Raw genomic sequence first — 57671 nt, 5'->3', positions numbered from 1 at the left:
GCGGGAACCAGTTCATCTGCGGGTTGACGCCGGGCCCGCGCGGCCCCTCCAGCCAGCCGGGCCGGTCGTAGATCAGCCGGGGCGTCCACCACACGACCGGGTCGGAGGCGTTCTGCAGGTAGACGACCCGGGGCTCCTTCCACGGGCCGGGCGGCCGCTCCAGATCGCCGGGCCGCTGGGCGAACCGGACGGTGACGCCGTCCTGGTAGACGGGCCGCCACAGCGGGCTGCCCCGGTCGCGGCCGGCGGTGACCTCGTTCCAGATGGGGTTGGCGTTCGGCGGCCCGACGAACAGCGCGCCGTCGGTCCTGGCGGCCAGGTCGTCCACGTCGCGGAAGGCGTTCTCCAGCGCGAACGAGCCCAGGCTCTCGCCCGAGACCACCAGCTTGGGCCGGTCGCCGGCGGGCAGCTGCTCCCACCGGGAGCGCACCGCGTCGAACAGCGCCGCCCCGGCCTGCGCCGCCTTCTTCTGGTCGACCAGGAACGACACCCAGCTCGGCAGGTAGGAGTACTGCAGTGCGACCAGGGCCGAGTCGCCCCCGTACATGTACTCCAGCGGATCGGCCATGCCCTGGTCGACCCAGCCGGTGCCGGTGGTGCCCAGCACGGCCAGCACCGCGCGGTCGAACGCGCCCGTGCGCTCCAGCTCGCGCACCGCCAGCGCCGCCTGGTCACGCGGTGAGGCCGTCGTGTCGAGCCCCACGTACACGCGGATGGGCTGCCGGGCGGGCTGCCCGGTGAACTCCCGCAGCCGGGCCGGGGTGGTGGCCGTGCCGACGAACCTGCGCCCCTCCCGGCCCAGGGAGTCCCAGCTCACCAGCGACCCGGGGCCGCCGGACAGCGAGGCGGAGGCCGGCCGGTGGACGCCCGGGTGCGTGGTGGCGTTGGTCACGGACGAGATGTCGCTCATCGTCCGGACGAACCCGGAGAACAGCACGTCGTTGGCGAACACCGCCACCAGGAAGCCGACGACCAGGACGCCGAGCACGTGACCCACGTAGAACGGGACGAACCTGTCGAGCCAGGCGATCAGCTTGCGCCCGCCGAGCCGTACGAGCCTGGCCAGGCCCAGGAACAGCGCGAACAGCACCACGGCCAGCGCCAGGATGACCGGCGGGAACCAGGTGATCGCGGTGTCCATGCCCATGAGGGCCCGCAGGTCGCGCTGCCAGTCGTAGCTGTACCACAGCGCGGCGGCGGTCAGCAGCGCGCAGCCCGTCAGCATGATCCGCCAGGCCGGCCTGCGCCAGCGCTCCGGCGGGCGGCGGCGCACCAGCGCCCGCCACACCGCGCCCGCCGAGGCCCCGGCGGCGTAGCCGAGCACGGCCGTGACCGCGCCCATGACCCCCTGGTAGAGCCACGTCCGGGGCAGCAGCGACGGCGTCAGCGACGCGCAGAAGAACAGCGTGCCGAGCAGAGTCCCCCCGAACCCCAGCTTCCACAACTCAGCGTCCCCCCGAACCACTGACGAGCGTGCGACCACTCAGCGTAACCGGAGGAGTGCCACCCGGCTGGGCATAGGGTATGCGTGTGGAACAGGTATCACTCGAGCTGACAGTAGGTCCGGTCGCCCACGGCGGCTGGTGCGTGGCACGCCACGAGGGGCGCGTGGTGTTCGTCCGGCACGCGCTGCCGGGGGAGCGGGTCCGCGCCGAGGTCACCGAGGAGACCACCCGGTTCCTGCGCGCCGACGCCGTGGAGATCCTCCAGCCGTCGCCCGACCGCGTCGTCCCGCCGTGCCCCTATGCCGGGCCCGGGCTGTGCGGCGGCTGCGACTGGCAGCACGCCACGCTGGAGGCGCAGCGCGGGCTCAAGGCGGCCGTGGTCGCCGAGCAGCTCCACCGGCTGGCCGGCATCGAGCGTGACGTGGTCGTGGAGGAGGTGCCGGGCGCCAAGGACGGCCTCGGCTGGCGCACCCGCGTCCAGTTCGCCGCCCTGCCCGACGGCCGGCTCGGGCTGCGCAAGCACCGCTCGCACGACCTCCAGCTCATCGACGCCTGCCTGATCGCGCACCCGGAGGTGGAGGCCGTCGCCGCCGAGGACCACCAGTGGCCGGGCGCCGCGTCGGTCGAGGTGATCGCCTCCTCCGAGGGCGACCGGGCCGTCGTGGTCGCGCCGCGCCCGCGCCGCAAGGTGGCGGTGCCCGACCTCGACGCGCCCGCCTCGATCCTGCTCGACCAGGGCAAGGGCCGCACCGTGCCGCGCCACGGCTCCGGGCTGCTGCACGAGCGGGTGGGCGACCGAGAGTTCCGCGTCTCCGGGAGCGGCTTCTGGCAGGTGCATCCCGGCGCGGCCGAGACGCTGCTCGACGCCGTGCTCGCCTACGCGGCGCCGGAGCCGGGGGAGTGGGCGCTCGACCTCTACTGCGGCGTGGGCCTGTTCGCGGCGGGCCTGGCCGAGGCGGTCGGCCCCGAGGGGGCGGTGTTCGGGCTGGAGTCGGAGGCCGCCGCCGTGCGCGACGCCCGCGCCAACCTGCGCGACCTGCCTCAGGCGAGGGTCGAGCGCGGCCGGGTGGAGGAGGCGCTGGACCGCTTCCAGATCGAGCGGGCCGACCTCGTCGTGGTCGACCCGCCCCGCTCGGGGCTGGGCCTCGACGTGGTCGAGCGCGTCGTGTCGCTGGAGCCGCTGCGCGTGGTGTACGTGTCGTGCGACCCGGCGACGCTGGCCCGCGACCTGAAGTGGTTCGCCGAGCGCGGCTACGAGCTGGGTGACCTGCGCGCCTTCGACGCCTTCCCGATGACCCACCACGTGGAGTGCGTGGCGCTGCTCACCCGCCGGCCGAGCTGATCAGCGCGGCGACGCCGTCGAGGATGCGGGCGAGCCCGAACCGGTAGTCCAGCCGCCGCTCCCCGGCCGGGGTGCCCGCGGGATAGTCGTAGGCGCCGGCGTCGACGGCGGCCCGCAGCGCGGGGAAGCGGGCCCCGTCGACCAGCCTGCCGAGCAGGTCGCTGTAGGCGGCGATCGACTCGCCCGAGGCGGCGGGCCCGAGGTCGGCGCCGAGCCGCGCCACGGTGTGCAGGTGGCTGGCGACCAGCAGGGCGACGCCCGCCTTGTCGGCCTCGCTCAGCCCGGTGCCGCGCAGGGTGCGCAGGGCGCGGTCGGTCCAGGCGAGCTGGTTGGGCGTGATCGGCGGCCCGGTGATCGGCAGGTGCACGACCCAGGGGTGGGCGTGCAGCATCTCCCACTGCGCCCGGCACCAGCGCTCCAGGCCGTCGCGCCAGCCGTCGAAGGGCTCGTCCAGCTCGGGGGGCAGGGCCGCGACGCGGTCGAGCATCAGCAGCAGGAGCTCGTTCTTGCTCTTGACGTGCCGGTAGAGCGACATCGTGGTGTAGCCGAGCCGCTCGGCGACCCGGGCCATCGACACGGCGTCGAGCCCGTCGGCATCGGCCAGCTCGACGGCCGCGCCGGTGACGCGGGAGAGCGTCAGCCGGTTTCTCGGCGCGGGCTCGGGCGCGCCGAGCCGGGCCCACAGCTCGGCGAGGCCCGCGGGCAGCTCTTCCTTCATCGCTCCGCCTTCACTCGTTGACTCCTCCCGAAGTGTATGCCATATATTCGAGTGTATGACATACACATCGCTGATCGCGGGCGGCGGCATCGCCGGCACGCTGAGCGCGATCGCGCTGCACAAGGCGGGCATCGCCGCCGTCGTCCACGAGGCCTACGACCGCGACGCCGACAACGCCGGCGCCTTCCTGACCCTCTCGGTCAACGCGCTCCACGCCTTACGCACCCTCGGCGTCGACGCCGGGGAGATCGGCTTCGCGACGCCGAGGATGGCCCTGACCAGCGGCTCCGGCAGGAAACTCGGCGAGCTCCGCTACGGCGACCCGCTCCCCGACGGCACCGTCAGCCGGACCGTCAAGCGCGCCGACCTCTACCGGCTGCTCCGCCTGCACGCCGAACGGCTCGGCGTGCCGATCGAGTACGGTAAGCGGCTCGTCGAGGCCGAGAGCGACGGCCGCCGGGTGCTGGCCAGGTTCGCCGACGGCGGCACGGCCGAGGGCGACCTGCTCATCGGCGCCGACGGGCTGTGGTCACGCACCCGCGAGATCATCGACCCGCGCGCGCCCGGCGTCCGTTACTCGGGACTGCTCAACACCGGCGGCTACGCCCGCGGCGTGTCCACCGGCGCCGAACCGGGGCTGATGTGCGCGATCTTCGGGCGGCACGCCTTCTTCGCGCACCTCACCCACCCGGACGGCGAGGTCTGGTGGGCGGCCAACCTCACCAGGAAGGCCGAGCCCAGCCGCGCCGAACTGGCCGCGACCGGCCCGGAGGAGTGGCGGGCCCACCTGCTCGGCCTGTTCCGCGACGACGAGGGCCCCGCCGCCGACCTCGTCGCGGCCTCCGGCAAGATCTTCGACGCCTGGAAGACGTACGACGTCCCGGCCGTGCCCCGCTGGCACCGCGACCGGATGATCGTCATCGGCGACGCCGCCCACGCCACCGCCCCGTCGATCGGGCAGGGCGCCGCCATGGCCATCGAGGACACCGTCGTCCTGGCCAAGTGCCTGCGCGACAGCCCCGGCGTCACCGCCGCCTTCACCGCCTACGAGCGGCTGCGCCGCGCCCGCGTCGAGCGCGTCGTCGCCCAGGGCAACAGCACCGGCGGCTGGAAGGGGCTCGGGCCGATCGCCCGCATCCCGCGCGACCTCATCATGTCGGCCGCGCTGAAGCGGATGGCCCGCCGGGGCGAGGACCCGAGCCGGTGGATCTACGACTACCGCGTCGACTGGGAGGAACCGGTCCGCGCGGACGCCTGACCCGTCACAGCCAGCCCATGCGCTGGGCGGTGCGGATGGCCTCCAGCCGGTTCTGGGCGTTGAGCTTGGTCATGGCGCTCGACAGGTAGTTGCGCACGGTGCCCTCCGTCAGGTGCAGCTCCCCGGCGATCCGGGAGATGGCCATGCCGTCGGCCGCCAGGCGCAGCGCGTCACGCTCCCGGTCGGTCAGCGGGCTGTCGCCGGCCGCCATCGCCGCCGCCGCCAGCTCGGCGTCCAGGTAGCGCCCGCCCGCCTGCACCTTGCGGATCGCCATCGCCAGCTCCTCCGCCGAGGCGTCCTTGCCCAGGAACCCGCTCACCCCGGCGGCCATCGCGCGGCGCAGGTAACCGGGCCGGCCCAGGCTCGTCAGGATGACGATCTTGCAGTCGGCGCTGATCCGCTCGGCGGCGCTGAGCCCGTCCATGCCGGGCATCTCGATGTCGAGCACCGCCACGTCCGGCCGGTGCTCCGCCACGGCCGCCACGACCTCGTCGCCCCGGCCGACCTGGGCGACGACCTGGATGCCGTCCTCCAGGTCCAGCAGGGCGGCGATGGCGCCGCGGATCAGGTGCTCGTCGTCGGCCAGCAGCACGCGCGTGGTCATGCGGGCACCTCGACCCTGAGCAGGAAGGCGCCGTCGGGGGTGGGCGCGGCCGAGAGCGAGCCGCCGGCGGTCGCGACGCGCTTGGCGAGGCCGCCGAGACCGTTGGGGGCGTGCTCTCCCACGGCCCCGCTGACGCCGTCGTTGGACATCTCGAGGATTCCTTCCCTGATCGTGATCGTGCAGCGTTCGGCCCGGCTGTGCTTGAGGACGTTGGTGGCGCCCTCGCGGACCACGGTGGCCAGCAGCGTACGGGTCTCCGGCGCCAGGCCGGCGGTGTCGTCGGCCTCGACCGTGCAGCGCACGTCGGCGGCCTCCAGCACGGCGCGGACGCTGGCCAGCACCTCGTCGAAGTCGAGCGCCCGGTAGCTCTGCACGGTGGCGCGCACCTCACGCAGCGCCTGCCGGGCCGTGTCGCGCACCTCGAACATCTCGCGCGCCGCGTCCTCCGGGTCGGCGCGCAGCAGCTCCTGGGCGCCCGCCGCGCGGGCCGCGATGCCGGTCAGGCTCTGGCCGAGCAGGTCGTTCAGGTCGCGGGCGAACCGCAGCCGCTCCTCCGACACCGCCAGCAGCGCCTTGGCCTCCTGCCCCTCGTGCGCCTCCTTGGCGAGACGCCACAGCCACATGTTGGCCTGCATCCCGGCGCCGAGCGTCAAGCTGAGCGCGCCCTGCACGACCAGCGGCAGCGGCTGGAGGTCGCCGGCGATCAGGAGGTTGGCCGTGGTCAGCCCGAGCGTGGCCAGCGTCGCCGCGGCCAGGGTCCGGCGGCGCACGAACGGCGCGATCATGGCCAGCCACACGGGAGCGGCCCAGATGACCGGGATCACCAGCTGCAGCAGCGTGATCACCCCGCCGGCCACGAGCATGGCGGTCGGACGCCGCTCGCCGCGCACGGCGATCCGGACCGCGCGGCTCGCCATCACGATCAGGGCCAGCTGCAACGCCCCGGAGATCACGGCCACGGGCACCGGGAGGCCGTACTCGAGCACGAGGAGCGCCAGGTGCAGCAGCCCCACCAGGCCGATGAGGAAGCCGATGTCGCCGGAGTAGACGACGATCCAGCGGATCTTGTCCAGCTTGGTGGCCGCGCGCGTCCGGCCGGCGCGGAAGGGCCGGCTCATACGGGCACCTCCGCGCGCAGCAGGAACTCCCCGGCGGGCGTGGGCGAGGCGGAGAACGAGCCGCCCGCCGTCGCCATCCGCTCGGCCAGCCCGCGCAGCCCGCTCCCCGCGCCCGCGGGCGCGTCCGGCGGCACCCCGTCGTTGCGCATCTCCAGCACCCCGCGGGCGATGGTGATCTCGCAGCTTGTGGCCTTGCTGTGCTTGAGCACGTTGGTGGCCCCCTCGCGCACCGCCCAGGCGAGCAGCGTACGGGCCTCGGGCGACAGGTCGTCGGCCCGGACGTCGGTCACGCAGCGGGCCCCGGCCCCCTCCAGCGCGGCGCGCACGCCTCTCAGCTCCGCGTCCAGGTCCAGCATCCGGTAGCCGTCGACGGCCACCTGCACCTCGACCAGCGACTCACCGGCCAGGCGGCGCACCTCCGCCATCTCGCGCCCGGCCTTGGCTGCGTCCTTGGTGGCGAGCTTGGCGGCCAGCTCGCTCTTCAGCGTGATCACCGACAGGCTGTGGCCGAGCAGGTCGTGCAGGTCGCGGGCGAAGCGCAGCCGCTCCTCGGCCACGGCGAGGCGGGCCTTGGCGGCCTGGCTGTCGTGCGCGTCGCGGATCGTCCGCCACAGCCAGCACCAGATCCAGGTGGCGGCCGGGATGAAGACCGCGCTCAGCGCCTGGCTCATCAGCACCGCCTGCCAGGGCTGGTCCAGCGCGGCCGAGACGTACACGGTGATCGCGGTGACGAGCGTGGCGCCGGCGCAGACGGTCACCCACAGCGGCAGATACAGCGCGACGGAGGAGAGCCACACGTACGTCAGCGTCTCCCAGGTGCCGCTGGCGTCGGGCGGCAGGGGCAGGACCGGCAGCATCGCGGCGGCGGTGAGCAGCCCGCCGGCGACCAGCTTCGCCGTCGGCCGGGGGCGCTCGTCGTAGGCGTCGCGCATCACGAGGGAGTACAGGACCATCACGCCGGCCATGGACAGCAGGCCCACGGCGGTGGTGACGGGGGACTGCCGGCCCTCCGTCGTGGCGTTCACCATCACCGCGACGAGGAAGAAGCCCAGGAGGACGACCATGCCGTCCATCCAGTAGAGCAGGAGCTTCTTCGCGGTCTCCGGCCTGGTGGACACCCGCCCATCCCCCTATCGCCCAAAAGCACCCCGTATCGGGACAACCTTATAGTTTCAGCGGGGGTGCGCCGAGGTCACGCGGAGAAGCCGTGCAGGACGCGGGCCGCCTCCGGGGCGGGCTCGGCGCCCCGCGCGGACAGCCACGGCACGCCGTAGCGGGCGGCGAAGGCGGTGAGCTTGCGGGCGTCGCCCTCGCTCAGGTCGTCCGGGCCGGACAGCACGCAGGTCACCGCCATCCGCCGCCAGGCGTCGTCGGGCTCGGCCAGGCCGTACACCTCGGCGAGCTGGGTGCGGGCGGCGCGCAGCGCCTCGGCGAGCCGCTGCATCCGGCCCTCGGGCGCGCTCTGCGGCTCGATCTCGGCCAGCAGGTTGACGCCGGAGACGTCGGCGCCCGCCCGCCGGGTGAGCCGCAGCGTCTCGACGTCGCGCGCGGCCAGCCCGTACGGCTTGAGCGGCAGCGTGAAGCCGACCCGCAGCCGCCGCTCCTGCTGCAGCGCCCGGATCGCCCGCGCCCGCCGCAGCACCGTGGCCTCACCGGCGCCCGAGCGCGGGTCGAGGCCGGCGTCGGAGCGCAGGTCGAAGTCGATGTAGGCGGCGTCGAACGCGCCGACGGCCCGCCGGTAGGCGGCGGCGAGCGCGCCCGGCCTGGTGCAGGTGGCGGCGGCCTCCCGCCCGTCGGGGCCGCCGAAGACCAGCCCGGCGTCGCCGCCCCTGGCGCGCAGCCGCCCGATCTTGTTGGCGACCGGGTCGTGGCCGAAGTCGAGCCGCCCGGCCCAGCGCACGCCGCACCCGTCGGGCCCGGCGACCAGGTGGCCGAGCGCGTACCAGCGCACCCCGGTGCGGCGCGAGTCGGCCGGCAGGTCGAAGCCCGGGTCGGCGGCGGTGTCGACGAAGCCGACGTAGCCGCCGGGCACGGGCGGCGGCGTCGGCGAGGGGGACGGGGAGGGCCGCGCGGGCGGGGGCGGCGGGTCGGCCGGCTGGAGCGTGGCGCGGGCGGGCAGCAGCGAGACCGCCACCCCTGTCGCGCCGGTCAGGGCCAGGGCGAACAGGACCGCGAAGGGCCGCGGGAGCGTGCCGGTGGGTCTTCTGCGCCGCGAAGCCGACATGTCGACCACCCTCCGTGTTCGCAGAGCTACAGGGTGCGCTTGAGGGTGGACGTTAGCAAGCGTTCGCGGTGTCGCGGGGGCAATCTCCGGATGACGTCCGTTGTGTGGCGATAATGGCGACATGAAGTTGCGGATCTTCACCGAGCCCCAGCAGGGCGCCACCTACGACGATCTCCTCGCCGTCGCCCAGGCCACCGAGCGCCTCGGCTTCGACGCGTTCTTCCGGTCCGACCACTACCAGCGCATCGGCGCGGGCGACCCGGGCCCCGGCTCGACGGACGCGTGGATCACGCTGGCGGGGCTGGCGCGGGAGACGTCCGGGATCCGGCTGGGCACGCTGGTGACACCCGCGACGTTCCGGCTGCCCGGCCCGCTGGCGATCAGCGTCGCCCAGGTCGACGCCATGAGCGGCGGGCGCGTCGAGCTCGGGCTCGGCACCGGCTGGTTCGACGGCGAGCACGCCGCGTACGGGATCCCGTTCCCGCCGGTGGCGGAGCGGTTCGGCCGCTTCGAGGAGCAGCTGGAGATCGTCCGGGGGCTGTGGGCGGCCGGCAAGTCGTTCTCCTACGACGGCCGCTACTACCGGCTCGTCGACTCGCCCGCGCTGCCCAAGCCGGCGCAGCGGCCGGGCCCGCCGATCATCATCGGCGGCGTCGGCGCCAAGCGCACGCCCCGGCTGGCCGCCACGTTCGCCGACGAGTACAACGTGCCGTTCCACCGGCTCGGCGACACCGGCGCCGCCTTCGACCGAGTCCGGCAGGCGTGCGAGCGGACCGGACGCGAGGTCGTCCTGTCGGCGGCGCAGACCGTGTGCGTCGGGCGCGACCAGGCCGAGCTGGAGCGCCGGGCCGCCGCCATCGAGCAGCCGCTCGAAACGCTGCGCGAGGCCGGGCTCGCCGGGACGCCCGCCGAGGTGCTGGAGAAGATCGGCAAGCTCGGCGAGCTGGGGGCCGAGCGCGTCTACCTCCAGGTGATGGACCTGGCCGACCTGGACCACCTGGAGCTGATCGCGGCCGAGGTGTTGCCGCACGTCTGATCGGATATGCGGTGGCATGTCCGAGCCGGGCTGCGGCACACTTGGCGGGGTGTTGCTGACGATCTCCACCACCGTGTCGCCTGCCACCGACCTGGGCTTCCTGCTGCACAAGCATCCCGACCGGGTGCAACGGTTCGCCCAGTCGTTCGGCGAGGCGACGGTGTTCTACCCCGAGGCGGGCGCGGAACGCTGCACGGCGGCGCTCCTGCTCGACGTCGACCCGGTCAAGCTGGCCCGGTCACGGGGCAAGGGATCGCCCGACTTCAGCCTGTCGCAGTACGTCAACGACCGGCCCTACGCGGCCTCGTCGCTGCTGGCCGTGGCGCTGGCCGACGTGTTCCGCACCGCGCGGGCCGGACGCTGCAACGCCCGGCCGGAGCTGGCCGCCACGCCGCTGCCGCTGCGGATCCGGCTGCCCGCGCTGCCCTGCCGGGGCGGCCCCGAGCTGGCCGGGCGGCTGTTCACGCCGCTCGGCTGGCACGTCACCGCCGAGCCGGTGCCGCTCGACGCGGGCTTCCCCGAGTGGGGCGACTCGCGGTACGTGCGGCTCACGCTCGACGGCACCGTGCGGCTGGCCGACGCGCTCAACCACCTGTACGTGCTGCTGCCGGTGCTGGACGAGGCCAAGCACTACTGGATGGCGCCGGACGAGATCGACAAGCTCGTGCGCGCCGGGGAGGGCTGGCTGCGCGACCACCCGGAACGCGGGCTGATCGTCCGCCGCTACCTGGGGAGGCGCTGGAGCATGGCCCGCGTCGCCCTCGCCCGCCTGGCCGAGCTGGGCGACGACACCGAGGAGCAGCTGGAGCCCGCGGTCGCGGAGGACGCCCCGGCGGGGGAGACCGCGGCCGACGAGGCCGCCGAGGCGGAGGCGGCCGAGGCTGTCGAGGCGGAGGCGGACGGGCTCGGCGAGCGGCCCGTCAGGCGCACGCCGCTCAACACGCGGCGCCGCGAGGCCGTGCTGGAGACGCTGGAGGAGCTCGGCGCCGTCAGCGTGATCGACCTGGGCTGCGGCCAGGGCGAGCTGGTCGGGGCGCTGCTGTCCAGGCCGCGCTTCGCCAGGGTCGCCGGCATGGACGTCTCGCCGATGGCGCTGACCATCGCCGCCCGCAAGCTCAAGCTGGAGCGCATGCCCGACGCCAAGCGCGCCCGGCTCACGCTGTTCCAGGGCGCGCTCACCTACACCGACAAGCGCCTGGCCGGCTACGACGCCGCCGTGCTCATGGAGGTGATCGAGCACGTGGACCCGCCCCGGCTGGCCGCCCTCGAACACGTCGTGTTCGGTCACGCCAGGCCCGCGCACGTGCTCGTGACCACGCCCAACGTCGAGTACAACGTCCGTTACGAGTTCCTGACCGGCCTGCGCCACGCCGACCACCGCTTCGAGTGGACCAGGGCCGAGTTCGCCGCCTGGGCCCAGGACGTGGCGGCCCGGCACGGCTACCGGGTCGCGTTCCGGCCCGTGGGCGAGGAGGATCCGGAGGTCGGCCCGCCGACCCAGATGGGGGTGTTCACCCGTGATTAGCGTTCCCGAGCTGTCGCTCGTCGTGCTCGTCGGCGTCTCGGGCAGCGGCAAGTCGACCTTCGCCGCCCGCCACTTCAAGCCGTCGCAGGTCATCTCGTCCGACTTCTGCCGCGGCCTGGTCTCCGACGACGAGAACGACCAGAGCGCCACCCCCGCCGCGTTCGACCTGCTGCACCACATCGTCGGCGTGCGCCTGTCGCGCGGCCTGCTCACCGTGGTCGACGCCACCAACGTGCAGTACGCGGCCCGCAAGAGCCTCATCGACCTCGCCCGGCAGCACGACGTGATGGCCGACGCCATCGTGCTCGACGTGCCGGAGGAGGTCGCCGTCGAGCGCAACGCCGGCCGCCCCGACCGCGACTTCGGCGCCCGCGTGGTGATCCGCCAGCGCAAGGACCTGCGCCGCTCGCTCGGCAAGATCTCCCGCGACGGCTTCCGCAAGGTCCACGTGCTGCGCGGCGTCGAGGAGATCGAGCGGGCGGAGATCACGTACGAGAAGGCGTGGTCCGACCGGCGCGAGCTGACCGGCCCGTTCGACATCATCGGCGACGTCCACGGCTGCCGGGCGGAGCTGGAGGCGCTGCTGGCCGAGCTCGGCTGGCAGGGGCTCACGCACCCCGAGGGCCGCACCGCCGTGTTCGTCGGCGACCTCGTCGACCGGGGCCCCGACACGCCGGGCGTGCTGCGCCTGGTCATGAGCATGGTCGCGGCCGGCACCGCGATCTGCGTGGCCGGCAACCACGAGCAGAAGCTCGTGCGCGCGCTGGCCGGGCGCAACGTCAAGGTGGCCCACGGGCTGCAGGAGTCGCTCGACCAGCTCGCCGCCGAGCCGCCGGAGTTCGTCGAGTCGGCGCGGACGTTCATGGACTCGCTGCTCAGCCACTACGTGCTGGACGAGGGGCGGCTCGTGGTCGCGCACGCCGGGCTCAAGGAGGCCTACCACGGCCGCGCCTCCGGCCGCGTGCGCGCCTTCGCCCTGTACGGCGACACCACCGGTGAGACCGACGAGTACGGGCTGCCCGTGCGCTACCCGTGGGCCGAGGAGTACCGGGGCCGGGCCATGGTCGTCTACGGCCACACGCCGACGGTGCAGCCGGAATGGGTCAACAACACGATCTGCCTCGACACCGGCTGCGTGTTCGGCGGTCACCTGACCGCGCTGCGCTACCCGGAGCGCGAGCTCGTCCGGGTGCCGGCGGAGAAGGTGTGGTACGAGCCGGTCAAGCCGCTGGCCGCGCCGGCGCGTGACGCGGTCATGCTCGACATCGGCGACGTGCAGGGCACCCGCCACGTCGAGACGCGCTTCGCCGGCCGGGTCAAGGTGGCCGAGGAGAACGCCGCCGCGGCGCTGGAGGTCATGAGCCGCTTCGCGGTCGACCCGCGCTGGCTCGTCTACCTGCCGCCGACGATGGCGCCGTCGCAGACGTCCGCGCTCGACGGCTACCTGGAGCACCCGGAGGAGGCGTTCGCGGAGTTCGCCGAGGCTGGGGTGGCCGAGGTCGTGTGCGAGGAGAAGCACATGGGCTCGCGGGCCGTGGCCGTGCTCGCCCGCACGCCCGAGGTGGCGGCGGCGCGGTTCGGCGTCACCGACGCCAGCGCGGGCGCCGTCTACACGCGCACCGGGCGGCCGTTCTTCGACGACCTGACGCCGCTGGTCGACCGGCTGCGGGAGGCGTGCGCGCCGCTGTGGGACGCGCTCGGCTCCGACTGGGTGGTGCTCGACTGCGAGCTGCTGCCCTGGTCGGCGAAGGCGGACGGGCTCATCAGGTCCCAGTACGCGTCCGTGGGCGCCGCCGCCGGGGCCGCGCTGCCGGAGGCGGTCTCGGCGCTGGAGGCCGCCGCCGCGCGCGGGCTGGAGGTGTCGGAGCTGCTGGAGCGCACCCGCCGCCGGGCGGGCAACGCCACGCTGTTCCGCGACGCCTACGCCCGCTACTGCTGGCCGGTCGACGGCCTGGAGGGGGTGCGGCTGGCGCCGTTCCAGATCCTCGCCTGCGAGGGCCGGGCCACGGCGCTGGAGCCGCACGCCTGGCACCTGTCGACGCTGGGGCTGCTCGACGCGCCGATCATCGCGCCGACCCGGCACGTGTTCGTCTCGCTGGACTCGCCGTCCTCCCGCGCCGAGGCGACGGCCTGGTGGGAGGCGATGACGGCGGCGGGCGGCGAGGGCATGGTGGTCAAGCCCGCCGCGCACACCGGCGGCCGGGTCCAGCCGGGCGTCAAGGTCAGGGGCCGCGAGTACCTGCGCATCATCTACGGCCCCGACTACACCGAGTCGCTGGGCGTGCTGCGCCGGCGCTTCCTCGGCAAGAAGCGGTCGCTGGCGCTGCGCGAGCACGCGCTCGGCCTGGAGGCGCTGGCGCGGCTGGCCGACGGCGAGCCGGGCTGGCGGGTGCACGAGCCGGTCTTCGCCGTGCTCGCGCTGGAGTCCGAGCCCGTGGACCCGCGCCTGTGACCGCCGACCGGCACCGGCCCGGCTACCTGCGCCGCCGCCTGGGCCGCGCCGTCCTGCTGTACGGCGTCGCCCTGGCGGTGGCGGCCGTGGTGGTGGCGGTCTTCTGGCTCGCCCAATTTTGAGTAATTGGAGCAGTACGTAAGGTAGTCACGGGTATGTCCCTCAGCCAGAGGGGGAAGGACCCGCATGGCTACTCAGCACGCCCATCAGGAGAACCTGGGTCACGTCGTCTTCATCGCGGCGGCGGCGGCCATCGGCGGGTTCCTGTTCGGCTACGACAGTTCGGTCATCAACGGCGCCGTGGTCGGCATCCAGCGCCACTTCGCGGTCGGCGCGGTCGAGACCGGGTTCGTGGTGGCGATCGCGCTGCTCGGCTCGGCCGTCGGCGCCTGGATCGGCGGCCGGCTCGCCGACCGGTGGGGGCGCACCCGGACCATGCAGGTGGCCGCGGTGCTGTTCGCCATCAGCTCGATCGGGCAGATGCTGCCGTTCGCGATCTGGGACCTGGCGCTGTGGCGGGTGCTCGCGGGCGCCGCGATCGGCATGGCCTCGGTGCTCGGGCCCACCTACATCGCCGAGGTGGCGCCGCCCGCCTACCGGGGCAGGCTCGGCTCGTTCCAGCAGCTCGCGATCGTGCTCGGCATCGCCGTCTCCCAGCTCGTCAACTACGTGATCGCCAGGCTGGCGGGCGGCGACGTGAACAACCAGCTGTGGGGGCTGGAGGCGTGGCAGTGGATGCTCGGCGCCTGCGTCGTGCCAGCGCTGCTCTTCCTGCTGTTCGCCTCGACGATCCCCGAGTCGCCGCGCTACCTCATCATGGCGGGCCGCACCAGGCAGGCCCGCGCGGTGCTGGCCGAGGTCGAGGGCGAGGACGTGGACCTGGACGAGCGCGTACGGGAGATCCAGCACGTGCTGAGGTCCGAGGCCAGGCCCACGATGAAGGATCTGCGCGGCCCGGCGCTCGGCCTGCTGCCGATCGTGTGGATCGGCATCGTCCTGTCGGCCTTTCAGCAATTCGTGGGAATCAACGTCATCTTCTACTACTCATCGGTCCTGTGGCAGTCGGTGGGCATCAACCAGGCCAACTCGCTGCTGATCAGCTTCTCCAGCTCGATCATCAACATCATCGGCACGTTCATCGCCATCTCGCTCGTCGACAAGATCGGGCGCCGGCCGCTGCTCCTCATCGGCTCCGCCGGCATGGCGATCTCGCTGGCCGCCGCCGCCTGGGCGTTCAGTTCCGCCAGGCCCGTCGGCGGCGACGTGTCGCTGCCCGACCCGCAGGGCATGATCGCGCTGATCGCCGCCAACCTGTTCGTGCTGTTCTTCGCGCTGTCGTGGGGGGTGGTGGTCTGGGTGCTGCTCGGCGAGATGTTCCCCAACCGGATCCGCGCCGCCGCGCTCGGCGTCGCCGCCGCCGCGCAGTGGATCGCCAACTGGCTGATCACCGTCACGTTCCCGGCCCTCGCCGAGTGGAACCTGCCGCTCACGTACGCGATGTACGCCCTGTTCGCCCTGCTGTCGTTCGTCTTCGTCCTCAAGTGGGTCAAGGAGACCAAGGGGCGCCGGCTGGAGGAGATGGGCTGAGCCCGCTCACCTCCGGTCGCACGCCCGCTTGACCAGAGAGAACACCATCGCCCCGAGCGCGACGAAGAAGAGCAGCTTGAACAGGCCCGCCCCGCCGGTCACCACCATCGCCACCATGAGCATGACCAGGATCGGCACGAACCGCCCCGGGCCGTGGCCGTGGCGGCGGCCCGGGTGCCGGGGCCCGCGCAGGTGCTGGCTCATGCCGGGGTGCCGCTGGGCCAGCTCCCGCATGCGGTCGCGCTGCTCGCGCATCGCCGCGTGCCAGGAGTCGACCGTGTGCGGCGGCACCGGCCCGGCCTGGGCGACGGGGCCCTCGCCGGGCAGGTCCTGCGTGATCGTGGCCAGGTCCCGCCGGGTGCGGGCGGCGAGCGTCCGGTCCAGCCGCTCGTCGAGCTCCTCGTGTGTCAGGCGCCCCAGCGCGAAGTGCTCGCGCAGGGAGGCCATCGTCCGCTCGCGCTCGGCGTCACCGATGCGCAGGTCGCCGTGGTCCATGGCGGTCGCCACCCCCTTCAAGGCTCACTCCTCACCCGGGTCGCCGTCGGCCAGAATCTGGTAGAGCCTGCGCCGGGTCTCCACCAGAGTCTTACGCGCTTCGCGGATTTGCGCATCAGTGCCGGTCTGCAGAACCTGCATCAGCGCGAACGCCGACTGGCGCGACAGGTCCCAGAGGTCGGCCGTGCTGTCATCGATGTCGGGCCGCATCTCGTCCCACGGGGCGCGGACCTCGTCGGCGTGCGCCTCGATGTAGGCGCGGCCGGTGTCGGTGAGCCGGAAGGTCTTGCGGCCCTCGTTCTCCTCGGAGATGACCAGACCCTCGTCGCTGAGCTGCTGCAACGCCGGGTAGACGGCGCCGGGGCTGGGCTTCCAGCCGCCCTCGCTGCGCTCGGCGATCTCCTGGATGATCTGGTAGCCGTTGCGGGGCTCCTCGGCCAGCAGGGCCAGGATCGCGGCGCGCACGTCGCCCCGCTTGGCCTTGCGCGGCCGGCCGCCCCAGCCCCGGTGCCCGCCGAACGGGCCCTGGCCCCACGGCCCCCGGCCCAGGTCGAACGGGAACGCTCCCGGCCCGCGGCGCCCCCGGTGCCGGTGCTCGTGCGGGCCGCCGCGGTGGTGGTGGCCCTGCTCGAAGGCGTCGGCCACGGCCTTGATCGCCTCCTTCGCGGCCTTCTTGAACTCGTGCGCGTCGGGCCACTGGCCCCCGGCCGCCTGAGCGGATGTCATCGTGGTGCCTCCTCGCGATCGTTCTCGATGCTTCAACGATATATCGGAAGAATGTCGCCATCAAGGGTGATGCTCAAGTGAGACAGATCACCAAAAACTTCCGGGAATCCGGGAACAGGATCCGGGAGGAGTCCGTTGTTCACAGCAGACGAGGTCGTTCCGCGTCGGCAGGGCTGGGGGGTGCTGTCGCCGCGGAGACGACCTCGTCTGCGTTTGCGGGACGTTTCGCGGGGTCCGCGCCCGGGCACCGCACACCGGCGCGGATTGCCGTACAGTCCCGATCATGATGGGGCACACGCACGCGCTCACCGGGGTCATCGCCTGGCTGGGGCTGGCGCCGCCGCTCGCGGCGCTGCCGCTGCTCAACGAGTCCTCCCGGTTCATCGACACCGGCATCATGGCCACCGCGCTGAGCCCGGCCGAGCTGATCGCCGGGGCCATCATCTGCGCCGGCGCCGCCATGCTGCCCGACCTCGACCACCCCAGCGCGACGATCGCGCAGACGTTCGGCCCGGTCACCTGGTTACTGAGCAAGGGCGTGTCGTGGATCAGCGGCGGGCACCGGGGTGCCACGCACTCCCTGGCGTTCGCGGTGGCGGTCGGGTTCGGCACGCACTGGCTGGCCAACACCTATCCGATCGGCCGCGACATCATGGTCGTGCTGCTCATCGGGCTGGCCCTGCGCGCGATCGGCATCGGCATCCCGGGCAAGAAGCTCGGCTCGGCCATGGTCAACATCGGCCTGACGGCGGGGCTCTACGCCGTGTTCCTGTCGCTGTCGGTGGGGTACGCCTGGCTGGGGCTGGCCGTGGGGATCGGCTGTCTCATGCACGTGGTGGGCGACTGCATGACCGAACGCGGGTGCCCGGTGCTGTGGCCGCTGTCGATGAAGTTCGTGCTGCCGTGGAAGATCGGCATCAAGACGGGGCGCAAGTTCGAGCAGAAGATCCTCGCTCCGCTGCTGTCGCTGGCGATCGTGGGCCTGCTCTTCTGGCGGCTCGCCCCCGTTTAACTTGATGTCGAGATACTTTTCGAGATATCTTGACATCGAGAGACCTGCGCGGCCGACTTAGGGTGACCTGACGTCGAGAACGCTTCCCGCGTGCGGCAGGATCTCAAGTGAGCAACTGTCTATGGAGGAGGCGAATCACCGTGTCCGCGAACAGCTTCGGCAGCCGTGACACGCTGCGCGTCGGCGACGCGTCATATGAGATTTTCCGGCTGGACGCTGTCGAAGGCGCTGCCCGCCTCCCGTACAGCCTGAAAATCCTGCTGGAAAACCTCCTCCGCACCGAGGACGGCGCCAACATCACCGCCGACCACATCCGCGCCCTGGGCTCCTGGGACCCCAACGCGGCGCCGAGCGTGGAGATCCAGTTCACCCCGGCCCGCGTCATCATGCAGGACTTCACCGGCGTGCCCTGCGTCGTCGACCTGGCCACCATGCGCGAGGCCGTGCGCGACCTCGGCGGCGACGCCGCCCGCATCAACCCGCTCGCCCCGGCCGAGATGGTCATCGACCACTCCGTCATCGTCGACTACTTCGGCCACCCCGACGCCTTCCAGCGCAACGTCGAGCGCGAGTACGAGCGCAACCGCGAGCGCTACCAGTTCCTGCGCTGGGGCCAGACCGCCTTCGACGAGTTCAAGGTCGTCCCGCCCGGCACCGGCATCGTCCACCAGGTCAACATCGAGCACCTGGCCCGCGTCGTCATGACCCGCGACGGCAAGGCCTACCCCGACACCTGCGTCGGCACCGACTCCCACACCACGATGGAGAACGGCATCGGCGTGCTCGGCTGGGGCGTCGGCGGCATCGAGGCCGAGGCCGCCATGCTCGGCCAGCCGATCTCCATGCTCATCCCGCGCGTCGTCGGCTTCAAGCTCAGCGGCAAGCTGCCCGCCGGAGCCACCGCCACCGACCTGGTGCTCACCATCACCGAGATCCTGCGCAAGCACGGCGTCGTCGGCAAGTTCGTGGAGTTCTACGGCGAGGGCGTCTCCTCCGTGCCGCTGGCCGACCGCGCCACGATCGGCAACATGAGCCCCGAGTTCGGCTCCACCTGCGCCATCTTCCCCATCGACGGCCAGACCGTCGACTACCTGCGCCTGACCGGCCGCTCCGAGGAGCAGATCGCGCTCGTCGAGGCCTACGCCAAGGCCCAGGGCCTGTGGCTCGACCCGCACGACCCCGAGCCCCAGTTCTCCGAGTACATCGAGCTCGACCTGGGCACCGTCGTGCCGTCCATCGCCGGCCCCAAGCGTCCGCAGGACCGCATCGAGCTGTCGGCCGCCAAGGAGACCTGGCGCCGCGACGTGCGCGCCTACGTCGACGACCCCGACGGCGTCGACGAGGCCGTCAAGGAGAGCTTCCCCGCCTCCGACGCGCCCGCCTCCAACGCCGACGCCAACGGCGCCCGCCCGCACAAGCCGGTCGCGGTCACGCTCGCCGACGGCACCTCCTTCGAGATCGACCACGGCATCGTCTCCATCGCCGCGATCACCTCCTGCACCAACACCTCCAACCCGTACGTCATGCTGGGCGCCGCCCTGCTGGCCCGCAACGCCGTGGAGAAGGGCCTGACCCGCAAGCCGTGGGTCAAGACCTCCCTGGCGCCCGGCTCCCAGGTCGTCACCGGCTACTTCGAGCGCTCCGGCCTCCAGCCGTACCTCGACAAGATCGGCTTCAACCTCGTCGGCTACGGCTGCACCACCTGCATCGGCAACTCCGGCCCGCTGCCTCCCGAGATCTCCGAGGCCGTACAGGCCAACGACCTCGCGGTCACCGCCGTGCTGTCCGGCAACCGCAACTTCGAGGGCCGCATCAACCCCGACGTCAAGATGAACTACCTGGCGTCCCCGCCGCTCGTCGTCGCCTACGCGCTGGCCGGCACCATGGACCTCGACCTCGACACCGAGCCGCTCGGCATCGGCGCCGACGGCGAGCCCGTCTACCTGCGCGACATCTGGCCCTCGCCGGAGGAGATCGCCGAAGTCGTCCACTCCTCGATCGGCCGCGACATGTTCGAGCGCGACTACGCCGACGTGTTCAAGGGCGACGACCTGTGGCGCTCGCTGTCGATCCCGACCGGCGACACCTTCGAGTGGGACCCGGCCTCCACCTACGTGCGCAAGGCCCCCTACTTCGACGGCATGCCGCCGGAGCCGGAGCCGGTGACCGACATCGCCGGCGCCCGCGTGCTGGTCAAGGTGGGCGACTCCGTCACCACCGACCACATCTCGCCCGCCGGGTCCATCAAGGTCGGCACCCCCGCCGCCCAGTACCTGCAGGCCAACGGCGTCGAGGTCAAGGACTTCAACTCCTACGGCTCGCGGCGCGGCAACCACGAGGTGATGATCCGCGGCACGTTCGCCAACATCCGGCTGCGCAACCAGATCGCGCCCGGCACCGAGGGCGGCTACACCCGCGACTTCACCCAGGCCGACGCGCCCGTGTCGTTCATCTACGACGCCTCGGTCAACTACGCCGCCGCCGGCACCCCGCTGGTCGTCCTGGCCGGCAAGGAGTACGGCTCCGGCTCCTCGCGCGACTGGGCCGCCAAGGGCACCGCGCTGCTCGGCGTCCGCGCCGTCATCGCCGAGTCCTACGAGCGCATCCACCGCTCCAACCTCATCGGCATGGGCGTGCTGCCGCTGCAGTTCCCCGAGGGCGCCACGGCCGAGTCGCTGGGCCTGACCGGCGAGGAGACGTTCGACATCACCGGAGTCGAGGCGCTCAACGACGGCTCCATCCCGCAGACGGTGCACGTCAAGGCGGGCGACGTGGAGTTCGACGCGGTCGTGCGCATCGACACGCCCGGCGAGGCCGACTACTACCGGCACGGCGGCATCATGCAGTACGTGCTGCGCTCGCTGCTCGCCAAGTCCTGACCCGCTCCGCTTCCCCGCCCGCGCCCCGGTCATCAGCCGGTGGCGGGCGGCGGGAGCCCGGCCGCCCTCACGCGGCCGGGCCGGGCGCGCGCACCTCACGCGCCCACCTCGGGGGAACCACCCGACCGTCACGAGCCGCCCGGCGCACCACCCACCGCCGGGCGGCTCTTGGCATTCACGAGGTGGCCTGCGCCCCCACCGGGCGGGCGGGGCTCAGGCGACGCGGGCGGGCGGGGCCGGCCAGGTGTCGCAGGAGCCGGGCCGCTGCGTGGTGAAGCCGCGCTTGAGCCAGTAGGCGCGGTTGGCGCCCTTGCCGTGGCTGCGCCGCTCGCCGTCGTCGTCACCGCTGGCGCGGGTCGCGTCGAGCAGGGCCTCCCAGTCGCCCCGGCCGCGGCCGAGCGAGCCCCACACGCTGCCCAGGAACACCCCCGACAGGCAGTCGGCCTGCAGCTCGAAGCGCCGCCCCAGCTCCGCCTGCCGCGCCCGCCCGGCTCTGGCGGCGGCGCTCTCGTAGTGCTTCCTGATCCCGGTCAGGCTCTGCACGTGGTGGCCGTACTCGTGCGCGGCCACCTTGAGGGGGTAGAGGTCCGTACGGTCCTCGATCCAGCGGCCCGTCAGCGGGAACACCAGCGTGGCCCGCTCGGTGCAGTAGAAGGCGGCGGCCCCCTCGGGCCAGTCGAGGCCGCACACGCGCGGCGCGGGCTCGTCGTAGTAGCGCACGATGGGCTTGCGGAACGTCCGGCGCGTCCCGGCGAGGTGCTTTGACCACGACTTGTCCAGACATTTCGTGATCGTGGTGAGGTATTCGCGGGTGCGCGGGATCCCGCCCTGGACGATTTCCGGCTCCGGGCACGCCGCCGCCGCCATCCTGCCGGTCGCCGCCAGCGGATCCACGTACGGCCTCTGGGCCTGGGCGGGCAGCGCGAACCCGGACGACAGGAGGAGCGGGAGGGTGAGAAGCAGACGCACGATCACGCAGCTTAGGCGATCTCCAGCCAGCCCGGACGCCCGCCCGCCCCGGCGCGCACCCCGGTCCCGTGCCCGTACGCTCGCTTCGGTCCGCACCCCGTCCACGTGCCCGTACGCCCGCCTCGGTCGTCCGCCTCGGTCTTGGGGAGGTTGTGGTGGTTGACTCCTCTTCGTGACTCATGAGGTGCTGGTCCTGGTCGTCGGCGGGGCGGCGGTGCTCGCCGGGGCGGTGGTGCAGGGCAGCGTCGGGTTCGGGCTGGGGCTGGTGGGCGTGCCCGTGCTCACCATGCTGGACCCGGGCGTCATGCCGGGTGCGATGCAGGTGGTCAACATGACGCTGCCGCTGTTCACGCTCGCCGCCGAGTGGCGGCGGGTCGACTGGCGCGGGCTCGGCTTCGCGCTCCTCGGCCGCCTCCCGGGCAGCGTGGTGGGGGCGTTCATCGTCGTGTACGTGTCCATCCACGCGCTCAGCGTCTTCGTGGCGGTCATGGTGCTGGCCGCCGTGGGGCTCACCGCGCGGGCGTTCAGCGTGCCGCGCAACGGGGCGACGATCACCTCGGCCGGGTTCCTGTCGGGCGTCACCGGCACCGCAACCGGCATCGGCGGGCCGCCCCTCGCCCTCGTCTACCAGAACGCCAGGGGGCCGCAGATCCGGGCCACGCTGGCCATGTTCTTCTTCCTCAGCGCCGCCCAGTCGATCGCCGTCCTCGCCCTGGTCGACCGCCTGCCGGTGCGCGCCCTGGCCACCGGGGGCGCGCTCGTCGTGCCGATGATCCTCGGCTTCGCCCTGTCCGGGCCGCTGCGCCGCCACCTCGACCAGGGCCGGGTCCGCGTCGCCGTCCTGGTCGTCGCCGCGGCCTCCGCGCTCGGCCTCCTCGTCGTCACCGCTCTGGCCTGACCCCGCCGCCGGGCCGGTCGTCTCCGGGCCGGCCGCCTTCGGGGCGATCGCGGCCCGGGTCAGTCGCAGCCGCAACTGCAGCCGTCGCAGCCGCAGCCGCCGTCCTCCGAGCAGCAGCAGCCGCAGTCGCAGTTCGAGCAGCAGTCCCAGCCCGAGCAGTCGCACCGCTGGCAGAACGAGCTCTCGTGCTCCTCGTCCCACTCCGGCCGGTACAGCCCGCACGTACAGCAGGTCAGCGACGCGCACATGAACGACAGCAGGCCGCCCGGATCCTGCCTGCGCCGCCCCGGCGCCTTCGGGTCGTCCACCGGGGACTGCCCGCTGCCGGTGGCGAAGGCGCGGGTGACGGCGCGGCCGGTCTCCCGCACCAGCAGCGCCCGCGCCAGGCCCGGCCGGGGCAGGTCCAGCTCGTCCACCGCCTCCCGCAGGGCGGTGTGCGCGGCGTCGCAGTGGCGGCGCGCCTCGGCGAGACCGGTGCCGGTGGCGTCCAGCGGGTTGTACGCGCCGTTCGCCCGGTCGTCGGCCAGGTCCTCCACGGCGTCGAGCAGATGCGCCAGCCGCCCGAACGCCCTTCCCGCCGCCTTTAGTGCTTGCTGGTTGCCCGGCCGCCCGGCGAGCACCGCCGTGTGCCCGAACGCGGCGGCCACCGCCTCCTCGGTCGGCCCGGTCACCTCCCGTAACCCCACGGCGGCCAGCACCGGAGCGCCCTCAGGCCGCACGAGGGCCCCGGCCTCCGCGAGCGAACCGCCGCCCGCCCGGGGGACCGGCACCTGCGAGACCACAAGGCCCGCCCGCCCGGCCTGCGACCCGGAGAGCGGCGCACTGCGCCCCTGCGCCTGCGGCGCGTTGCCCGGCTGCGGCCCGGAGGGCGGCCTGCTGTGTCCCTCCCTAAGGGGCGCGGGTCCCGTGAGCGGCCTGCCGGGTGTCTCCGTCAGCGGTGTGGGGTGCGTCCGGAGGCCGGGGCGGGGCCGGGCCGGCGAGGGCTCGCCGTCCGGGTGGGCGGGAGGCGTGCGGGCCGGGGCCGGGGGGTGTTCGAGGAGGGCCTGGCGGGAGGCCGCGGCGGTGAGGGGCCGGGGGTCGAAGCCGAGGGCGCCGGCCGTGGCGGCGCCCTCGGTGGTCCAGCGGCGCGCCAGGCGGGAGGCGCCCGCGGCGACCAGGGGGCGGGCGTACCGGCCGTCGCCGTCCGCCACGTGGTCGCGCATCTTCCCGGCGGCGAGCAGCAGCGACACCGAGGCCGCCAGCCGGGCCCCTTCGGCGTGGGCCACGGAGGCGCCGGTGAAGCCGCGCAGCGGGCAGGGCCCGGCCTGGCGGCGGGCGGGCGCGCCGGCCGTCTGGGCTTCGGTGAGGACGGACACGAGCAGGCCGTCGTAGTTGGTCACCAGGCGGGACAGGTGCCCGTGCTCGTCGCGGAGCGCCAGGCACAGCCCGCACAGGTGCGCCATCCAGTCCGCGTACAGCCCTTTGCACATGACGTGCCGACACGGGCGGACAATGCCGAACATACGTCCCCTTTGTGCAGTATGGCGGAGCCCACCGTAGCACCGAGAGGATCGCCATGCCCGTCACCCCAGGCCCGTTCGCCGGCCGTACCGTCTCCGACCTCGCCCTCGACCTGCGCGCGGGCCGCGTCACCGCCGCCGAGCTGGCCCGGCTGGCGCTGGAGGCCGCCGCCCGGCTCGGCCCGGCGCTCAACGCGTTCGTCACCGTCGACGCCGAGGGGGCGCTGGAGGCGGCCCGGACGGCGGACCGCGAGCTGGCCGAGGGCGCCGACCGGGGGCCGCTGCACGGGATACCGGTCGGCGTCAAGGACCTGATCATGGTGGCGGGCCTGCCCGCGACGATGGGCTCACGGCATTTCGCCGGCTACGTCCCCGACACCGACGCCGCCTGCGTGACGCGACTGCGGGAGGCGGGCGCGGTGATCGTCGGCAAGACGACGACGCACGAGTTCGCGTACGGGCCGACGGGCGACCGGTCGGCCAACGGGCCCTCGCGCAACCCGTGGGACCCGGAGCGCATGTCGGGCGGCTCCAGCGGCGGCAGCGGCGCGGCCGTGGCGGCGGGCATCGTCCCGCTGGCGCTCGGCACCGACACGGGCGGCTCGGTGCGCATCCCGGCCGCGCTGTGCGGGGTCGCCGGCTTCAAGCCCGCGTACGGGGCGATCCGCGCCGACGGCGTCTTCCCGCTGTCGGTCACGCTCGACCACGTGGGCGTGCTGGCCGGGCGGGCGGAGGACTGCCTGCTGGCGTACGCGTGCCTGGCGGACGAGCGTCCGGCGCAGGACGGCGGGGAGGTGCGGACGGCGTGGCTGGATCCCGCCGGCCTGACCCCGTGCGATCCCCGGGTGGCCGCCCTGGCGCGGGTGGCGGCCGGGGCGCCGGACGTGGTGGAGCTGCCCGAGGGCGTCGGCGCGCGGTTGCGGGAGACGTACACGGTGATCCAGAGCTGTGAGACGGCGGCCGTGCACGCGGAGCGGCTGGCGGGCGCTCCGGGGTTGTTCGACCCGGAGGTGCTCGAGCGGCTGCGGGTCGCGGCCGAGGTGCCGGGGTGGCGGTACGTGCGGGCGATGGAGGAGCGGCGGCGGCTCGGCGGCGTGGTCGCCGAGCTGTTCGACGGCGGGCACGACGTGCTCGCGCTGCCCGCCTTGCCGCTCACCGCGCCCCGGCTCCAGGGGCGCGAGGTCGTGCTGGACGGCGGAACCGTCGCCGTCCGCGCCGCGCTGCTCGCGCTGACCAGCCCGTGGAACGTGCTGGGCCTGCCCGCGCTGACCGTGCCCGCCGGGCTGGTGGACGGCCTGCCGGCAGGGCTGCAACTGGTGTGCCGCCCTGGCAGTGAGCACCTGCTGTTCCAGGCCGCGGAGAAGGCCGGGCGACCCGGGCCCAGGTGATCCGCCCGGCGGCAGGGCGTGTCTGGATTGTTACCGGGAACAACAAACTCCCCCCGTCGCGGGTCTTCCAAAGCAGGCCATCCCGGAATACGTTGCCGCAAACAACATTCATCCGGGCCCCTCCGGAAGAAAGGACCCTGCACCCATGCGCAAGGGGATCCTCAGCTTGACCGCCGCGGCAGCATCGCTCGCTCTCGGTCTCACCGCCTGCGGGGGCGACGGCGGGACGACCACCACGACCTCCTCGGCCCCGGCCGCCTCCTCACCGGCGGCCACGGGCAAGATCGGCGTCATCCTGCCCGACAGCAAGTCGTCGGCCCGCTGGGAGACGGCGGACCGCAAGTACCTGCAGGAGGCGTTCGAGGCCGCGGGCGTGGCCTACGACATCCAGAACGCCCAGAACGACAAGACGGCCTTCCAGACCATCGCCGACCAGATGATCACGAACGGCGCGACCGTCCTGATGATCGTCAACCTGGACAGCGGCACCGGCAAGACCGTCATCGACAAGGCCAAGTCGCAGGGCGTGGCCACCATCGACTACGACCGGCTGACGCTGGGCGGCGGCGCCGCCTACTACGTGAGCTTCGACAACACCAAGGTCGGCACCCTCCAGGGCGAGGGCCTGAGCAAGTGCCTGGCCGACAAGAAGGCCGACAAGCCCATCGTGGCCTACCTGAACGGCTCGCCGACCGACAACAACGCGACCCTGTTCAGGGAGGGCTACGACGGCGTGCTCAAGCCCAAGTTCGACGCGGGCGAGTACGTCAAGGGCCCCGACCAGGCCGTGCCCGACTGGGACAACACCCAGGCCGGCACCATCTTCGAGCAGATGCTCACCAGCGAGCCGAAGATCGCCGGCGTGCTGGCCGCCAACGACGGCCTGGGCAACGCCGCCATCACCGTGCTGAAGAAGAACAAGCTCAACGGCAAGGTGCCGGTGACCGGCCAGGACGCCACCGTGCAGGGCCTGCAGAACATCCTGGCGGGCGACCAGTGCATGACCGTCTACAAGGCCGTCAAGAAGGAGGCCGACGCCGCCGCCAAGCTCGCGGTCGCGCTGGCCAAGGGCGAGAAGCCCGCGGCGAGCGGCAGCGTCAAGGACCCGGAGACCGGCCAGGACGTCCCGGCCGAGCTGATGGAGCCGCAGGCGATCTACTTCGAGAACGTCAAGGACGTGGTGGCGGACGGCTACGTCACCAAGGAGGAGCTGTGCACCGGCGACTTCGCCGACAAGTGCGCCGAGGCGGGAATCCAGTAGTGACGGCACAGGGCACGGCCCGCGCCCGCCGCGCGGGCCGGGCCCGACCCGAGGGAGCCACATGACCCCCCTGCTCGAAGTGCGCGGGATCGACAAGAGTTTCGGGCCCGTGCAGGTCCTGCACGACGTCGCGTTCTCCGCCCATGCGGGCGAGGTCACCGCGCTGGTCGGCGACAACGGCGCCGGCAAGTCGACGCTCGTCAAGTGCGTCGGCGGCATCTATCCGATCGACTCGGGCGAGATCGTCTTCGACGGCCGCCCGGTCCAGGTGCACGGCCCGCGCGACGCGGGCGAGCTCGGCATCGAGATCGTCTACCAGGACCTGGCGCTCTGCGACAACCTCGACATCGTCCAGAACATGTTCCTGGGCCGCGAGCGCCGCCGGGGCCTCGTGCTCGACGAGGCGTCGATGGAGGAGCTGGCCGAGCAGACGCTGAGCAGCCTGTCCGTGCGCACCGTCAAGTCGATCCGCCAGCAGGTCTCCAGCCTGTCCGGCGGCCAGCGGCAGACGGTCGCCATCGCCAAGGCCGTGCTGTGGAACAGCAAGGTCGTCATCCTCGACGAGCCGACCGCCGCGCTCGGCGTCGCCCAGACCGCCCAGGTGCTCGAACTGGTGCGCAGGCTCGCCGACAAGGGCCTGGCCGTCGTGCTCATCTCGCACAACATGAACGACGTGTTCGCCGTCTCCGACCAGATCGCGGCGCTCTACCTCGGCAGGATGGCCGCGCAGGTCAGGACCGCCGACGTGACGCACGCGCAGGTCGTCGAACTGATCACGTCCGGCCGCAGCGGAGACCTGGGGATCGTGTCATGAACAAGGTCAAGGAACTGCCCGGCGAGGCCATCGCCACCGCGGTGCAGGCCCCGTCGATCGGGCACAGCGTGCGCGCCTACGCCGAGCGCGTGCGCGGCGGCGACATGGGCGCGCTGCCGGCCGTGCTCGGCCTGGTCGTGCTCTGCACGGTCTTCGCGATCGCCCGCCCGTCCTTCCTCAGCCCGATCAACTTCGCCAACCTGTTCACGCAGGGCGCCGCGATCACGGTGATCGCGATGGGCCTGGTGTTCGTGCTGCTGCTGGGCGAGATCGACCTGTCGGCCGGGTTCGCCAGCGGCGTCTGCGCGGCGGTGCTCGCGGTGACGCTCACCTCGCTCGGCCTGCCGTGGTACGTGTGCGTGCTGGCCGCCGTCGCCACCGGGGCGGTCATCGGCGTCGTGCTCGGCTCGCTGGTGGCCAAGGTCGGCATCCCGTCGTTCGTGGTCACGCTGGCCGCCTTCCTCGCCTTCCAGGGCCTGGTGCTGGTGCTGGTCGACGAGGGCAAGAACATCTCGATCAGGGACGAGGTGATCGTCGCGATCGCCGGCCGCAACCTCCCGCCGTGGCTCGGCTGGGGGCTGTACGCGGCGTGCGTGGCGATCTACGCGGCCGTCCAGCTCGTCCGGGCCAGGCGGCGGGCCGGGCGCGGGCTGGTCGCCGACCCGCTGTCGCTGATCGCGGTCCGGGTCGGCTCGCTGGCGGTCATCGCGGGCCTGGCGGTGTACGTGCTCAACCTGGAGCGCAGCCGCAACCCGCTGATCACCTCGCTCACCGGCGTGCCGATCGTCGTCCCGGTGATCCTGGCGCTCCTGGTGCTGTGGACGTTCGTGCTGCGCCGTACCGCGTTCGGGCGGCACATCTACGCGGTCGGCGGCAACGCGGAGGCGGCCCGCAGGGCCGGCATCGCGGTGGACCGGATCAAGGTCAGCGCGTTCGTGATCTGCTCGGCCATGGCGGCGGTCGGCGGCGTCATCGCCGCCTCCCGGGCCAGTTCCGTCGACCCCAACACGGGCGGCAGCTCGGTGCTGCTGTACGCGGTCGGCGCGGCGGTGATCGGCGGCACGAGCCTGTTCGGCGGCAAGGGCCGGGTGGTCGACGCGATCCTCGGCGGCGCGGTCGTCGCGGTGATCGAGAACGGCATGGCCCTGATGGGTTACGGCTCCAGCGTGAAGTATCTGGTGACCGGATGCGTCCTGCTGCTGGCCGCGGGCGTGGACGCGCTGGCGCGCAAACGGGCGGCCTCCGCTGGTCTAAGGTGATCAGCGACTTCCACCCGTTGAAGGAACCTCAGACGATGCGTGCCGGCCCCTCACAGGAGGACATCAGGCGCCACAATCTCGGCGCGCTGCTTCGCCATGTCCACCTCGGCGGGCCGATCTCGCGGGCCGAGCTGACCTCGCGGATGGGGCTCAACCGCAGCACGATCATGGCGCTCACCTCCGACCTGACGGCCGCCGGGCTGGTGCGCGAGGAGTTGCCGCGCGAGACGGGCCGCGCCGGCCGCCCGTCGCTGGTGGTGCGCCCGGAGTCGTCGCGGGTGTACGTGTTCGCCTTCGACGTGAGCCCCGACCGGCTCGCGGTGGCGCGGGTCGGCCTCGGCGGGCTCATCCTGGACCGCCGGGAGGTGGCGCGCGAGCGCGGGTCGCCGGCGCTGGGCGAGCTGGCGGGGGTGCTGGCCGGGTTCGCCCGCCAGATGCGCCGCCGCACCCGCGACGACACGGTCTGCGTGGGCGCCGCCGCCGCGGTGCCGGGCGGGGTGCGCAAGGCCGACGGCGTGGTCGCCTTCGGCCCCAACCTGGGGGTCGAGGAGGCGGTGCCGTTCGGCGAGGAGCTGGGCCGCAGGCTCGGCCTGGGCCTGCCCGTGAGCGTGGGCAACGACGCCAACCTGGCGGCGCTGGCCGAGCACAGCCGCGGGGTCGGCGCCGCCGTCAAGGACCTGATCTACCTGCACGGCGACGTCGGCATCGGCGGCGGCATCATCACCGGCGGCCACCTGCTCGGCGGCCACGACGGCTACGGCGGCGAGGTCGGCCACATCGTGGTCAACCCGGGCGGCCGGGCCTGCGGCTGCGGCTCGTACGGCTGCCTGGAGGCCGAGGTGGGGGAGCGGGCGCTGCTGGAGGCGGCCGGCCGGTTCCGCTCCGGCCAGCACGGCCGCGACGCGGTCCGGGCGGTGGTCGAGGCGGCCGACCGGGGCGACATCGTGGCGCAGGAGGCGCTCAAGCGGGTCGGCGACTGGCTCGGCCTGGGCATCGCCAACCTGGTCAACATCTTCAACCCGGAAATGGTGATCTTCGGCGGGATGCTGCGCGAGGTCTACCTCGGCTCGGCGGCCCAGGTGCGCAGCCGGCTGACCCTGCACGCGATGGCGCCGCAGCGCGAGCGGCTGCGGCTGCGGACCTCGTCCCTGGCCGACGACGCGACGCTCGTGGGCGCGGCCGAGCTGGCCTTCGCCCACGTGCTCGCCGACCCTCTCGAGGTGCTGGCCAGGGCCGGAAGTTAGGCGACGCGGGAGTTGGGCGCCGTCCAGGTGTTGCAGTAGCGTGCCGAGCCGCCGCTGTAGCCGCGGTTCTGCCAGTAGGCGAGGTTGCGCGGCTTGCCGTGGACCTTGCTCTCGTCGGCCTGCCGGATGGCGTCGACCCACTGGCCCCAGGTGATGCCCGGGTCGACCGAGTCGATCGTGGCGCTGTAGAAGACGCCGGCGAAGCACTCGGCCTGCATCTCCAGGCGGTGGCTGAGCGTCGTGCGGGCCTTGGCGCCGGCCCGCCAGTAGAGCCGGTTCTGCGCGTCCAGGATGCCGGTGAGCTCCTGCACGTGGTGGCCCCACTCGTGGGCGACGGAGTGCGCGATGTTCATCTTGAACGGGTCACGCAGGTCGCGCTTCTGGATCCGGATCGCGATCGTGCGCTGGGCCGGGCAGTACTGGGCGCCGTTCGTGGTGATCGTGCCGCACACCGAGCGGCTGCCGGAGGTGACGGACACCTTCGGCGGCGAGTAGCGCATCCCGGCGGCCTTGAACCGGGCGGCCCAGAAGCGGTTGGCGCACCTGGCCATGGCCCGGTGGAAGGTCTTGACGGAGGAGGTGCTGCCCTCGCGGATCTCGGGGATCGCGCAGGTCAGGGTGGAGGGGGTGCCCGACCGGTAGATCTTGTTCTTGGTCAGTACGGCCGGCAGCCCCGAGCTCGCGGACTTCGTCTCGGCGCTAGCCGTACCAGATAGGGCCAGACCCGCGATCATGCAGACAGAGGCTGCGATAAGGGGAGTACGCACGATCGCGGATACTAGACCAGTTCATGGTGTTTTTGGAGGGTTGTATGTGGCATTTGTCGCCAGAAGGTGCGGCCGCACCGCAGCAGTGCGGCCGCACGGACGGGCAGGATCAGGCGACGTAGCGGGACGAGACCCGCCAGGTGTTGCAGGAGCCCGGGGAGGCGGAGCTGAAGCCCCGCTTCATCCAGAACGCCTGCGACGGGCCCTTGCCGTGGTCGTTCTGTGCCCAGCCCTCGTGGCCGTGGTCGTGGAACCAGTCCACGATCTGCGCCCAGCGACCGGAGTCGACGGGCAGGGTGTCGCGCACCGAGCGCATGAAGACCGAGGAGAAGCACTCGGCCTGCAGCTCCGAGCGGCGCGAGAGCTGGAGCCTGGCGGAGCCGCTGGCGCGGTTGTAGGCCGGGCCGTAGTAGTTCCAGATCCCGGAGATCGCCTGCACGTGGTGGCCGTACTCGTGCGCCATCAGGCGGGCGATGCCGATCGGGTCGGGGTTGCGCAGCTGGGTCTTGGTGATGAGCATGTACATCGTGCGGTTGGACGAGCAGTAGTAGCCGTCCGCGCCGCCGACCCAGCGCCCGCAGGGGCTGCTGAGCTTACGGGTGGTGATGCGCAGCCGCGGCTTGCTGAACGACAGGCGGGCCTTGCGGAACTGCGAGGCCCACGACTTGTTCAGGCAGTTGGTGACCCGGCTGAGGAAGCGCTTGTAGGCCGCCGTGCTGCCCCGGGGCAGGCTGCCGGGACGGCAGTTGGACGAGGCCAGCCGGCCCGTCTTGTACAGCGGGTTGTGCGTGGCGGCCGCCTTGCCCCGGGGGACGGCGGTCGTCGTCTGCTGCTGCTGAGCCTGCGTGACCTGTGCGACGTTCTGTGCTGCTGCCTTGGCAGTGTTCGCCTCGGCGACCGCCGTCCCCGCGCCCGCCAGGGAGACGATCACCCCGGCAGCCAGCAGTGACGACAGTTTCTTCATGGGGAGAGTGTTCATAGTGAGGGAAAGACTAGGTCAAGTTCTGACAAATGTGGGCGCATTTGACTCGATGAGGTCAGCGTGTCGTCCGCGAACTAGACTCCTTGCGTCGGCGTACAAGACCAGAGGGGAGTCTGATCCGTGAGCGGGTTGCTGGACTCAGTCAAGGGACCGCACGACGTCAAGAGGCTCGCTGCCGAGGAGCTGCCGCGGCTGGCGGGTGAGGTGCGGGACCTGCTCGTCGACTCGTGCGCGAAGTTCGGCGGGCACCTGGGGCCCAACCTGGGGGTGGTGGAGCTGACCATCGCCATCCACCGCGTCTTCGACTCCCCCCGCGACCCGGTCGTGTGGGACACCGGGCACCAGGGCTACGTGCACAAGCTGCTGACCGGCAGGGCCGCCGGGTTCGACGCGCTCAAGCAGGAGGGCGGCCTGTCGGGCTACCCGAGCCGGGCCGAGTCCGAGCACGACTTCGTCGAGAACTCCCACGCCTCGACCGCGCTGTCCTACGCCGACGGCCTGGCCAAGGCGTTCAAGCTGCGCGGCGAGCACGACCGCACGGTCGTCGCGGTGATCGGCGACGGTGCCCTGACCGGCGGCATGGCCTGGGAGGCGCTCAACAACATCGCCGGGGCCAAGGACCTGCCGATCGTCATCGTCGTCAACGACAACGGCCGCTCCTACTCGCCGACCATCGGCGGGCTCGCCTCCCACCTGTCGTCGCTGCGCGTCAACCGCCGCTACGAGGACATGCTGGAGTACGTCAAGGGAAAGATCGGGAACGTTCCCGTGCTCTACGACGCCCTGCACGGCATCAAGAAGGGCGTCAAGGACGTCATCGCCCCGCAGGCCATGTTCGAGGACCTCGGCCTGAAATACGTCGGCCCCATCGACGGCCACGACGAGCAGGCCATGGAGGCGGCCCTGCGCAAGGCCCGCGGCTTCCGCGGCCCGGTCATCGTGCACGCCCTCACCCAGAAGGGCCGCGGCTACAGCCCCGCCGAGAACCACGACGAGGACCAGTTCCACTCGCCCGGCGCCTTCGACCGCGCCACCGGCGCCGAGAAGCCCAAGGGCCGCATCTGGACCAACGTCTTCAGCGAGGAGCTGGTCCGGCTCGGCCACGAGCGCGACGACCTGGTGGCGATCACCGCGGCGATGCTCCACCCGACCGGCCTGGCCGCCTTCGCCGAGGCGTTCCCCGAGCGCATCTACGACGTCGGCATCGCCGAGCAGCACGCCCTCACCAGCGCCGCCGGCCTGGCCCTCGGCGGCATGCACCCCGTGGTCGCCGTCTACGCCACCTTCCTCAACCGCGCCTTCGACCAGCTCCTGATGGACGTGGCGCTGCACCGCCTGCCGGTCACCGTGGTGCTCGACCGGGCGGGCGTCACCGGCGACGACGGCGCCAGCCACAACGGCATGTGGGACCTGTCGATCCTCCAGGTGGTGCCCGGCCTGCGGGTCGCCGTGCCGCGCGACGGCAGGCGGCTCACCGAGCTGCTGCGCGAGGCGGTGGCCGTCTCCGACGGGCCCACCGCGCTGCGCTTCCCCAAGGGCCCGGTCGCCGAGGCCGTCGAACCCGTCGGCAGCCTCGGCACGATGGACGTGCTGCGCGAGCCCGCCTCCGGCGAGCCCGACGTGCTCCTGGTCGGCGTCGGCCCGATGACGCAGGCGTGCATGGAGGCGGCGGTCCTGCTCGACGCGCAGGGCATCTCCTCGACCGTGGTCGACCCGCGCTGGGTCAAGCCGCTCGACGAGGCCCTCGTCGGCGCGGCGCGGGCGCACAAGCTCGTCGCCGTCGTCGAGGACAACGGCCGCGTGGGCGCCGTCGGCGACGCCGTCTCGCGCCTGCTGCGCGACGCCGACGTGGACGTGCCGGTGCGCTCCTACGGCATCCCGCAGGAGTTCCTCGACCACGCCAAGCGGGCCGCCATCCTCGGCCGGATCGGGCTCACCGGGCAGGACCTGGCCCGGCAGATCACCGAGGCCGTCGCCCGGCGCGGTTCCCCCGTGGTAAGCCCTTCGTAGCAGGCGGTTGATCATCCGCGGTGGGGGAAGGTCGCTCACCGTGGATATCTTTCGCACCAAGAGTGTCGAGCAGTCGATCCGCGACACCGAAGCCCCCGAGCACCAGCTCCGCAAGCGCCTGAACGCCGTGGACCTGACCGTCTTCGGCATCGGCGTGATCGTGGGCACCGGCATCTTCGTGCTGACCGGCCAGGTGGCCAAGGAGATGGCCGGTCCGGCCGTGGCGATCTCGTTCGTGGTCGCCGCGGTCGTCTGCGGCCTGGCGGCGCTGTGCTACGCCGAGTTCGCCTCCACGATCCCGGTGGCAGGCTCCGCCTACACCTTCGCCTTCGCCACGCTGGGCGAGTTCCCCGCCTGGATCATCGGCTGGGACCTGCTGCTGGAGATGGCCCTGGCCGCGGCCGTGGTCGCCGTCGGCTGGTCAGGCTACTTCGCCTCGCTGATGTCCTCGATCGGGATCGAGCTGCCCGCCTCGATCGCCGGGGACGAGCCGGTGGTCAACCTGCCCGCGATGATCATCGTGCTGATCCTCACCGGGGTCCTGATCGCCGGGATCAAGCTGTCCTCCCGGGTCAACCTGGCCATCGTGGTCATCAAGGTCGCCGTCATCCTGCTGGTGATCGTGGCCGGGCTGTTCTTCGTCAAGGCGGCCAACTACACGCCGTTCATCCCCGCGCCCGAGGCCACCCCGACCGTCGAGGGCGTCCAGGCGCCGCTGATCCAGGTGCTGTTCGGCATCACGCCCGTCGCCTTCGGCGTGCTCGGCGTCTTCTCCGCCGCCGCGATCGTGTTCTTCGCCTTCATCGGCTTCGACATCGTCGCCACCGCCGCCGAGGAGACCATCGAGCCGCAGCGCGACGTGCCGCGCGGCATCATCGGCTCACTGGCCATCTGCACGATCCTGTACGTCGCGGTCTCGCTCGTCGTGGTGGGCATGCAGCACTACACCGAGCTGAGCAGCAGCGCGCCCCTGGCCGACGCCTTCACCGCCGTCGGCCAGTCGTGGGCGGCCACGCTGATCAGCATCGGCGCGATCGCCGGCCTGACCACCGTGGTGATGATCCTCATGCTCGGCCAGACCCGGGTGCTGTTCGCGATGTGCCGCGACGGGCTGCTGCCCCGCCCGCTGGCCAAGGTCAACCCCAGGACCGGCACGCCCGCGCTGCTGACGGCGATCGTGGGCGCGGTGGCGGCGGTGCTGGCCGGGTTCATCTCGCTGGGCGCGCTGGCCGAGCTGGTCAACATCGGCACGCTGTTCGCGTTCGTCGTCGTCTCCGCCGGCGTGATCATCCTGCGCCGCACCCGGCCGGAGCTCGAACGCGCCTTCCGCGCGCCGGGCGTGCCGGTGCTGCCGATCCTGGCCGTGCTCGCCTGCCTCTACCTGATGCTCAACCTGCCCGTCGAGACGTGGCTGCGGTTCGTCATCTGGATGGTCATCGGCGCCGTGCTCTACTTCCTGTACGGCAGGCGCCACAGCAGGGCCCGGCAGGGCCTCTGACGGTCCGGGGGCGGGCGGCCACCCCCGGAAGGGGCGGTCAGAGCGTGAAGACCGCCCCGCCCGCCGCGCGCATCAGGCACGCGTTGCTGTAGACGCGGCCGAAGACGACGGGCTTGCCCCGCCACATGCCGGCCACGACGACCGCGTGCGGGCGCAGCTCCTTGGTGCAGACCTGGCCGGGCGAGGCCGCCAGCCTGGCCGGGTCGCCGCCCGCCTTGCGCAGCAGCCGGCAGGCCGCGCGCGGCGACGGGTGGGTGCCGCCGTCACGGTCGCAGGTCAGCGTGACGGCCTTGGTCTCGCCGCCCTTCTCCGCGACCAGGACGCGCAGCGCCGACCGCTGCTCCGGCCGCTGGTCCGATCGCAGGGCCGATCGCAGGGCCGATCGCTGGTCCGAGTGCTGGTCCGATCGCGGGGCCGGATCCGCGAGCGCCGGAGCCGCCGCGGCGAACAGGAAGGCTCCGCTCAGCGCCAGCGCGCCGACCGCCTTCAACATGGTGTCTCCCTTCGTAGCGAGGGACCACACGCTACGACGGACAGTGACGGCCGTTGAGGAGGCCCGCCGGGCGGACCTCCTCAAAGACCAGGTCAAGCCGGGAGAGAGGCCACCCCCGGCGGCAGGAAGCGTGACTGCGAGTGACCGCTGCGGTCCAGGTACGGGGTGATGCCGCCCAGGTGGAACGGCCAGCCCGCGCCCAGGATCATGCACAGGTCGATGTCCTGCGGCGCGGCCACCACGCCCTCCTCCAGCATGAGCCGGATCTCCTCGGACAGCGCGCCGAGCACCCGCTCGCGCACCTGCTCGGCCGTGGACGGGCGGTCGCCGCCCGCGAAGAACGCCACCGCCTCGGGGTCGAGCGAGAAGTCCGCCCCGTACACGCCGGGCTTGCCGGAGGCGACGAGCTTGGCCAGGTTGGCCGAGACGCCGAACCGGTCCGGGAACGCCTCGTGCAGCGTCCCGGCCACGTGCATGCCGACGGCCGGGCCGACGAGCTGCAGCAGCGCGAACGGCGTCATCGGCAGCCCGAGGCCGTCCAGCGCGTGCTCGGCCGTCTCCAGCGGCGTGCCCTCGTCGACGGCGGTGATGACCTCGCCCATGAACCGGGTGAGCAGCCGGTTGACCACGAACGCCGGGGCGTCCTTGACCAGGACCGACGACTTCTTCAGCGACTTGCCGACGGCGAACGCGGTGGCCAGCGTGGCGTCGTCCGTCGCCGCGCCCCGGATGATCTCCAGCAGCGGCATGACCGCGACCGGGTTGAAGAAGTGGAAGCCGACCAGCCGCTCGGGGTGCTTCAGGTCCGCGCCCATCTCGGTCAGCGACAGCGACGAGGTGTTGGTGGCGAGCACGCACTCGGCCGAGACCACGGCCTCCACCTCGGCGAACACCTGCTTCTTGACCGCCAGGTCCTCGAAGACCGCCTCGATGACGAAGTCGGCGTCGGCGAAGGCGTCCTTGGTCAGCGACCCGGTCACCAGCGCCTTGAGCCGGTTGGCCTGGTCGCCGGAGATCCGGCCCTTGGCCAGCAGCTTGTCCACCTCGGCGTGCACGTACCCGACGCCCTTGTCCAGGCGCGCCTGGTCGAGGTCGGTCAGCACGACCGGGACCTCCAGGCGGCGGGCGAACAGCAGCGCCATCTGCGAGGCCATCAACCCGGCGCCGACGACGCCGACCTTGGTGACCTTGCGCGCCAGCGCCTTGTCGGGCGCGCCGGCCGGGCGCTTGGCCCGCCGCTGCACCAGGTCGAAGGCGTACAGGCCGGCCCGCAGCTCGTCGCTCATCAGCAGGTCGGCCAGTGCCTCGTCCTCGGCCGCGAAGCCCTCGTCGCGGGAGGCCGTACGGGCCAGCGCGATGAGGTCGAGCGCCCGGTAGGGGGCCGGGGAGGCGCCGTGCAGCTTCAGGTCGACCAGGAAGCGGGCGTCGGCGACCGTCTTGTCCCAGTCGCCCGCCGTGTGGTCGGGGCGCGACACCTGCTCGGCGCCCTGCAGCACGCGGGCGGCCCAGCGCAGCGACTCCTCCAGGAAGTCGGCGGGCTCGAACAGCGCGTCGGCCACGCCGAGCTCGTACGCCTGCGCGCCCTTGACCATGCGGTTCTGGCTCAGCGGGTTCTCGATGATCAGCTTGATCGCGTTGGCCGGGCCGACCAGGCGGGGGAGCAGCTGCGTGCCGCCCCAGCCCGGCACGAGGCCGAGGAAGCACTCGGGCAGGGCTACCGCCGGGACGCCGGAGGAGATCGTCCGGTAGGTGCAGTGCAGCGCGATCTCCAGGCCGCCGCCCATGGCCGCGCCGTTGACGAACGCGAACGACGGGATGCCCAGCTCGCCCAGCCGCCGGAACACGTGGTGGCCCAGCGCGCCGATGGCCAGCGCCTCCTCGCGGGAGGTCACCTGGGCCGCGCCCTTGAGGTCGGCGCCGACGCCGAAGATGAACGGCTTGCCGGTCACGCCCACCGCGACCAGGTCGGTGCGGGCGGCGATCTCCGACAGCGCGCCGTTGAGCGCGAACAGGCCGTGCGGGCCGAACGTGTTGGGCTTGGTGTGGTCGAAGCCGTTGTCGAGCGTGATGAGGGCCATCGTGCCCGCGCCGCCGGGCAGCTCGACGTCGCGGACGAGGGCCTTGGTCACCACCTCGTCGGCGTTGCGGTCGCTCAGCAGCGCGCGCCAGGTCTCGATGTCGCTCATGCCAGGTTCTCCCAGATCACGGTGCCGCCCATGCCCATGCCGACGCACATGGTGGTGATGCCGTAGCGCACGTCGGGGCGCTCGCCGAACTGGCGGGCGAGCTGCGTCATCAGCCGCACGCCCGAGGAGGCCAGCGGGTGGCCGAAGGCGATCGCGCCGCCGTAGGGGTTGACCCGGGGGTCGTCGTCGGCGATGCCGAAGTGCTCCAGGAACGCGAGGACCTGGACGGCGAACGCCTCGTTGATCTCGAACAGCCCGATATCCGAAATATCCAGACCTGCCAGGCGGAGGGCCCGCTCGGTCGACGGGATCGGGCCGACGCCCATCACCTCCGGGTCCACACCCGCGAACGCGTACGACACCAGCCGCATCTTCGCGCTCAGCCCCAGCTCCGCGGCCACGTCGGCGGCGGCGACCACACAGCCGGTGGCGCCGTCGTTGATGCCCGACGAGTTGCCCGCCGTCACGTTGCCGTGCGGCCGGAACGGCGTCTTCAGCCCGGCCAGCGCCTCCGCCGTGGTGCCCGGCCTGGGCGCCTCGTCCTGGACCGCCAGGCCCCAGCCCTTCTCGGCCGTGCGGATCGCCGTCGGCACCAGGTCGGGCTGGATCTTGCCGTCGGCGTACGCCTTGGCGACCTTCTCCTGCGACAGCACCGCGTAGGCGTCGGCGCGGTCCTTGGTGATCGACGGGTAGCGGTCGTGCAGGTTCTCCGCCGTCATGCCCATGACCAGGGCGCTCGGGTCGACCAGCTTCTCCGACAGGAACCTCGGGTTCGGGTCGACGCCCTCGCCCATCGGGTGACGGCCCATGTGCTCGACGCCGCCCGCGATGGCCACGTCGTAGGCGCCGAACGCGATGCCGCCCGCCACCGTGGTGACCGCGGTCATCGCGCCCGCGCACATGCGGTCGATCGCGTAACCGGGCACCGACTTGGGCAGGCCCGCCAGCACCGCGGCCGAACGGCCGATGGTCAGGCCCTGGTCGCCGATCTGGGTGGTCGCGGCGATCGCGACCTCGTCGACCCGCTCGGGCGGCAGGCCGGGGTTGCGCCGGATGAGCTCGCGGATGACGCGGACGACCAGGTCGTCGGCGCGGGTCTCCGCGTACAGCCCTTTCGGCCCCGACCTGCCGAAAGGCGTGCGCACGCCGTCGACGAACACGACGTCACGAGAGGAAGGCACGGATTCGCTCCTCGTTGCTGGACAGCTTCCTCGCCCATGCTACTCGCCAGTAACTACTCCGCAGACGAGCGTCGCGGCCAGCAGGGCGTACACGGCGGCGACGTGCGGGTCCCACAGGTGCGCGCGGGCGCCGACCAGGGCCACGACCCCCGCGACGGCGCAGGCCCACGACACCCGCCCCCACCCTCCCGTACGCGCTCCGCGCCCCGGATCCCACGGATCCCCCGGCACCTTCCCCGCCCACCCGGACGCCGCCCCCCGCCCACCCCGGCCCGCTCCCCCCGAACGCGACGCCACGCCGACGCGGGCGGGCCCGCTGCGGGGGGTGGCGTCCCGGTGGCGGGGAGCCGCCCACCGGCCCGACCGCCCTGTCCGCCCCATCCGGCCGGGCCTCGCCGCCCGCGTTTCGGCAGGCCCGCTCGGGGTGGCCGATGCCGACGGCGGCACCGCGCCGACGTGAGCAGGCCCGCTGCGGGGAGGCGCCCACGAGGCCGCGCGGCCGGGCTTTCGGGCGGTGGTCCACCAGGCTGCGAGGCAGGCGGTGGCGGTGGTGGCGACGGTGAGGGGGATGGTCAGGGCGCCGGCGGGGGCGGGGTGGCCGGCGGCGGTGAAGAGCTGGGGCACCGCGCAGGCGAGCAGGACGAGCACCGCCCAGCCGGCCGCCACCGCGAGGCGGCCGAGGGCGAGCCCGGGGGAGGGCGGGGCGGCGTACAGCTCGCTCTCGCGGCGGCGGACGGCGCGGGCCCGCACGCCCCAGACGGCCTGGGTGAGCGCCAGCGCGGGCGGCGCCCCGAGGGTGACGGCCAGGGCGAGCACGGCGAGCGGCAGCGTGTCCTGCCCGGCGGGAGCCCGTTCGGCGATGAGCTGGACGGCGCAGAGCAGCGCGATCGACGAGGTCAGCGCGATGCGGGCGGCCCGCCGTGCGGCGAGCGCCCGCGCGCGGAGGGCGGCCACGGAGGACGCGCCGGGAGGGGGCGCGATCTTGGTCGGGGGCATGGATGTCATGATGCGGGACAACGGTGTGTGACGTCCCGGATTCACCGAGTTCGCATGGAGCCCTAGGTTCATCGGCGATCATTTCGGGCGATGGCCCGTTTCTCAGTATGCTGCCCGATCTGATCATCTTCTGAGGGGCGCAGCGTGGGAAACGCGAACTCACGGACCGCCCGGCGGCTGACCCCGGCGGGCTGGGTGGGCGTCGTGCTGACCGGCGTGCTGGTGGTGGTCACGCTGTCGGCGTACGGCTACTACCGCAGCATCTACGGCGAGCTGAAGCAGTCCGATCTCACCGGTCAGCTCGGCACGGACCGCCCCCGGGAGACCGGCGCGCTGAACGTGCTGCTCATCGGCTCCGACTCGCGTGACGGCGACAACAAGAAGTACGGGGCGCTGTCGCAGGGCAAGGGCGAGCGCACCGACACGATCATGTTGCTGCACCTCTCGCCCGACCGGGACAAGGCCACCATGATCAGCTTCCCGCGTGACTCGATGGTCATGATGCCGGAGTGCGAGCTGCGCGGCGGCGGCGTCCGCCCGGCGGGGATCGGCCAGATCAACTCGGCGTTCAACGACGGCGGCGTGGCCTGCACGATCAAGACGCTCGAAGCGCTCACCGACATCCACATCAACCACTTCGTGAAGGTCGACTTCACCGGCTTCAAGGGCATCATCGACGCGATCAAGGGCATCGAGATCTGCCTGCCCAAGGCGGTCAACGACCCGCAGGCCAAGTTCGTGCTCGGGCCCGGCAAGCACGTCGTCAACGGCGAGCAGGCGCTCGGCTACGTGCGCACCCGTTACGCGCTCGGCGACGGCAGCGACCTGAGCCGCATCCAGCGCCAGCAGGTGTTCCTCACCAAGGTGATGGAGAAGGTCACCGACGGCGGCCTGCTCACCGACCCGATCGCGCTCGACGCGTTCCTGCGCGCCGGGATCAAGGCGGTGACCGTCGACAGCGAGCTCACGCCCGAGCGCATGCTGGAGATCGCCAACAGCGTCAGCGGCATGACGGCCAAGGAGCTCAAGGGCATCACGGTGCCCACCGAGCCGTACCCGGCGGACAAGAACCGGGTCCAGTTCAGCGAGCCCGCGGCGTCGGACTTCTTCAAGCGGGTGCGCGAGGACGTGGAGGTGACGGCGACCAAGGGCCCGGCCGCCCCCAGCTCCGCCCCGAAGGTGAAGAACGAGCAGGTGCGCGTCCAGGTGCTGAACGCCACCGGCGAGCAGGGCAAGGCCGGCGTCGTGGCCGAGGAGCTGGCCGCGCAGGGCTTCGTCGTGACCCATGTCGGCAACGCCGCCCCGGCGGACACCACCACGATCCGCTACGCCAAGAAGGACGCCGCCCAGGGCCCCGCGTACGCCGAGGCGGTGGCCGCCCGGCTGTCGAAGGACAAGCGCACCCCGGTGGCGGGCAAGGTCAGGCCGGTGTCCGCGGAGCCGTACAAGAGCGCCGCCACGCCGCCCCCGGGCCCGTCCGTCCAGCTCGTCATCGGCGCCGACTGGCCCGGCGTCCGGGTCGTGTCGACGATCCCCGACTCGCTCAAGGACAAGGTCGTCGACAGCTCCACGAACCCGTGCCTCTAGTCAGGCGGTGACGCCCGCGTCCACCGCGATCGCCGCCCCCGTGATCGACCGCCCGCCCTCGCCCACCAGGTGGGAGACGGTCGCGGCGATGTCGCCGGGGTCGCAGTAGCGGCCCAGCGCCGTGTAGGAGCGCTCGTCGTCGGCGTCCGGGCCGTCGGCCGGGTTCATCTCGGTGTCGGTGGAGCCGGGGTGCACGAGGTTGGCGGTGATGCCGCGCGGGCCGAGGTCGCGGGCCAGGCCTTTGGTGAGCCCGCTGAGTGCCGACTTGCTCATCGCGTAGAGGGTCCAGCCCGGGTACGGGACCCGCTCGGCCAGGCTGCTGCCGATCGTGACGATCCTGCCGCCCTCGGGCAGGTGCTTGGCCGCCGCCTGCGCCAGCACGAACGCCGCCCGCGCGTGCACGGCCAGCGTGCGGTCCACCTCGTCGAGTGTCACGTCCTCCAGAGGTCCGTACGGGGCGATGCCGGCGTTGCTGACCACCACGTCCAGCCTGCCGAACGCGGCCACCGTGTCCTCGACGGCGGCCACCAGGTCCTCGGCGCGCGCCGCCTCGGCCCGCAGGCTCAGGCCGCGCCGCCCGGCCGCCTCCACGTCCGCGACCACCTGCGCGGCCCTGCCGGCGGCCGAGGCGTACGTGATCGCCACGTCGAACCCGTCGGCGGCCAGGCGGTGCGCGATGGCCGCGCCGATGCCTCTGCTGCCACCGGTCACCAGAGCGACTCTCATCACTGCGTCTCCTTCTCAGTCAAGCGGAATCAGTTCCGCTTCAACAGTAAGCGGAATGTGTTCCGGATGGCAAGTGAGGGAAGATGAGGGGCGTGAGACGTGACGCGGCCCGCAACCGGGAGAGGATCCTCGACGCCGCGGCCGCCATCGTGGCCGCCGAAGGGGTCGCCGGGCTGTCGATGGCCGAGGTCGCCGCCGCTGCCGGGGTCGGGGTCGGCACCCTCTACCGCCGCTTCGGCGACCGGTCCGGGCTGGCATACGCGCTCATCGACGAGCGCGAGCGGGAGTTCCAGGCGGCCTTCCTCGACGGGCCCCCGCCGCTCGGGCCGGGCGCCGAGCCGCGCGAGCGGGTCCGCGCCTTCCTGGCCGCGCTCGCCGACCGGACCGTGGAGCAACTCGACCTGCTGGTGATGGCCGAGACCGCCGGGCCGTACGCCCGGTTCGGGGGCGCGTACGACGCCTACCGCGCGCACCTGGCGCTGCTGATCGCGCGGCTGCGCCCCGACGCCGACGTCTACTGCCTGGCCGACGCGCTGCTGGCGCCGCTCGCCGCGCCGCTGCTGGCCCGGCAGGTGCGCGACCAGGGGGTGCCGATCGAGCGGGTCAAGGCCGCTCTGGACGTGCTCGCCGCCGGGCTCTGAGCCGTTCCGGGTCCGTACTGCGTGTGGCCGGTGATGTTGCCGGAGTGACCGAAGTTACGCAGCGTAGTTTTAGCGAAACAGGTGAAATTTCCGGACAAGTTGGGGTTGATTCTGTTAAGAAAGGTCGCGGTCCGTATTCGTACTAGAGAGGCTCAGCGTGGCGCGCGACGAGAACGACAAGTCCTATGAGGACGCGCAGGGGCGAGCGTTAAACCCCGAGCTGACCGGCGACGTGCTGTCCCCCCGCTGGAGCACCGAGGACACCGACGAGCAGCCGGCCATCCAGGTCTCGGGCAGCGAGACGTACGTCCTGCACGCCGACGGCGCCTCCGAGCGCATCGGCGGCGACCAGCCGGCGCCCGCCCCGTACGCGGGCGACGCCTTCAGCGACCCCGCGTACGCCGCCGACGCGCTCTACACCGGCGACGCGGCGAGCGGCCCGCACTACACGGGCGACGCCCCCAGCGGTCCCCACTACACGGGCGACGCCGACAGCGGCCCGCACTACACGGGTGACGCGGCGAGCGGCCCGCACTACACCGGCGACGCCGACAGCGGGCCGGTGGACCGCGACGACGCCGACGAGCCCCCGTACCTGCCGCTCGACCGCGGCTACGGCGAGGAGGCCGACGAGCCCAGGCGCGGCTTCCTCGGCTCCGGCTGGACCGACGGCTCCGGCGACGAGCACGACGGCGGCGAGCGCGAGGTGCGCCGCCGCACCCGGGTGCTGCTCGTCGCGGCGGCCGCCGTGGTCCTGGCCGGCGCGGCGGCCGGCTGGATGCTCACCGGCACGTCCTCCGACGACCCGTGCGCGGGCGGCAAGTGCGCCAGCGTCGGCGAGCTCAGCTCGCCCACCGCCCCGCAGGACGCCATTACGGACGTCCCGATCGGCGAAGCCACCGATACGGCCACACCCGAACCCAGCGTCTCCCAGACCGTAACCCCCTCCCAGGAGCCGACCACGGCCCGGGTCCGCCCCACCCGCTCCCCGGCGATGGACGAGGCCCAGCCCACCCGCACCGCCCGGCAGTCGGCCAGGCCCACCACCCGCGCCACCCAGTCCCAGGTGCGCGAGATGAACGAGACCGGCGACGACCAGGTCCGGCCCCAGGTCGAGGAGAAGAAGCCCAAGCCGACCAAGGAGCCGACCCCCGAGGAGCAGCGGACCACCCAGCCCCCCGAGCCCACCGAGCAGCCGCAGCCGCAGCCGTCGGAGAGCAAGAAGGGCGGACTGCTGGACATCCTGTTCCCCTGGGCCTGACGAGCCCCGGCACGCGCGCTGTCATCCGGCGGCGAGGCGTGCGAGGATGCGGAGCCAGATGCCGGTCCGGCATACTGGAAATCGCTTTCCGGGAGGTCTCGTGGTCACGCTGGAGGACGTCGCCAAGCAGGCGGGCGTCTCGCTCGCGACCGCCTCGCGGGTGCTCAACGGCAGCACCCGCCAGGTCGGCGCGGCACTGCGGGCACGCGTCGAACGCGCCGCCGACGAACTGGGCTACCGCGCCAACATCGCCGCCCAGACGCTGGCGCGAGGGGCCGGCAACGTCATCGGCATCGTCGTCCACGACCTGACCGACCCGTACTTCGCCGCCCTCGCCGACGGCGCCATGCGCACCGCCGCCGGCGAACGGCTGCTCGTCATGGTCGGCACCACCCACCGCGACCCCGAGCAGGAGATCGCCTACGTGGCCACCCTGCACGCCCAGCGCGTCCGCGCCGTCCTCCTGGCCGGCTCCCGCGTCGCCGACGAACGCGTGACCGCGCGCCTCGCCGCCGAACTCGCCGCCTACCAGGCGAGCGGCGGCCGCGTCGCCTGCGTCGGCCAGGACCTCCTCGGCGTCGACACCGTCGCCCCCGCCAACCGCGACGGCGCCGCCGCGCTCGCCCGCTCACTCGCCGGGCTCGGCCACACCCGCTTCGCCGTCCTCGCCGGGCCGCCGCACCTCATGACCGCCGCCGACCGGTGCGCCGGATTCGTCACCGCCGTCCGCGACCTCGGCCTCCCGGCGCCGCGCGTCGTCCACGGGCCCTTCGACCGCGACGGCGGCTACACCGCCGCCCAGGAGACGGGCGACGCCACCTGCGTCTTCGCCGTCAACGACGTGATGGCCGTCGGCGCCCTGGCCGCCTACCGCGAGCGCGGCATCCGCGTCCCCGACGACGTGTCCGTGGCGGGGTTCGACGACATCGTCACCCTGCGTGACCAGGTCCCCTCGCTCACCACCGTACGGCTGCCGCTCAAGGACATGGGAGCCCGGGCCCTCGAACTGGCCCTGAGCGGCGGGGACTCCCGCGTGGTGGAGAACGTCCCGGGCGAGGTCGTCCTCCGCGAAAGCGTCAAACCCCTCCCTTGACCCAACCCCGTACAGGTGAACGCCCACTTCCCAGAGAGCGCCTCTTTGGCGCAGGCCCTCCCAGTGGCTGCCACCGGAGGGGCTGGCCCCTCCCCGGGGGCGGGGGCGCCTTCGCTGGGGAGGGTCGGCGGCGCACGGGGCGCGAACCCCTCCGTGGGACCGCAGTCGGAGGGGGTGGCCCGTCCACGGGGGTGGCCCGTGTGGGAGAGGGCCGCAAGGCCCCCTCCGAGGAGCGGGTCGCCGTAGGTGGGGGTGTTTCGTCCGGGGAAGGTCGGGCCGGGATGGGGTTCGGGGTCGTGAGTGAGGGTGAGGAGATGGCGATGCGGTTGGCGGTCAGCACGCTGGGGATGCCGGGGGCCGGGCTGGGGGAGGCGCTGGCGGTGGCGGGGCGGTTCGGGTGTGCGGGGGTGGAGCTGCGGCTGCATGAGGACACCGGGGTGCATGCCGGGCTGGGGGCGGGGGAGCGGCGGGAGGTGAGGCGGCGGGTGGCGGCGGCCGGGCTGGAGGTGTCGGCGCTGGCCGGGTACGTGCGGCTGTGCGAGCCGGGGGACGACGGGCCGGTGGTGGAGGCGCTGCTGGAGGATCTGAGGCTGGCCGCCGAGCTGGGGGCGGGCGGGGTGCGGGTGTTCCCGAGGGGGGACGATCCGGCGGTCGGGGCGCGGCGGCTGCGGGCGGTGGCCGGGGAGGCGGCGGCGCTCGGGGTGAAGGTGCTGGTGGAGACGCACGACCAGATGGCGACCGGGGCGGCCGTGGCGGCGCTGCTGAGGGAGGCCGGGGTGGCGCAGGCGGCGGCGTTGTGGGATCTGCTGCATCCGTGGCGCAACGGGGAGGAGCCGGCGGCGACGCTGGCGGCGCTGGCGCCGTATCTGGAGTACGTGCAGGTCAAGGACGCGGTGTCGGCTGCGGACACGACGCCGGTGGCGATGGGCGAGGGCGGGGTGCCGCTGGAGGAGGCGGGCGGGCTGCTGCGCGCGCACGGCTATCGCGGCTGGGTGTCGCTGGAGTGGGAGCGGACCTGGTATCCGCAGGTGGCCCCGGTGGAGGAGATCCTGCCGGGGGCCGCCGCCTGGGTGCGGCGATTCGGCGCTTAGATGGGGGGATGTCCGAGCTGAGAAACAAGGTGCTGGTCGTCGGGATGGACGGCCTGCGCTTCGATCGTGTCCTGGCCGTGCGGCCTCCCGTGCTGACCTCGCTGATGGCGTCCGGCGTGTACGGGACGAGCAGGCTTCCGTACGGTGAGCGGGAGGCGCCCCGTACGGAGTCGCCGGGGGAGGTCGTGCCGGAGCCGCATGAGGCGGCGCCGGGGACGATCCGGGCGCGCACCGACTCGGGGCCGGGGTGGTCGTCGATCGCCACCGGGGTGTGGCCCGACAAACATGGCGTCGTGGACAACGGGTTCAGCGGCCAGCAGTTCACGAAATATTCGGACTTCTTGACTCGGGCGCTCCACGCCCGCCCCGGCCTCACCACGGCCGCGCTGTTCTCCTGGGCGGCGCTGGACGAGCACGGCGCGTTCGGCCGCGACATCGGGACCCGGGTGGTGCTCGACGGGTTCGCCATGACGTTCGCCGCCGCCGACCGGGAGATCGCGGCCAAGGCCGAGCGCCTCCTGGCGGACGCCGGGCCGGATCTGACGTTCGTCTACCTGGGCGACACGGACGAGGTCGCCCACGACCTGGGCCCGCACGCCCCCGAGTACACGGCGGCGCTCCTCCTTCAGGACGCCGACCTGGGCCGGTTCCTGGACGCGGTGCGCGCCCGGCCGGGGTTCGCGGGCGAGCGCTGGACGGTGCTGGTCACCACGGACCACGGCCACGTCGACGAGGGCGGCCACGGCGGCACGTCCGACGAGGAGCGCACGGTCTTCGTCGCCGCCGCCCGGCTGGGCGAGGACCTGGGCGGGGCGGAGCTGCCCGAGGCGCGGCTGGTGGACGTGGCCCCGACGGCACTGGCGGAGCTGGGCGTGGAGCCGGACCCGGCCTGGGGGCTGGAAGGGCGATCAATTTTCATCACTTGTTGAATTTCTGCCGGGAAAGGGGAACACTCGTCATGACGGCGCGTTGACGGCAGGAGAGCGACCGATGACGACGGCACTGGACTTTTCCCGGATCGACGGCGGCATGCTGGACGAGGTGGGCGGCAAAGGGGCCAACCTGGGCGAGCTCACCCGGGCCGGGCTGCCCGTCCCGCCCGGCTGGGTGCTCACCACCCGCGCCTACCGGCAGGCCGCCGCCGCGGCGGGCCTCGACGGCGTCATCGCCGCGGGCGGCGACGGGCTGGCGGAGAAGGCCAGGTCACGGCTGCTGGAGACGCCGGTGCCGCCGGAGGTCGCCGAGGCCGTGCTGGCCGCGTACACGCCGGGGCGGGCCGTCGCCGTGCGGTCCTCGGCCACCGCCGAGGACCTGCCGTTCGCCAGCTTCGCCGGCCAGCAGGACACCTACCTCAACGTGGTCGGCGAGCAGGCGCTGCTCGACGCGGTGCGCCGCTGCTGGGCGTCGCTGTGGACCGACCGGGCCGTCGCCTACCGCGAGTCCAACGGCATCGACCACGCCGCCGTCTCGCTGGCCGTCGTCGTCCAGGACATGGTGGACGCGCGGGTCGCCGGGGTGATGTTCACCGCGAACCCGGTGACGGGGCGGCGGCACGAGGCGGTCATCGACGCCAGCCCCGGACTGGGCGAGGCCGTCGTGTCGGGCGCGGTCAACCCCGACCGGTTCGTCGTCCACGGCGCCGCCGTCGAGCGGCACGCCGGGGACAAGCGGGTGGCGATCCGCGCACTGCCCGGCGGCGGCACCGAACGGGTCGAGACCGGGCACGAGGGCCTGTGCCTGACCGACGCCGAAGTGCGCGAGCTGGCCGCGCTCGGCGCCCGCGTGGAGGAGCACTACGGTGCTCCGCAGGACACCGAGTGGGCCATCGACGCCGCCGGACGGATCTGGCTCACCCAGGCCAGGCCGATCACCACCCTCTATCCGCTGCCGGAGCCGCGCGGCGACGACCTGCGCGCCTACTTCTCCTTCAACGTGGCCCAGGGCGTCATGGGGCCGATCACGCCGATGGGGATCGCGGCGTTCCGGCTGGTCGGCTCCGGGGCGGCCACCCTGTTCGGGTTCGCGCCCGCCGACCCGCACGACGGGCCGCGCGCCATGACGGAGTCGGGGCAGCGGCTCTGGCTCGACCTCACCATCCCGCTGCGCAGCCGCGCGGGCCGCGTCATCCTGCCGAAGCTGCTGCGCGTCGGCGAGGCGCGCACGGTCGCGCTCGTCGAGGGCCTGATGGACGACCCGAGGCTCTCGGTGATCCACCCCGGCCGCCGCCCGTTCGCCCGCGCCGCGCTCCGCTTCGCCCGCCGCGTGCGCGTCCCCGGACGGGTGTTCGAGGCGCTGACCAGGCCGGAGCGGGCGCTGGCCCGTACCCGGCGGCTGGGGGAGGAGCTGGACCGGCGGCTCGCCCTGCCCGCCGCCGCCACCCCCGCCGAGCGGCTGGCCCACGCCGAGCGGGCGCTGACCGCCACCTTCCCGGCCATCATCTCGATCATGCCGTACGCGCTCACCGGCTACGGCCTGTTCGCGCTGTCGTCGCGGCTCTCCGGCGTGCCGATCGGCGACATGCAGGACGTGCTGCGCAGCGTGCCGAACAACCCGACCACCCAGATGGACCTGGAGTTGTGGGCGCTGGCCACCCGCGTCGAGCCCGAGCCGTTCCGCACGCTGCCGGTGCCCGAGCTGGTCCGCCTGCACCGCGCAGGCGAGCTGCCGCCGCGCGCCCAGCGCGGCATCACGGCCTTCCTGGACACGTACGGGCACCGCGGCGTCGCCGAGATCGACCTGGGCGTCCCGCGCTGGTCCGACGACCCGTCACACCTGCTCGGCGTGCTGGCCAACTACCTGCGCATGGACGGCGGGCCCGCGCCGGACGAGCTGTTCGCCAGGGGCGCCGCCGAGGCGGAGGCGGCCGTGGACCGCGTGGTGGCCGCCGCCCGCCGGCGGGCCCGGTGGCGGGGCGCCGTTGTCCGCTTCGGGCTGCGCCGCACCCGCAGGCTCGCCGGGCTGCGCGAGCTGCCGAAGTTCTACCTGGTCAAGGTGCTCGCGGCGGTGCGGCACAGCATGCTCGCCGTCGGCGCGCACCTGGCGGAACAGGGGGTCCTGGAGGCGGCCGGCGACGTCTACTTCCTCACGTTCAAGGAGGCCCGCGCCGCCCTGGCCGACGGCGACTTGCGCGACCTCGTGGCCGGGCGGCGGGCGGAGCACGAGCGGGAGTCGCGCCGCCGTCACGTGCCCAGGATGCTGCTGTCCGACGGCACCGAGCCCGAGGCGCTGGCCACCACCGCCGCGGCGGACGGCGCGCTCACCGGCACCGCCGCCTCCGCCGGCACGGTGACCGCCACCGCCCGGGTGGTGCTCGACCCGGTCGGCGCGCACCTGGAGCCGGGCGAGATCCTCGTCTGCCCGTCCACCGACCCCGGCTGGACGCCGCTCTTCCTCACGGCGGGCGGCCTGGTGATGGAGATGGGCGGCGCCATGTCGCACGGCGCGGTGGTGGCCCGTGAGTACGGCATCCCGGCCGTCGTCGGCGTGGCCGGGGCCACCCACCGCGTTGCCACCGGCGACACCGTCACCGTCGACGGCGCCGCCGGGACCGTCACGACGCCATGACCACGTCCGCGTAGCGGGCCTTCATCGTCGCCACCACCTCGTCGGGGTCGGCGGCCCAGACGTCGGCGTTGAAGATCTCCACCTCGACGTCGCCGGTGTAGCCGGCCTCGGCCACGGCCCGGGTGATCGGCGGGAAGCCGATCACCCCGTCGCCCATCATCCCCCGGCCCAGCAGCACGTCCGCCGGGAGCGGATGCAGGTAGTCGCACACCTGGTAGGAGGCGATCCGGTCGCCCGCGCGGGCGATCTGCTCGTGCAGCGCCGGGTCCCACCACACGTGGAAGGTGTCGACCACCACCCCGACCTGCTCCTGCGGATGGGCGAGCGCGAGGTCGAGCGCCTGGCCGAGCGTCGACAGCACCGCCCGGTCCGGGCAGTAGACCGGGTGCAGCGGCTCCAGCGCCAGCCGCACCCCCCGCTCCCCGGCGTACGGCGCGAGCGCGGCCAGCGCCTCGGCCACCCGCTGCCTGGCCCCGGCCACGTCCCGCGAGAAGCCGGCGGGCGGCGGCTCGCCGGGCGTCACCCCGGGCAGCCCGCCCACCACCATGACCAGGCAGGCGGCCCCCAGCTCGGCGGCCTCGTCCACGGCCCGCCGGTTGTCGTCCAGCGCGGCCCGGCCCCGCTCGCCGGACAGCTCCCCGGCGGTCAGGAAGCCGCCCCGGCACAGCGACGAGACTCGCAGCCCGCTCTCGCGCACCAGCCTGGCGCTGCGCGCGAGCCCGTGCTCGGCCACCTTCTCCCGCCACAGGCCGATCGCCTCCAGGCCGTGCCGGACGCACCCGTCGACGGCCTCGGGCAGCGTCCAGCGGCGGGTCGTCCACTGGTTCAGCGACAGGCTCACAGGCCGTTCACCTCCAGCAGCGCCTTCATCCGGTGCACGGCCAGCTCCTGGTCCGCCAGCAGCCCCGCCTGGTCGGCCAGCCGGAACACCTCCGCCAGGTGCGTGATCGAGCGCGCCGACTGGGCGCCGTTCACCATCGCGAACCCGTCCTGGTGGCCGTTCAGCCAGGCCAGGAAGACGATGCCGGTCTTGTAGTGATAGGTCGGCGTCTCGAAGATCTTGCGCGACAGCGGCACCGTCGGCGCCAGGATCTCCTCGTACTGGGCCAGCAGCCGCTCGCGGCCCGCCTCGTCGCAGGCGGCCTCGGCGGAGTCCAGCACCCGCAGCGCCATCGCGGCGACCGGCGCGATCGCGTCGAAGATGCCGAGCAGCGCGTGCGAGCCGGACCTGATCAGCGACGGGTAGTTGAAGTCGTCGCCGGTGTAGAGCCTCACCCCGCCGGGCAGCGCGGCCCGCAGCCGCACCTCGTGCTCCTCGTCAAGCAGCGACACCTTCACCCCGTCGACCAGCGGCGCGTGCGCGTGCACCAGCTCCAGGAACGACTCCGTCGCCGCGTTGACGTCCCGCGAGCCCCAGTAGCCGGCGAGCTGCGGGTCGAACATCTCGCCCAGCCAGTGCAGGATCACCGGCCGCCGCACCAGCCCGAACACCTTGCCGTACACCCGGTGGTAGTCGCGCGGCCCGCCCGCCAGCCGGGCGAGCTGCCGCGACGCCATGACGATCACGCCGGCGCCCGTCTCCTGGACGGTCTCCACCTGCTCGGCGTAGGCCGCGGTGACGGCGTCCAGGTCGGCGGCGTCCGGCGCGTGGTCGGTGCCCGCGCCGCACGCCACCAGCTCGGCCGGGTCGCCGAAGGCGCGCGCCTCGGCGGCGCTGCGCCGGATCAGCTCCCGCGTCGCCGCCCAGTCCAGCCCCATGTTGCGCTGCGCGGTGTCCATCGCGTCGGCCACCCGCAGCCCGTACGACCACAGGTGGCGGCGGAAGCCCAGCGTCGCGTCCCAGTCGACGGCGGCCGGGGCGCCCGGCGCGTTGCCGCCGCGCGGGTCGGCCACCACGTGCGCGGCCGCGTACGCCACCCGGCTCACGGCGGGCGTGCCGGACACCGGCCAGGTCACCGGCTCCCGCAGCGTGTAGGCGCCGCCCGGCAGGTCGATCCTCACAGCTGCGGCACCTCGATCCTGCGGCCCTCGGCGGACGAGCGCAGTCCCAGCTCGGCGAGCTGCACGCCGCGCGCGCCCGCCGCGAAGTCGTACGGGAACGGCGCGTCCTCCAGCACGTGCCGGACGAACAGCTCCCACTGGATCTTGAACCCGTTGTCGAACTCCCCGTTGTCGGGCACCTCCTGCCAGCCGTCGCGGAAGCGGGCGGTGGCGGGCAGGTCGGGGTTCCAGACGGGCTTGGGCGTGGCAGCGCGGTGCTGGATCCGGCAGCCGCGCAGCCCAGCGACCGCGCTGCCGTGCGTGCCGTCCACCTGGAACTCGACCAGCTCGTCCCGGTTCACCCGGACCGTCCAGGACGAGTTGATCTGCGCGACGATGCCGCCCGCCAGCCCGAACACGCCGTAGGCGGCGTCGTCGGCCGTCGCCTGGTAGGTCTCGCCCCGCTCGTCCACCCGCGCCGGGATGTGCGTGACGGCCTGGGCGTAGACGGACTCGACCCGGCCGAACAGGTTCTCCAGCACGTAGTGCCAGTGCGGGAACATGTCGAGCACGATGCCGCCGCCGTCCTCGGCCCGGTAGTTCCACGACGGCCGCTGGGCCTCCTGCCAGTCGCCCTCGAACACCCAGTAGCCGAACTCGCCGCGCACCGACAGGATGCGCCCGAAGAAGCCGCCGTCGATCAGCCGCTTGAGCTTGAGCAGCCCCGGCAGGAACAGCTTGTCCTGCACGACGCCGTTCTTGACGCCGCGCGCGGCGGCGGCCTCGGCCAGCGCGACCGCCTCCTGCACCGACTCGGCGGTGGGCTTCTCGGCGTAGACGTGCTTGCCCGCCTCGATGGCCTGGAGCACGGCCTTGACCCGGGCGGAGGTGACCTGGGCGTCGAAGTAGACGAGGTTGTCCTCGTCGGCGAGCGCGGACTCCAGGTCGGTGGTGTGGTCGGGGATGCCGTGGCGGGCGGCCAGCGCGGCCAGCTTGTCGGCGTTGCGGCCGACGAGCACGGGCTTCAGCGTGACGCGGCTGCCGTCGGAGAGCGTCACACCGCCCTGCTCGTTGATCGCCAGAACGGAACGGACCAGGTGCTGGCGGTAGCCCATCCGTCCGGTCACGCCGTTCATCACGACGCCGATGGTGCGCACGCTCATGGGAGTCCTTTCAAGGAAAGCGCTTTCCCGAACGGTACGGCGGAGCCGCCGGAGGCGTCAAGTGCCTTACTCCCGGGACTCCAGCCTGGCCAGTGCCGCGGCGATGGGACGAGCGGTCAGCCCGAGCTGCCACTCGCGGGCGCCCAGCCCGCGCAGCCTGGCCGTCACGCTCTCGTCGGTGATCTCCTCCGGCGGCTCCCACGTGAGCCTGCGCACCGCGTCGGGCTGCAACAGGTTCTCCGTCGGCATGTGGTGCTCGTCGGCCAGCGCCGACACCACCGCGCGGGCCGCGGCCAGCCGCCTGGCCGCCGCCGGGTCGCGGTCGGGCCACCGGTTGACCGGCGGCGGCCCGTCGCCCGGCGTGCTCGGCTGCGGAAGCTGCCCGTCGGGCAGGGCCCGCGCCCTGGTCACCGCGGCCAGCCAGTCGTTCATGTGCCGGCGCGCGCTGCGCCCGGTGAACGCGGAGATCTCGGTGAGCGCCTTCTTCGTGCGCGGCCCCTCCAGGGCGGCGCTGACGATCGCCGCGTCGGGCAGCACCCGGCCCGGCGCCAGGTCGTTCTCGCGGGCGATCCGGTCTCGCATCGTCCACAGCTCGCGCACGATCGCCAGCGCCCGCACGCTGCGCACCTTGTGGATGCCGGACGTGCGCCGCCACGGGTCGGAGCGCGGCGCGGGCGGCGGCGTGCCGAGCACCGCGGCGAACTCCTCCTGCGCCCACTCCAGCTTGCCGCTCTCGGCCAGCTCCTCGTGCAGCGCGTCACGGAGCTCGACCAGCACCTCCACGTCGAGGGCGGCATAGCGCAGCCAGTCCTCGGGCAGCGGCCTGGTCGACCAGTCGGCGGCCGAATGGCCCTTCTCCAGCCGCAGCCCGAGCACCGTCTCCACCATCGTGCCGAGCCCGACCCGCTCGTAGCCGAGCAGCCGGCCGGCCAGCTCGGTGTCGAACATCCGGCGCGGCCGGAACCCGATCTCCATCAGGCACGGCAGGTCCTGCGAGGCGGCGTGCAGCACGACCTCGGCGCCGGCCAGCGCGGCGTCCAGCTCCGACAGGTCGGGGCAGGCCACCGGGTCGATGAGCGCGGTGCCGGCGCCGGCGCGGCGCAGCTGCACCAAGTAGGCGCGGTTGCCGTAGCGGTAGCCGGAGGCCCGCTCGGCGTCGACGGCGACGGGGCCGGTGCCCGCGCCGAACGCGGCGACGGCACGGGCCAGCGACGCGGCGTCGGCCACGACCGGCGGGATGCCCTCGCGCGGCTCGAGCAGCGGGACCACGGTTCGTTCTTCTGTCATGAGCGCACCGCCCTCACGACCACGCTGCTGTGTTGACTTGTGCCCTCACTTCGTTCGGTCACTCTCCGGATCATCGCGTCGGCGGGGCATGGCGGCCACATCCGGCGGAAGCGGCGGAATCCCGGCGGCCACACACATGAGATCGCACCAGGCGGCCACATGGCCGGACAGGTCCTCCTCTGCGGGGGACCAGGACGCCCGCAGCTCGAGCTCAGTGGTGACCGGGTCCTCGGCCTTGTTGCCGAAACCCTCGGACACCGCTCTGGTCACGGTACCGCCAGCCGCGGAGTAGTCGGCGTGATGGGCGTCGAGCGCCTCGGTCAGCCAGCTCCACGCGACGGGCCCGAGCAGCGGGTCGGAGGTGATCTCCGGCTCCATGTCGGCCCGCACGTAGGCGACCAGCCGGAACGGGCCGTCCCAGCCGCGCTGGCCGTCGGGGTCGTAGAGCAGGATCAGCCGCCCGACCGCGAGCTCGTCGTCGTCGCGGTAGACCGACGCGCCGATCGCCGCCGAGTGCGGGGCCAGCCGCTGCGGGGCCGGCAGGTCCTCGAGCTCGATCTCCGGCCGGACCTCGGCCGGCCGCAGGCTCTCGACCGCGCGCCTGAAGGCCGCGGGAACCGGTGGGCGGTCACCGAGGGTCATAGTCGAAGAGTAGGTCGAAGCGGGACGGAAGGGGACCACGGGGGTACTCATCGGTGGCGATCAAACCGCGGCCGTCACCAGCGGCCGGGCGCATTCGGCCAGGCCGAGCCAGATCGCGTGCCCGCACTCGGCGCACGCCCACTCGGGGCACTCGCCGGGCTCGTGCCCGTCGGAGCAGGCCGGGCGCTCGAACAGCCGCTCGCCGGCGCACGTCACGCAGTGTCCAAAACGGTGCTCCCCCTGGAGCACGGAACTCCGCAACGCGGTCATCGCACCAGTCATCGAACCGGGGCCTTTCTTCGGGACGTGGCTTCGACGTTGGCACGAGCCGCCGACATTTCCCCGCAACGCGCTCGGCGTGTCCCGAAAGTGGTCGCTGAATCGATGCCGCGCGGTGGGTTTGCGAAGTTTTGGCCCAGCCGAGACCGCCTCTCTGGTCGCCCATGGGGTGTGCGCGACCCGTGAAGGGTCCCGACGCCGGGCCGGCCGGTAAACATGCATTCCGCTATCTGATCATGAATTGGGGCGCGCCAGGCATATTTTTCCGACACCGCCCTCCGACACCGCCTTCCGGTGGCGGGGGCGAGCGCACCTCATGGCACCCTTGAGGGGTGAATCTCGCCGACTCAGCGTTCCTGCGTGCCTGCCGCCGTCAGCCCGTCCCGCACACCCCCGTCTGGTACATGCGGCAGGCCGGTCGTTCGCTGCCCGAATACCTGAAGGTCCGCGAGGGCGTCCCGATGCTGACCGCCTGCGCCACGCCCGACCTCATCGCCGAGATCACCCTGCAGCCGGTCCGCCGCTACGGCGTCGACGCGGCCATCTTCTTCAGCGACATCGTGGTGCCCCTCAAGGCCATCGGCGTCGACCTCGACATCAAGCCCGGCGTCGGCCCCGTCGTCGCCGACCCGATCCGCGACGCCAGGGGCCTTCAGGCGCTGCGTCCCCTGGAGCCCGGGGACGTCCCGTACGTGACCGAGGCCATCCAGGCGCTCACCGGCGAGCTCGGCGGCACCCCGCTGATCGGCTTCGCCGGCGCGCCGTTCACGCTCGGCTCCTACCTGATCGAGGGCGGCCCGTCCAAGAACCACGACCGGACCAAGGCCATGATGTACGGCGAGCCCGCGCTGTGGCACGACTTCATGGAGCGGCTGACCGGCATCGTGCTGGAGCACCTGCGCATCCAGGTGGCGGCGGGCGCCTCGGCGATCCAGCTGTTCGACTCCTGGGTGGGCGCGGTGCCGATGGCCGACTACCGCGAGTTCATCCTGCCGCACACCCGCCGCATCTTCGCGGGCCTGCCCGACGTGCCGCGCATCCACTTCGGCGTCGGCACCGGCGAGCTGCTGGGCGTGCTCGGCGAGGCGGGCGCCGACGTGGTGGGCGTCGACTGGCGGGTGCCGCTCTCCGAGGCCGCCCGCCGGGTCGGTCCCGGCAAGGCGCTGCAGGGCAACCTCGACCCGGCGATCCTGCTGGCCCCGTGGGAGGTCGTCGAGCGCAAGGCCCGGGAGGTGCTGCGCGAGGGCGCCTCGGCCGAGGGCCACGTGTTCAACCTGGGCCACGGCGTGCTCCCCAACACCGACCCCGACCAGCTCAAGCGCCTGACCGACCTGGTCCACGAGGCCGCCTGACCAACCCCTGCGCCGTTCCTGTCGCGCCCCGGCTCGCCGAGCCGGGGCGCTTTCGCATGCCCGGTGACGCCGCTCGTGCCCGATCCGCCCGGCCTGGTGCGATGCTTCGGCTTACTGAGTATTGTGGGGGGACCGTCGGGGTTGGGGGGCGCGGATGGAGTTCGGGGTCCTGGGGCGGCTCACGGTCGTGCGTGACGGCGCCGAGGTCGAGCTGACGGCCAAACAGCGCGCCCTGCTGGCGGTGCTCCTGAGCCGCGCGGGCAGGCGCGTCCCCGACGGGGTGCTCGCCGACGCCGTCTGGGGCGCCGCCCGCCCGTCGGGCTCCACCGTCCGCTGGCACGTCCACCAGGTACGGCAGCGCCTCGGCGGCGACCGGATCAGCCGCGACGGCGACGGCTACCTGCTGGCCGTCGAGCCGCACGAGCTCGACGCGCTCCGGTTCGAGGAGCTGTGCTCGCGGGCGGCCCCGGCCGCGGCGGCGGGCGACCACCGGGCGGCGGCCCGGCTCTACGGCGAGGCGCTGGCCTGCTGGCGCGGCGACGCCTACGAGGGCCTGGACGCGCTGCGCGAGGAGGCGGCCAGGCTGGAGCGATCACGTGTCTCGGCGCGCGAGGGCCGCGCCGAGGCGCTGATCGCGCTGGACCGCCCGTCGGAGGCCGCCGCCGAGCTCGCCGCCCTGGTGGCCGCCCACCCGCTGGACGAACGGCTGCGCGCGCTGCACCTGCTCGCGCTGCACCGGTCCGGCCGGCGGGCCGAGGCGCTGACCGCCTACCACGAGGGCCGCGCGCTGCTGGTGGCCGAGCTCGGCCTGGAGCCGGGCCACCACCTGCGGGCGGCGCACGCCCGGGTGCTGGGCGACGAGGAGCGGGCCGTCGCCACGACGCCGCGCCAGCTCCCGCCCGGCGTCACCGCGTTCACCGGCCGCGCCCGCGAGCTGGCCGCGCTCGACCGCTGCGCCGACGACGGCGCGGTGGCGCTGGTCGTCGGCCCCGGCGGCGTCGGCAAGACCGGGCTGGCCGTGCACTGGGCGCTCACGCGGGCCGTGCTCGATCGCCTTCAGCCCCGACGGCCGCTACGTGGCCACGGGCTGCGACGACCGGCTGGTCCGGCTGTGGCACGTGGAGTCGGGCGGCCGGGTG

49 protein-coding genes and 1 pseudogene (1 of these 50 running past the window's edge) are annotated in these 57671 nt (G+C 73.2%); 27 read left to right on the top strand and 23 right to left on the bottom strand.

The genetic code is table 11. The features are described from left to right. Positions 1–1444 carry the 5' portion of an alpha/beta-hydrolase family protein gene (locus AB0G11_RS38400; RefSeq protein ID WP_357591557.1) on the bottom strand. The gene continues 176 nt to the left of window position 1, outside the view, so the window shows 1444 of its 1620 coding nt (coding positions 1–1444); it begins with the start codon at positions 1442–1444; the stop codon falls past the left edge of the window. Positions 1445–1530: 86 nt separating this feature from the next. Between AB0G11_RS38400 and AB0G11_RS38395 the strand changes: the two genes are divergently transcribed. Continuing rightward, positions 1531–2787 carry a class I SAM-dependent RNA methyltransferase gene (locus AB0G11_RS38395; protein ID WP_357591555.1) on the top strand — a complete coding sequence of 419 codons (1257 nt, stop codon included), beginning with the start codon at positions 1531–1533 and terminating at the stop codon, positions 2785–2787. Here the strand turns inward: AB0G11_RS38395 and AB0G11_RS38390 are convergent. Beyond that, positions 2768–3505 (bottom strand): TetR/AcrR family transcriptional regulator, encoded by a 738-nt coding sequence (locus AB0G11_RS38390; RefSeq protein ID WP_357591553.1) that lies wholly within the window; start codon positions 3503–3505, stop codon positions 2768–2770. The genes AB0G11_RS38395 and AB0G11_RS38390 overlap by 20 nt on opposite strands. 55 nt (positions 3506–3560) lie before the next feature. On the opposite strand from AB0G11_RS38390, the gene AB0G11_RS38385 reads away from it, so the two are divergent. After that, on the top strand, positions 3561–4763 hold the full coding sequence (locus AB0G11_RS38385; RefSeq protein WP_357591552.1) for an FAD-dependent monooxygenase: 1203 nt from the start codon (positions 3561–3563) through the stop codon (positions 4761–4763). A gap of 4 nt (positions 4764–4767) precedes the next feature. Here AB0G11_RS38385 and AB0G11_RS38380 read toward each other — a convergent pair whose 3' ends face one another. From AB0G11_RS38380 to AB0G11_RS38365, 4 genes are all read right to left on the bottom strand, one after another. Further along, positions 4768–5367, bottom strand: a complete 600-nt coding sequence (locus AB0G11_RS38380) for a response regulator transcription factor (protein WP_219507769.1) — start codon at positions 5365–5367, stop codon at positions 4768–4770. Further along, positions 5364–6485: a histidine kinase gene (locus tag AB0G11_RS38375; protein WP_219507771.1), complete on the bottom strand. Its 1122-nt coding sequence runs from the start codon at positions 6483–6485 to the stop codon at positions 5364–5366. The genes AB0G11_RS38380 and AB0G11_RS38375 overlap by 4 nt, the downstream gene beginning before the upstream one ends. Then, on the bottom strand, positions 6482–7603 hold the full coding sequence (locus AB0G11_RS38370; RefSeq protein WP_219507773.1) for a histidine kinase: 1122 nt from the start codon (positions 7601–7603) through the stop codon (positions 6482–6484). Before AB0G11_RS38370 ends, AB0G11_RS38375 begins: the two co-directional genes overlap by 4 nt. A gap of 74 nt (positions 7604–7677) precedes the next feature. After that, positions 7678–8709 carry a hypothetical protein gene (locus tag AB0G11_RS38365; protein WP_219507775.1) on the bottom strand — a complete coding sequence of 344 codons (1032 nt, stop codon included), beginning with the start codon at positions 8707–8709 and terminating at the stop codon, positions 7678–7680. A 121-nt stretch (positions 8710–8830) separates the two neighbouring features. On the opposite strand from AB0G11_RS38365, the gene AB0G11_RS38360 reads away from it, so the two are divergent. From AB0G11_RS38360 to AB0G11_RS38340, 5 genes are all read left to right on the top strand, one after another. After that, complete coding sequence (locus AB0G11_RS38360; RefSeq protein WP_357591550.1) at positions 8831–9745, top strand: LLM class F420-dependent oxidoreductase; 915 nt, start codon at positions 8831–8833, stop codon at positions 9743–9745. Positions 9746–9794: 49 nt separating this feature from the next. Beyond that, positions 9795–11270: a 3' terminal RNA ribose 2'-O-methyltransferase Hen1 gene (locus AB0G11_RS38355; protein WP_357591548.1), complete on the top strand. Its 1476-nt coding sequence runs from the start codon at positions 9795–9797 to the stop codon at positions 11268–11270. Continuing rightward, positions 11263–13722: a polynucleotide kinase-phosphatase gene (locus AB0G11_RS38350; RefSeq protein ID WP_357591546.1), complete on the top strand. Its 2460-nt coding sequence runs from the start codon at positions 11263–11265 to the stop codon at positions 13720–13722. Before AB0G11_RS38355 ends, AB0G11_RS38350 begins: the two co-directional genes overlap by 8 nt. Continuing rightward, the gene (locus tag AB0G11_RS38345) at positions 13719–13844 is read left to right on the top strand and encodes a hypothetical protein (protein WP_281427099.1); all 126 of its coding nucleotides are present in this window, start codon (positions 13719–13721) and stop codon (positions 13842–13844) included. The genes AB0G11_RS38350 and AB0G11_RS38345 overlap by 4 nt, the downstream gene beginning before the upstream one ends. A gap of 64 nt (positions 13845–13908) precedes the next feature. Further along, positions 13909–15309, top strand: coding sequence for a sugar porter family MFS transporter (locus AB0G11_RS38340; RefSeq protein WP_219507783.1), 1401 nt, complete (start codon positions 13909–13911; stop codon positions 15307–15309). A 6-nt stretch (positions 15310–15315) separates the two neighbouring features. Here the strand turns inward: AB0G11_RS38340 and AB0G11_RS38335 are convergent, their stop codons facing one another. Both AB0G11_RS38335 and AB0G11_RS38330 read right to left on the bottom strand, forming a co-directional pair. Then, positions 15316–15816, bottom strand: coding sequence for a DUF1707 domain-containing protein (locus AB0G11_RS38335; protein ID WP_357591610.1), 501 nt, complete (start codon positions 15814–15816; stop codon positions 15316–15318). Between the two features lie 12 nt (positions 15817–15828). Then, positions 15829–16530 carry a PadR family transcriptional regulator gene (locus tag AB0G11_RS38330; protein ID WP_219507785.1) on the bottom strand — a complete coding sequence of 234 codons (702 nt, stop codon included), beginning with the start codon at positions 16528–16530 and terminating at the stop codon, positions 15829–15831. 283 nt (positions 16531–16813) lie between these two features. On the opposite strand from AB0G11_RS38330, the gene AB0G11_RS38325 reads away from it, so the two are divergent. Next, positions 16814–17542 carry a metal-dependent hydrolase gene (locus tag AB0G11_RS38325; protein WP_219507787.1) on the top strand — a complete coding sequence of 243 codons (729 nt, stop codon included), beginning with the start codon at positions 16814–16816 and terminating at the stop codon, positions 17540–17542. Between the two features lie 140 nt (positions 17543–17682). After that, a complete protein-coding gene (acnA, locus tag AB0G11_RS38320) occupies positions 17683–20421 on the top strand; it encodes an aconitate hydratase AcnA (protein WP_308125871.1) in 2739 nt (912 codons plus the stop codon). A 213-nt stretch (positions 20422–20634) separates the two neighbouring features. On the opposite strand, the gene AB0G11_RS38315 is transcribed toward acnA, so the two are convergent. Beyond that, complete coding sequence (locus tag AB0G11_RS38315; protein WP_357591544.1) at positions 20635–21390, bottom strand: neutral zinc metallopeptidase; 756 nt, start codon at positions 21388–21390, stop codon at positions 20635–20637. A 172-nt stretch (positions 21391–21562) separates the two neighbouring features. On the opposite strand from AB0G11_RS38315, the gene AB0G11_RS38310 reads away from it, so the two are divergent. After that, positions 21563–22288: a sulfite exporter TauE/SafE family protein gene (locus AB0G11_RS38310; RefSeq protein ID WP_308125873.1), complete on the top strand. Its 726-nt coding sequence runs from the start codon at positions 21563–21565 to the stop codon at positions 22286–22288. A 59-nt stretch (positions 22289–22347) separates the two neighbouring features. On the opposite strand, the gene AB0G11_RS38305 is transcribed toward AB0G11_RS38310, so the two are convergent. Beyond that, positions 22348–23790 (bottom strand): DUF5685 family protein, encoded by a 1443-nt coding sequence (locus AB0G11_RS38305; RefSeq protein ID WP_357591542.1) that lies wholly within the window; start codon positions 23788–23790, stop codon positions 22348–22350. A 53-nt stretch (positions 23791–23843) separates the two neighbouring features. On the opposite strand from AB0G11_RS38305, the gene AB0G11_RS38300 reads away from it, so the two are divergent. The 5 genes from AB0G11_RS38300 to AB0G11_RS38280 all read left to right on the top strand — a co-directional run bounded on the left by AB0G11_RS38300 (position 23844) and on the right by AB0G11_RS38280 (position 29753). Next, positions 23844–25175: an amidase gene (locus AB0G11_RS38300; RefSeq protein ID WP_357591540.1), complete on the top strand. Its 1332-nt coding sequence runs from the start codon at positions 23844–23846 to the stop codon at positions 25173–25175. Between the two features lie 145 nt (positions 25176–25320). Next, positions 25321–26436, top strand: a complete 1116-nt coding sequence (locus tag AB0G11_RS38295) for a substrate-binding domain-containing protein (RefSeq protein WP_219507790.1) — start codon at positions 25321–25323, stop codon at positions 26434–26436. A gap of 61 nt (positions 26437–26497) precedes the next feature. After that, a complete protein-coding gene (locus AB0G11_RS38290) occupies positions 26498–27250 on the top strand; it encodes an ATP-binding cassette domain-containing protein (RefSeq protein ID WP_357591538.1) in 753 nt (250 codons plus the stop codon). Then, the gene (locus AB0G11_RS38285; RefSeq protein ID WP_357591537.1) at positions 27247–28509 is read left to right on the top strand and encodes an ABC transporter permease; all 1263 of its coding nucleotides are present in this window, start codon (positions 27247–27249) and stop codon (positions 28507–28509) included. The genes AB0G11_RS38290 and AB0G11_RS38285 overlap by 4 nt, the downstream gene beginning before the upstream one ends. A gap of 35 nt (positions 28510–28544) precedes the next feature. Beyond that, positions 28545–29753: an ROK family transcriptional regulator gene (locus AB0G11_RS38280; protein WP_357591535.1), complete on the top strand. Its 1209-nt coding sequence runs from the start codon at positions 28545–28547 to the stop codon at positions 29751–29753. Here AB0G11_RS38280 and AB0G11_RS38275 read toward each other — a convergent pair. Both AB0G11_RS38275 and AB0G11_RS38270 read right to left on the bottom strand, forming a co-directional pair. Continuing rightward, positions 29750–30487, bottom strand: a complete 738-nt coding sequence (locus AB0G11_RS38275; RefSeq protein WP_357591533.1) for a neutral zinc metallopeptidase — start codon at positions 30485–30487, stop codon at positions 29750–29752. The two genes, AB0G11_RS38280 and AB0G11_RS38275, sit on opposite strands and share 4 nt — an antisense overlap. A gap of 142 nt (positions 30488–30629) precedes the next feature. Beyond that, entirely contained in the window at positions 30630–31484 is an 855-nt protein-coding gene (locus AB0G11_RS38270; protein ID WP_219507801.1) for a neutral zinc metallopeptidase, read from the bottom strand. 147 nt (positions 31485–31631) lie between these two features. Between AB0G11_RS38270 and dxs the strand changes: the two genes are divergently transcribed. Together dxs and AB0G11_RS38260 are read left to right on the top strand one after the other, a co-directional pair. Further along, entirely contained in the window at positions 31632–33512 is a 1881-nt protein-coding gene (gene dxs / locus AB0G11_RS38265) for a 1-deoxy-D-xylulose-5-phosphate synthase (protein WP_219507833.1), read from the top strand. A gap of 40 nt (positions 33513–33552) precedes the next feature. Beyond that, entirely contained in the window at positions 33553–35010 is a 1458-nt protein-coding gene (locus AB0G11_RS38260; RefSeq protein WP_219507803.1) for an amino acid permease, read from the top strand. Between the two features lie 37 nt (positions 35011–35047). Here the strand turns inward: AB0G11_RS38260 and AB0G11_RS38255 are convergent, their stop codons facing one another. The 4 genes from AB0G11_RS38255 to AB0G11_RS38240 form a co-directional block, all read right to left on the bottom strand. Beyond that, on the bottom strand, positions 35048–35503 hold the full coding sequence (locus AB0G11_RS38255; RefSeq protein ID WP_357591531.1) for an SSI family serine proteinase inhibitor: 456 nt from the start codon (positions 35501–35503) through the stop codon (positions 35048–35050). 92 nt (positions 35504–35595) lie between these two features. Further along, the gene (locus tag AB0G11_RS38250; protein WP_357591529.1) at positions 35596–37689 is read right to left on the bottom strand and encodes a 3-hydroxyacyl-CoA dehydrogenase NAD-binding domain-containing protein; all 2094 of its coding nucleotides are present in this window, start codon (positions 37687–37689) and stop codon (positions 35596–35598) included. Then, positions 37686–38870 (bottom strand): acetyl-CoA C-acyltransferase, encoded by a 1185-nt coding sequence (locus AB0G11_RS38245; protein ID WP_308125874.1) that lies wholly within the window; start codon positions 38868–38870, stop codon positions 37686–37688. Before AB0G11_RS38245 ends, AB0G11_RS38250 begins: the two co-directional genes overlap by 4 nt. 39 nt (positions 38871–38909) lie before the next feature. After that, positions 38910–39866: a hypothetical protein gene (locus tag AB0G11_RS38240; RefSeq protein WP_357591527.1), complete on the bottom strand. Its 957-nt coding sequence runs from the start codon at positions 39864–39866 to the stop codon at positions 38910–38912. A 144-nt stretch (positions 39867–40010) separates the two neighbouring features. Here AB0G11_RS38240 and AB0G11_RS38235 point away from each other — a divergent pair, with 144 nt between their 5' ends. After that, positions 40011–41453, top strand: coding sequence for an LCP family protein (locus AB0G11_RS38235; RefSeq protein WP_308126203.1), 1443 nt, complete (start codon positions 40011–40013; stop codon positions 41451–41453). Here AB0G11_RS38235 and AB0G11_RS38230 read toward each other — a convergent pair whose 3' ends face one another. Further along, positions 41454–42179 (bottom strand): SDR family oxidoreductase, encoded by a 726-nt coding sequence (locus AB0G11_RS38230; protein WP_357591526.1) that lies wholly within the window; start codon positions 42177–42179, stop codon positions 41454–41456. 83 nt (positions 42180–42262) lie between these two features. Here AB0G11_RS38230 and AB0G11_RS38225 point away from each other — a divergent pair, with 83 nt between their 5' ends. The 6 genes from AB0G11_RS38225 to AB0G11_RS38200 all read left to right on the top strand — a co-directional run bounded on the left by AB0G11_RS38225 (position 42263) and on the right by AB0G11_RS38200 (position 49829). Next, on the top strand, positions 42263–42820 hold the full coding sequence (locus AB0G11_RS38225; protein WP_219517995.1) for a TetR family transcriptional regulator: 558 nt from the start codon (positions 42263–42265) through the stop codon (positions 42818–42820). 157 nt (positions 42821–42977) lie between these two features. Beyond that, entirely contained in the window at positions 42978–44081 is a 1104-nt protein-coding gene (locus tag AB0G11_RS38220) for a hypothetical protein (protein ID WP_219517996.1), read from the top strand. Positions 44082–44181: 100 nt separating this feature from the next. Further along, positions 44182–45174, top strand: coding sequence for a LacI family DNA-binding transcriptional regulator (locus AB0G11_RS38215; RefSeq protein ID WP_308126204.1), 993 nt, complete (start codon positions 44182–44184; stop codon positions 45172–45174). A gap of 320 nt (positions 45175–45494) precedes the next feature. Next, the gene (locus AB0G11_RS38210; protein WP_357591524.1) at positions 45495–46265 is read left to right on the top strand and encodes a TIM barrel protein; all 771 of its coding nucleotides are present in this window, start codon (positions 45495–45497) and stop codon (positions 46263–46265) included. A gap of 8 nt (positions 46266–46273) precedes the next feature. After that, on the top strand, positions 46274–47194 hold the full coding sequence (locus AB0G11_RS38205; RefSeq protein WP_357591522.1) for an alkaline phosphatase family protein: 921 nt from the start codon (positions 46274–46276) through the stop codon (positions 47192–47194). 61 nt (positions 47195–47255) lie between these two features. Beyond that, positions 47256–49829 (top strand): PEP/pyruvate-binding domain-containing protein, encoded by a 2574-nt coding sequence (locus AB0G11_RS38200; RefSeq protein WP_357591520.1) that lies wholly within the window; start codon positions 47256–47258, stop codon positions 49827–49829. On the opposite strand, the gene AB0G11_RS38195 is transcribed toward AB0G11_RS38200, so the two are convergent. The 6 genes from AB0G11_RS38195 to AB0G11_RS38170 form a co-directional block, all read right to left on the bottom strand. After that, the gene (locus tag AB0G11_RS38195) at positions 49816–50670 is read right to left on the bottom strand and encodes a sugar phosphate isomerase/epimerase (RefSeq protein ID WP_357591518.1); all 855 of its coding nucleotides are present in this window, start codon (positions 50668–50670) and stop codon (positions 49816–49818) included. The genes AB0G11_RS38200 and AB0G11_RS38195 overlap by 14 nt on opposite strands. Beyond that, positions 50667–51830, bottom strand: a complete 1164-nt coding sequence (locus tag AB0G11_RS38190; RefSeq protein WP_219518004.1) for a dihydrodipicolinate synthase family protein — start codon at positions 51828–51830, stop codon at positions 50667–50669. The genes AB0G11_RS38195 and AB0G11_RS38190 overlap by 4 nt, the downstream gene beginning before the upstream one ends. Further along, on the bottom strand, positions 51827–52972 hold the full coding sequence (locus AB0G11_RS38185) for a Gfo/Idh/MocA family oxidoreductase (RefSeq protein ID WP_219518006.1): 1146 nt from the start codon (positions 52970–52972) through the stop codon (positions 51827–51829). Before AB0G11_RS38185 ends, AB0G11_RS38190 begins: the two co-directional genes overlap by 4 nt. 66 nt (positions 52973–53038) lie before the next feature. Continuing rightward, on the bottom strand, positions 53039–54259 hold the full coding sequence (locus AB0G11_RS38180; protein WP_219518008.1) for a ribonuclease D: 1221 nt from the start codon (positions 54257–54259) through the stop codon (positions 53039–53041). A gap of 45 nt (positions 54260–54304) precedes the next feature. Further along, a complete protein-coding gene (locus AB0G11_RS38175) occupies positions 54305–54901 on the bottom strand; it encodes a DUF3000 domain-containing protein (protein WP_219518010.1) in 597 nt (198 codons plus the stop codon). A gap of 60 nt (positions 54902–54961) precedes the next feature. After that, positions 54962–55117: a hypothetical protein gene (locus AB0G11_RS38170; RefSeq protein WP_219518012.1), complete on the bottom strand. Its 156-nt coding sequence runs from the start codon at positions 55115–55117 to the stop codon at positions 54962–54964. Between the two features lie 467 nt (positions 55118–55584). Here AB0G11_RS38170 and hemE point away from each other — a divergent pair, with 467 nt between their 5' ends. The 3 genes and pseudogenes from hemE to AB0G11_RS38155 form a co-directional block, all read left to right on the top strand. Then, the gene (gene hemE, locus AB0G11_RS38165; RefSeq protein WP_246646827.1) at positions 55585–56532 is read left to right on the top strand and encodes a uroporphyrinogen decarboxylase; all 948 of its coding nucleotides are present in this window, start codon (positions 55585–55587) and stop codon (positions 56530–56532) included. Positions 56533–56686: 154 nt separating this feature from the next. Beyond that, positions 56687–57325 (top strand): annotated as a pseudogene (locus AB0G11_RS38160) (BTAD domain-containing putative transcriptional regulator); the annotation flags it as partial. Positions 57326–57581: 256 nt separating this feature from the next. Further along, the coding region (locus AB0G11_RS38155) for a WD40 repeat domain-containing protein (protein ID WP_357591608.1) at positions 57582–57671 on the top strand (90 nt) is incomplete at its 3' end.

Source organism: Nonomuraea sp. NPDC023979, from assembly GCF_040639085.1.
Lineage (GTDB): Bacteria > Actinomycetota > Actinomycetes > Streptosporangiales > Streptosporangiaceae > Nonomuraea > Nonomuraea ceibae.
This window is presented reverse-complemented; position numbering and strand designations above follow the sequence as displayed.

Bases quoted from the DNA above. Each gene is read 5' to 3' on its own strand.
- AB0G11_RS38390 (WP_357591553.1), bottom strand. From the start codon at position 3,505: ATGAAGGAAGAGCTGCCCGCGGGCCTCGCCGAGCTGTGGGCCCGGCTC.
- AB0G11_RS38385 (WP_357591552.1), top strand. From the start codon at position 3,561: ATGACATACACATCGCTGATCGCGGGCGGCGGCATCGCCGGCACGCTG.
- AB0G11_RS38380 (WP_219507769.1), bottom strand. From the start codon at position 5,367: ATGACCACGCGCGTGCTGCTGGCCGACGACGAGCACCTGATCCGCGGC.
- AB0G11_RS38375 (WP_219507771.1), bottom strand. From the start codon at position 6,485: ATGAGCCGGCCCTTCCGCGCCGGCCGGACGCGCGCGGCCACCAAGCTG.
- AB0G11_RS38365 (WP_219507775.1), bottom strand. From the start codon at position 8,709: ATGTCGGCTTCGCGGCGCAGAAGACCCACCGGCACGCTCCCGCGGCCC.
- AB0G11_RS38360 (WP_357591550.1), top strand. From the start codon at position 8,831: ATGAAGTTGCGGATCTTCACCGAGCCCCAGCAGGGCGCCACCTACGAC.
- AB0G11_RS38340 (WP_219507783.1), top strand. From the start codon at position 13,909: ATGGCTACTCAGCACGCCCATCAGGAGAACCTGGGTCACGTCGTCTTC.
- AB0G11_RS38330 (WP_219507785.1), bottom strand. From the start codon at position 16,530: ATGACATCCGCTCAGGCGGCCGGGGGCCAGTGGCCCGACGCGCACGAG.
- AB0G11_RS38325 (WP_219507787.1), top strand. From the start codon at position 16,814: ATGATGGGGCACACGCACGCGCTCACCGGGGTCATCGCCTGGCTGGGG.
- AB0G11_RS38305 (WP_357591542.1), bottom strand. From the start codon at position 23,790: ATGTTCGGCATTGTCCGCCCGTGTCGGCACGTCATGTGCAAAGGGCTG.
- AB0G11_RS38300 (WP_357591540.1), top strand. From the start codon at position 23,844: ATGCCCGTCACCCCAGGCCCGTTCGCCGGCCGTACCGTCTCCGACCTC.
- AB0G11_RS38295 (WP_219507790.1), top strand. From the start codon at position 25,321: ATGCGCAAGGGGATCCTCAGCTTGACCGCCGCGGCAGCATCGCTCGCT.
- AB0G11_RS38290 (WP_357591538.1), top strand. From the start codon at position 26,498: ATGACCCCCCTGCTCGAAGTGCGCGGGATCGACAAGAGTTTCGGGCCC.
- AB0G11_RS38285 (WP_357591537.1), top strand. From the start codon at position 27,247: ATGAACAAGGTCAAGGAACTGCCCGGCGAGGCCATCGCCACCGCGGTG.
- AB0G11_RS38280 (WP_357591535.1), top strand. From the start codon at position 28,545: ATGCGTGCCGGCCCCTCACAGGAGGACATCAGGCGCCACAATCTCGGC.
- AB0G11_RS38275 (WP_357591533.1), bottom strand. From the start codon at position 30,487: ATGATCGCGGGTCTGGCCCTATCTGGTACGGCTAGCGCCGAGACGAAG.
- AB0G11_RS38270 (WP_219507801.1), bottom strand. From the start codon at position 31,484: ATGAAGAAACTGTCGTCACTGCTGGCTGCCGGGGTGATCGTCTCCCTG.
- AB0G11_RS38255 (WP_357591531.1), bottom strand. From the start codon at position 35,503: ATGTTGAAGGCGGTCGGCGCGCTGGCGCTGAGCGGAGCCTTCCTGTTC.
- AB0G11_RS38250 (WP_357591529.1), bottom strand. From the start codon at position 37,689: ATGAGCGACATCGAGACCTGGCGCGCGCTGCTGAGCGACCGCAACGCC.
- AB0G11_RS38240 (WP_357591527.1), bottom strand. From the start codon at position 39,866: ATGCCCCCGACCAAGATCGCGCCCCCTCCCGGCGCGTCCTCCGTGGCC.
- AB0G11_RS38230 (WP_357591526.1), bottom strand. From the start codon at position 42,179: ATGAGAGTCGCTCTGGTGACCGGTGGCAGCAGAGGCATCGGCGCGGCC.
- AB0G11_RS38225 (WP_219517995.1), top strand. From the start codon at position 42,263: ATGAGGGGCGTGAGACGTGACGCGGCCCGCAACCGGGAGAGGATCCTC.
- AB0G11_RS38210 (WP_357591524.1), top strand. From the start codon at position 45,495: ATGCGGTTGGCGGTCAGCACGCTGGGGATGCCGGGGGCCGGGCTGGGG.
- AB0G11_RS38205 (WP_357591522.1), top strand. From the start codon at position 46,274: ATGTCCGAGCTGAGAAACAAGGTGCTGGTCGTCGGGATGGACGGCCTG.
- AB0G11_RS38200 (WP_357591520.1), top strand. From the start codon at position 47,256: ATGACGACGGCACTGGACTTTTCCCGGATCGACGGCGGCATGCTGGAC.
- AB0G11_RS38185 (WP_219518006.1), bottom strand. From the start codon at position 52,972: ATGAGCGTGCGCACCATCGGCGTCGTGATGAACGGCGTGACCGGACGG.
- AB0G11_RS38180 (WP_219518008.1), bottom strand. From the start codon at position 54,259: ATGACAGAAGAACGAACCGTGGTCCCGCTGCTCGAGCCGCGCGAGGGC.
- AB0G11_RS38175 (WP_219518010.1), bottom strand. From the start codon at position 54,901: ATGACCCTCGGTGACCGCCCACCGGTTCCCGCGGCCTTCAGGCGCGCG.
- hemE (WP_246646827.1), top strand. From the start codon at position 55,585: ATGCGGCAGGCCGGTCGTTCGCTGCCCGAATACCTGAAGGTCCGCGAG.